A 55,720-nucleotide genomic window follows, 5' to 3' on the forward strand; every position below is an offset into this window, starting at 1 on the left:
GGGGCCATACCGGTCGACGAATCTGTCGTCTGAACCACCGCTTTCGCGAGCAGGCTCGCTCCCACAGTGGGGTAATGTGATCTGCCCGGTGATCGTACAACTCGCTTGAGCTATGATGGCGCCAAGCCGAACTTTCGAGACAAGATACAAATCATGGAAAAGCTGATCGACACCCCGCGCCTCCCCCGCAAGCGCCGCAGCCTCGCCCAGGAACTGGTGACGGTGTTGAGCGAGCAGATCCGCGATGGCCTGCTCAAGCGTGGCGACAAGTTGCCCACCGAGTCGGCGATCATGGAAGCCCATGGCGTCAGCCGCACCGTGGTCCGCGAGGCGATTTCCCGTCTGCAGGCCGCCGGCCAGGTGGAAACCCGCCACGGCATCGGCACCTTTGTCCTCGACACCCCAAGCCCGAGCGGTTTCCGCATTGATCCGGCCACCGTCGTCACCCTGCGTGACGTGCTGGCGATTCTCGAATTGCGCATCAGCCTCGAAGTCGAGTCCGCTGGTCTTGCCGCGCAACGCCGCAGCCCCGAGCAACTGGCGACCATGCGCGCCGCCCTCGACGCCTTGAACGAAAGCGCCTCCCATGCCAGCGATGCGGTGTCGTCAGACTTCGCTTTCCACCTGGAAATTGCCCTGTCCACCGGCAACCGCTACTTCACCGACATCATGACGCACCTGGGCACCAGCATCATTCCACGTACCCGGCTGAACTCGGCGCGACTGGCCCATGATGATCAGCAACATTACATGGGCCGTCTGAGCCGTGAGCACGAAGAAATCTACGACGCGATCGCCCGCCAGGATTCCGAAGCTGCGCGTGCTGCGATGCGTCTGCACCTGACCAACAGCCGCGAAAGACTGCGCCAGGCCCATGAAGAGGCACAGGCGCAGCGAAGCTGACTCTTACGCCTCTATGCGCATCCTCAGCGCCTGCGAATACGGCTCCATACTCGACTCATCGCGAAACTTGTAGCGCAGCTCCACCTCGCGGCCCAGGTACGGTTGCAGCGCTTCTTTGGGCAGCTGCACCTCGATGTCGAACAGCTTTTCCATTTCATCCTCGGCGTCGTCCCAAGCGCCGGTGTCGACTTCATCACCTTCCCATTCAGGTTCTTCAGCATCGCTGCCGAGGATCGCGTAAACGCTCCAGTTCGCCGCGAAATCGCTGGAATCCGGAACCTGCACGGTGAGGATCTCCGGCATTTGCGAGAGCTGAACAGTGACGCGGTCGTCCTGCGCAGGAGCGGTGTGGGTGAGGGTGGGGGCGGCAAAATGCATCGACATAACGGCTTCCTTTGAGTGGTCCGCCACGATCCTTCGTGGCAGTCGACGTACTTTACGAGCCGCTCGTCCCTTCGCAATTAAACGAATCCGGACCAGATATTTCAGCCGACAAATGCTTCTGAAATGGGCCTCCCAGCGATTTCAGGAAGTGCGAAAGCCAATCTTGTCCGACAAAAAAGCGCTGCCAACGATGAAATGCAGTTGACGGTTATTTTTTAAGTTGTACGATGACCTACAACTTCGGCGAAGGCTGAACGGTCCACTCACAATAAAACGTTGCTACCAGGGTGTTCGAATAATGAATCCACAAGAACTGAAGTCCATCCTCTCTGCCGGCCTGCTGTCTTTCCCGGTGACCGATTTCAACGCGCAAGGCGATTTCAACCGCGCGGGCTACATCAAGCGTCTGGAATGGCTGGCTCCGTATGGCGCTTCGGCTCTGTTCGCTGCCGGCGGCACCGGTGAGTTCTTCTCCCTCGCCGCCAGCGAATATTCGGAAATCATCAAGACTGCCGTCGACACCTGCGCAACCAGCGTGCCGATCCTCGCCGGCGTCGGTGGTTCGACCCGCCAGGCCATTGAATACGCTCAGGAAGCCGAGCGTCTGGGCGCCAAAGGCCTGCTGCTGCTGCCGCACTACCTGACCGAAGCGAGCCAGGACGGTGTTGCCGCCCACGTTGAAGCCGTGTGCAAATCGGTGAAGATCGGCGTGGTCGTCTACAACCGCAACGTTTGCCGCCTCACCGCGCCGCTGCTGGAACGTCTGGCCGAGCGCTGCCCGAACCTGATCGGCTACAAGGATGGCCTGGGCGATATCGAGTTGATGGTGTCGATCCGTCGCCGCCTCGGTGATCGCTTCAGCTACCTGGGTGGTCTGCCGACCGCTGAAGTCTACGCCGCTGCCTATAAGGCTTTGGGCGTGCCGGTCTACTCCTCGGCGGTGTTCAACTTCATCCCGAAAACCGCGATGGACTTCTACCACGCGATCGCTCGCGAAGATCACGCCACCGTCGGCAAGATCATCGACGACTTCTTCCTGCCGTACCTGGACATCCGCAACCGCAAGGCCGGTTATGCCGTGAGCATCGTCAAGGCAGGTGCAAAAATCGCCGGCTATGACGCAGGTCCGGTGCGTGCGCCGCTGACCGACCTGACCGGCGAAGAGTACGAAATGCTCGCCGCGCTGATCGACAAGCAAGGCGCGCAATAAACGAGAAAAAGCGAGGCCGCTGAGCAATCAGCGGCTTTTTGCGTGAAGGCTTCAGAGTTGAGGGCTGCCCTGTGACAACTGCAAAACGCTACGACAACTACATCAATGGCGAATGGGTCGCCGGTGCCGATTACTCGGCCAACATCAACCCGTCCGAACTCAGCGACACCATCGGCGATTACGCCAAGGCTGACCTGACTCAGGTCAACGCAGCCATCGACGCTGCCCGCGCTGCGTTCCCGGCGTACTCCACTTCGGGCATCCAGGCTCGTCACGATTCGCTGGATAAAGTCGGCACCGAAATCCTCGCCCGTCGCGAAGAGCTCGGCACGCTGCTGGCCCGTGAAGAAGGCAAGACCCTGCCGGAGGCGATCGGTGAAGTGACCCGCGCCGGCAACATTTTCAAGTTCTTCGCCGGTGAATGCCTGCGCCTGTCCGGTGACTACGTGCCGTCGGTACGCCCGGGCGTCAACGTAGAAGTCACTCGCGAAGCGCTGGGCGTGGTCGGTCTGATCACTCCGTGGAACTTCCCGATCGCCATCCCGGCGTGGAAAATCGCTCCGGCCCTGGCCTACGGCAACTGCGTCGTGCTCAAGCCTGCCGATCTGGTGCCGGGCTGCGCCTGGGCGCTGGCGGAAATCATCTCCCGCGCGGGCTTCCCGGCCGGTGTGTTCAACCTGGTGATGGGCAGCGGTCGCGTGGTTGGCGAGGCGTTGGTCAACAGCCCGAAAGTCGACGGCATCAGCTTCACTGGTTCGGTGGGTGTTGGTCGTCAGATCGCCGTCAACTGCGTTTCGCGCCAAGCCAAAGTGCAACTGGAAATGGGCGGCAAGAACCCGCAGATCATTCTCGACGACGCCGACCTCAAGCAAGCGGTCGAGCTGTCGGTACAGAGCGCGTTCTACTCCACCGGCCAGCGTTGCACGGCGTCGAGCCGTCTGATCGTAACCGCCGGCATTCACGACAAGTTCGTTGAAGCGATGGCCGAGCGCATGAAGTCGATCAAGGTCGGCCACGCGCTGAAGGCCGGCACCGACATCGGTCCGGTGGTTTCCCAGGCGCAGCTTGAACAGGACATGAAGTACATCGACATCGGCCAGTCCGAAGGCGCACGTCTGGTCAGCGGCGGCGGTGTGGTGACTTGCGACACCGAGGGCTACTTCCTCGCGCCAACGCTGTTCGCCGACAGCGAAGCGTCGATGCGCATCAGCCGCGAAGAAATTTTCGGCCCGGTGGCCAACATCGTTCGCGTGGCCGATTACGAGGCCGCGCTGGCAATGGCCAACGACACCGAATTCGGCCTCTCGGCCGGCATCGCCACCACATCGCTGAAGTACGCCAACCACTTCAAGCGCCACTCCCAGGCCGGGATGGTGATGGTCAACCTGCCGACTGCCGGCGTGGATTACCACGTACCGTTCGGCGGGCGTAAAGGCTCCTCCTACGGCTCCCGCGAGCAGGGCCGCTATGCGCAAGAGTTCTACACGGTCGTGAAGACCAGTTACATCGGCTCCTGATACACGCAATACCCCTGTAGGAGCTGCCGAAGGCTGCGATCTTTTGATCTTTTTTTTCAAGATCAAGATCAAAAGATCGCAGCCTTCGGCAGCTCCTACAGGGAATAAATGCAAGACCAAAGAAGCTTCACCCCGCATAAAAATAATCAGTGGGAGTACATCTGCATGCAATCCTCCAAGCCGACTCACGTCCGCTATTTGATCCTGCTCATGCTGTTTCTGGTGACCACGATCAACTACGCCGACCGTGCCACGATCGCCATTGCCGGCTCCAGCCTGCAAAAGGACCTTGGCATTGACGCCGTCACCCTCGGCTACATCTTCTCCGCATTCGGTTGGGCCTACGTCGCCGGGCAAATTCCCGGTGGCTGGCTGCTCGATCGCTTCGGCTCGAAAAAAGTCTATGCCCTGAGCATTTTCACCTGGTCGCTGTTCACCGTGCTGCAAGGCTTCGTCGGTGAATTCGGCATGTCCACGGCGGTGGTTGCGCTGTTCATGCTGCGTTTCCTGGTGGGCCTGGCGGAAGCGCCATCGTTCCCTGGCAACGCGCGCATCGTGGCGGCGTGGTTCCCGACTGCTGAACGCGGCACCGCTTCGGCGATCTTCAACTCGGCGCAGTACTTTGCCACCGTGTTGTTCGCGCCGTTGATGGGCTGGATCGTCTACAGCTTCGGCTGGGAGCACGTGTTCATCGTCATGGGTATCCTCGGTATCGTGTTCTCGCTGGTGTGGCTGAAAGTCATCTACAGCCCGCGCGAACACCCACGCGTCAACGAGGCCGAGTTCAAGCACATCGCTGACAACGGCGGCATGGTCGATATGGATCAGAAGGGCAAGAAGTCCGACGGTCCGAAGTGGGATTACATCCGTCAGCTGCTGACCAATCGCATGATGCTTGGCGTGTATCTGGGCCAGTACTGCATCAACGGCATCACCTATTTCTTCCTGACCTGGTTCCCGGTGTATCTGGTGCAAGAGCGTGGCATGACCATTCTCAAGGCCGGTTTCATCGCTTCGTTGCCGGCGATCTGCGGCTTTATCGGCGGCGTGCTCGGCGGGGTGATTTCCGACTACCTGCTGCGCAAGGGCCATTCGCTGACCTTCGCCCGCAAGGCGCCGATCATCGCCGGTCTGCTGGTATCGAGCAGCATCGTCGCGTGCAACTATGTTGAAGTGGAATGGATGGTCGTCGGCTTCATGGCTCTGGCATTCTTCGGCAAAGGCGTTGGCGCACTGGGCTGGGCGGTGGTTTCCGACACTTCGCCGAAACAGATCGCCGGTCTGAGCGGTGGCCTGTTCAACACCTTCGGCAACATCGCTTCGATCACCACGCCGATCGTCATCGGCTACATCATCAGCTCCACCGGTTCGTTCAAGTGGGCGCTGGTGTTTGTCGGTGCCAACGCACTGGTCGCGGTGTTCAGCTATCTGGTGATCGTCGGCCCGATCAAGCGTGTGGTCTTGAAAGAGCCGCCAGCCAAGGGCGGCAATGAAGCCACCGGCAATTTTTCTCAAGCGCATTCCTGAGGAGCGGCGTCATGCAGTTGATTGAACATTCCGACTCGCCGCGCTACATCCGCCTGCACGAGCGGGACAACGTTGTAGTGGTGGTCAATGATCAGGGCGTACCGGCCGGTACCGAGTTCGCCGATGGCCTCGTCACGCTGGATTTCGTGCCGCAGAGCCACAAGGTCACCCTGGAGGATATTCCCGAAGGCGGCCCGGTGATTCGTTACGGGCAGATCATCGGCTACGCGTTGCAGCCAATCCGCCGTGGCAGTTGGGTCAAGGAAGATCAACTGCGCATGCCGACCGCGCCGCCGCTGGACAGCTTGCCGCTGTCCACCGATGTGCCGGATGCCCAGGCACCGCTGGAAGGCTTCACGTTCGAGGGTTATCGCAATGCCGACGGCACCGTCGGCACGCGCAACATTCTCGGCATCACTACCACCGTGCAGTGCGTCACCGGCGTGCTCGATCACGCGGTCAAGCGCATCAAGGAAGAGCTGCTGCCGAAGTACCCGCACGTCGATGACGTGGTGGCGCTGACCCACAGTTATGGCTGCGGTGTGGCGATTACCGCCACCGACGCCTACATCCCGATTCGTACCGTGCGCAATCTGGCGCGCAACCCGAACCTGGGTGGCGAAGCGCTGGTGATCGGTCTGGGCTGCGAGAAATTGCAGGCCGGGCAGGTGATGCACGAGGACGATGCCTCGGTGGATCTCAGCGATCCGTGGTTGTACCGCTTGCAGGATTCCAGTCACGGCTTCACCGAAATGATCGAGCAGATCATGGAGCTGGCTGAAGTTCGTTTGAAGAAACTCGACCAGCGCCGCCGCGAAACCGTGCCGGCCTCCGAGCTGATTCTCGGTATGCAGTGCGGCGGCAGCGATGCGTTCTCCGGCATCACCGCCAATCCGGCGCTGGGTTATGCCTCGGACTTGCTATTGCGTGCGGGGGCGACGGTGATGTTTTCCGAAGTCACCGAAGTGCGCGATGCGATCTATCTGCTGACCTCACGGGCGCAGACGCAAACCGTCGCCGAAGAGCTGGTGCGCGAGATGGACTGGTACGACCGTTATCTGGCCAAGGGCGAGGCTGATCGCAGCGCCAACACCACGCCGGGCAACAAGAAGGGCGGGTTGTCGAACATTGTCGAGAAGTCGCTGGGCTCGATCGTCAAGTCTGGCAGCAGCGCGATCAACGGCGTGCTCGGCCCGGGCGAGCGCTTCAAGCACAAGGGCCTGATTTTCTGCGCGACGCCGGCGAGCGATTTTGTTTGCGGTACGTTGCAACTGGCGGCGGGGATGAACCTGCACGTGTTCACCACCGGTCGCGGCACGCCTTATGGGCTGGCCATGGCGCCGGTGGTCAAGGTTTCGACGCGGACTGAACTGGCGCAGCGCTGGCCGGACCTGATCGATATCGATGCCGGACGCATCGCCACCGGGCGTGCGACCATCGAAGAGCTCGGCTGGGAGCTGTTTCACTATTACCTGGACGTTGCCAGTGGCAAGCAACAGACCTGGGCGGAGAAGCACAAGCTGCATAACGACATTACCTTGTTCAACCCGGCGCCGATTACCTGAGACCGCGTCATCGTTCTTCGCGAGCAGGCTCGCTCCCACAGGGAAATGCATTGCAAATGTGGGAGCGAGCCTGCTCGCGAAAGCGATCTGCCAGACGCCGAAGGACTTGTGGCTTATCATTAGCCCCCTATCGACGCTCATCCAAGGCTATCCGGCATGCTGGCAATCTTTCTTGAAACCCTGAACATCACCGCGCCGGTGTTTGCCATGCTGTTTCTCGGTGTGCTGCTCAAGCGCATCGACTGGATCAACGACAACTTCATCCACACCGCCTCATCGCTGGTGTTCAACGTCACGATGCCGGCGCTGCTGTTTCTCGGCATCCTCCACGCTGACCTGCACGCCGCGCTGCAACCTTCGCTGCTCATTTACTTTTCCCTCGCAACGCTGGTGAGCTTCGCGGTGGCCTGGGGCTGGGCGATTTTCAAGTGTCCGCGTGAAGATCGCGGCATCTACACCCAGGGCGCGTTTCGCGGCAACAACGGCGTGATCGGTCTGGCGCTCGCCGCGAGCATGTACGGTGATTACGGTATTTCCCTCGGGGCGATTCTCGCGGCGCTGGTGATCCTGTTCTACAACACGCTGTCGACCATCGTGCTGGCGGTTTACAGCCCGGTGATCAAGTCCGATCCGTGGAGCATCTGCAAAAGCGTGTTCAGCAACCCGCTGATCATCAGCGTGATTTCGGCGGCGCCGTTCGCTTATTTCAAGATCGGTTTGCCGGGCTGGCTGGAAACCTCCGGTCAGTATCTGGCGCAGACCACGCTGCCGCTGGCGCTGATCTGTATCGGCGGCACGCTGTCACTGGCGGCGTTGCGCAAGAGTGGCAACATGGCACTCAGCTCCAGCCTGGTGAAGATGGTCGGTCTGCCGTTATTGGCAACGTTCGGCGCGTGGCTGTGGGGCTTTCGCGGGGCGGAGCTGGGGATTCTGTTTCTCTACTTTGGCAGCCCGACGGCGGCGGCAAGTTTCGTCATGGCCCGGGCGGCGCAGGGCAATCATGAGCTGGCGGCGGCGATCATTGTGCTGACCACGTTGATGGCGGCGATTACCACCAATGTCGGGATCTTTGTGTTGCAGTGGGGTGGGTGGATCTGATCAAGGATGTGCGGTGTCTGGCAGGGCCTCTTCGCGTGCAGGCTCGCTCCCGCATTTGAAATGCATTCCAAATGTGGGAGCGAGCCTGCTCGCGAAAGCTAGTTCAGCAGCACTGAATCACTCAGGTTTCTGGTAGGTATCGATCACTTCCTGCGCCGCGCGAAACGCATCAATCGCCGCCGGTACACCGGCATACACCGCGCAATGCAGCAGCGCCTCGCGAATCTCCTCCACCGTGCAGCCGTTGTTCAACGCGCCGCGTACGTGGCCCTTCAACTCCTGCGGACACTTCAACGCGGTCAGTGCGGCGAGGGTAATCAGGCTGCGGGTTTTCAGCGACAGACCTTCGCGATTCCACACCCCGCCCCACGCGTGTTCATTGACGAAATCCTGCAACGGCTGGGTGAACTCGGTGGCATTGCCCAAGGCGCGATCAACGAACGCATCGCCCATGACCTGACGACGGATTTCAACCCCGGACTGCTTCGACTCGCTCATGGCACATCTCTCTTGTGGTGTTGGCGACGCCAGGCGCGGATTGACGTGAACAGCAGAAACGTCAGCAGCGCCGGCAGGACATAAAACAGCATCAAGCGCTCGAGTCTGCCGGCCAGCGGCATGCCGGTGGTGAACGACACCACATGCAGCCCGTAAACCAGATACAAACCGAGCAGCAGCAAGCCTTCGGCCCGGGTCACGCGGTAGCCGGAATAGAACACCGGCAGGCACAGCGCAGCGACGCCGAGCATTACCGGCAAGTCGAAATCCAGCGCATTGGGCGATACCGAAAGCGGCGTCGGTGCGAGCAGCGCGGTCAGGCCGAGCACCCCGAGCAGGTTGAACAGATTGGCGCCGATCACGTTGCCCACGGCAATGTCGCGCTGCCCGCGCAACGCCGCGATCAGCGAAGTCGCCAGTTCCGGCAGCGAGGTGCCGACCGCGACGACTGTCAGGCCGATGACCCGTTCCGACAGGCCAAGATCGGTGGCCACGACCACGGCGGCGCCGAGCAGCAAACGGCCGGCGAACACCAGCATGGTCAGGCCGGCGAGAATCATCAGCCCGCTGATCAGCCAGGATTGCTGCGTCTCGGTTGGGCGTTCTGTATGAGGTCGCGTCGAGTGGCGCGACTGGCGAAACAGCAAGCCGAGGTACAACGCCAGAGCGCCGAGCAGCAGGACGCCGTCGAAACGCCCGAGGTCTTTGTTCCAGGCGAGGATGAACACCAGCAGGCTGGCGCCGATCATCAGCGGGATATCCAGACGCACCAGTTGCCGCGACACGCGCAGCGGGATGATCAGTGCCGAGAGGCCAAGGGTTACGAGGATGTTGAAGATGCCGCTGCCGACCACGCTGCCGACGGCGATGTCGGGGTTATCGGTCAGCGCCGCTTGCAGGCTGACGGTCATCTGCGGCGCGCTGCTGCCGAGGGCGACGATGGTCAGGCCGATGATCAGCGGGCGCACATGCAGACGCTCGGCCAGACGTACGGCGGCGCGCACCATCAGCTCAGCGCCGATGATCAGAAGACACAGGCCACTGAACAGTTCGATGACGTTGATCAGCGGCAGATCGGCTAGTCCGAAAATGGTCGGCGCTCCATCAGTCGAGGGCCTGCACGCGAACCCGTGCGGTGCCACTGCGCAGCATGCCGATTTCATCGGCGGCCTCGCGTGACAGATCGATCAGTCGGCCACGGGTGTGCGGGCCACGGTCATTGATGCGGACCACGACTGATTCATCGTTTTTCAGATTGGTGACCTTCACCCGCGTGCCGAACGGCAACTGGCGGTGGGCGGCGGTCAGGGAATGCTGGTTGAACGCTTCGCCGCTGGCGGTGCGCTTACCGTGATGTTTGGCTCCATAGTAGGAGGCGACGCCGGTCTGGTCGTAACCGTGCGGGTCAATGGTGTCGGTACTGGCGCAACCGGCCAGCAGGGAGAGCAGGGCGCTGCTCAGCAACAGACGCTTCATTCAAGGTTTCCCGGATACAAATGTGGGAGCGAGCCTGCTCGCGAAGAGGCCGTCAGTCGCAACATCCGTGTCGGATGTCATGGCGCTTTCGCGAGCAGGCTCGCTCCCACAGGGGATGGAGCCAGGCTTTGGATCTGGCTCCACCGTGGTCAGCCTTCGAGCTTGCTTTTCAGCAGTTCGTTCACCTGCTGCGGGTTGGCCTTGCCTTTCGAGGCTTTCATGGCCTGGCCGACGAAGAAGCCGAACATCTTGCCGCGTTTGGCTTCGTCTGCCGCGCGGTACTGTTCGACCTGTTCGGCGTTGGCCGCGAGCATTTCGTCGAGCACGGCCGAGATCGCGCCGGTGTCGGTGACTTGCTTGAGGCCGCGCTTCTCGATGATCTCGTCAGCACTGCCTTCGCCGTTGGCCATCGCTTCGAACACCACCTTGGCGATCTTGCCGGAGATGGTGTTGTCCTTGATGCGCTGCAGCATGCCGCCCAGTTGCTCGGCGGACACCGGCGAATCCTCGATGTCCAGGCCCTGCTTGTTGAGCAGGCTGCCCAACTCGACCATCACCCAGTTCGCCGCCAGTTTCGCGTCGCCACCGATGGCCGCGACTTTCTCGAAGTAGTCTGCTTGTTCACGGCTGGTGGCCAGCACGTTGGCGTCATAAGCCGACAGACCGAACTGGCTCTGGAAGCGTTCGCGCTTTTGCGGTGGCAGTTCCGGCAGGGTCGCCCGCACTTCACCGAGGAACGACTCTTCGATGACCACCGGCAGCAGGTCCGGATCGGGGAAGTAACGGTAGTCGTTGGCTTCCTCTTTCGAACGCATCGGACGGGTCTCGTCCTTGTTCGGATCGTACAGGCGAGTCTGCTGGATGACCTTGCCGCCGTCTTCGATCAGCTCGATCTGGCGCTGGATTTCCGAGTTGATCGCCTTCTCGATGAAGCGGAATGAGTTGACGTTCTTGATCTCGCAGCGAGTGCCGAACTCGACCTGGCCTTTCGGGCGTACCGAGACGTTGCAGTCGCAACGCAGCGAGCCTTCGGCCATGTTGCCGTCGCAGATGCCCAGGTAGCGCACCAGCGCATGGATCGCCTTGACGTAAGCCACGGCTTCCTTGGCGCTGCGCATGTCCGGCTCGGAAACGATTTCCAGCAGCGGCGTGCCGGCACGGTTCAGGTCGATGCCGGTGGCACCGTTGAATTCTTCGTGCAGGCTCTTGCCGGCATCTTCTTCCAGATGCGCACGGGTGATGCCGACGCGTTTGACCGTGCCGTCTTCCAGGGCGATGTCCAGGTGGCCTTTGCCAACGATGGGCAATTCCATCTGGCTGATCTGGTAGCCCTTGGGCAGGTCCGGATAGAAGTAGTTCTTGCGAGCGAACACGTTGTGCTGACCGATCTCGGCGTCAATCGCCAGACCGAACATCACCGCCATGCGCACTGCTTCCTGGTTGAGCACCGGCAGCACGCCGGGCATGCCCAGGTCGATCAGGCTGGCCTGGGTGTTTGGCTCGGAACCGAACGTGGTGGAACTACCGGAAAAGATTTTCGACCGGGTGGTGAGCTGAGTGTGAATCTCCAGCCCGATCACGACTTCCCATTGCATGTGTGTCTCCTCAGAAGCCGGTTGGGGTGCGGGTGTGCCAGTCAGTGTGTAACTGATACTGGTGCGCAACATTGAGCAAACGGCCTTCCTGGAAGTACGGCGCGAGCAACTGCACGCCCACCGGCAGACCGTCGACAAAACCGGCCGGCATCGACAGGCCCGGGAGGCCGGCGAGGTTGGCGGTGATGGTGTAGACGTCTTCCAGATAGGCCGCGACCGGGTCGCTGTTCTTCGCGCCGAGTTTCCATGCCGGGTTCGGCGTGGTCGGACCGAGGATGATGTCGACTTCATTGAACGCAGCCATGAAATCGTTCTTCACCAGGCGACGGATCTTCTGCGCTTTCAGGTAGTAGGCATCGTAGTAACCGGCGGACAGCGCGTACGCACCGACCATGATCCGGCGCTGTACTTCCGCGCCGAAGCCTTCGCCACGGGAGCGTTTGTACAGGTCGATGAGGTTTTCCGGGTTTTCGCAGCGATGGCCGAAACGCACGCCGTCGAAACGCGACAGGTTCGAGGAGGCCTCTGCCGGGGCGATCACGTAGTAGGCCGGAATCGCGTGCTGCATGTTCGGCAGGCTGATTTCCTTGATCACGGCACCGAGCTTCTGCAGCTGCTGGATGCTGTTCTGGATCAGCTCGGCAATGCGCGGGTCGAGACCGGCGCTGAAGTATTCCTTCGGCACGCCGATGCGCAGGCCTTGCAGCGACTCGCCGAGGCTGGCGGAGTAATCCGGCACTGGCTCATCGATGCTGGTGGAGTCGTTCGGGTCGAAGCCGGCCATGCCTTGCAGCAGAATCGCGCAGTCTTCGGCGGTGCGCGCCAACGGGCCGCCCTGATCGAGGCTGGAAGCATAGGCAATCATGCCCCAGCGCGAAACGCGACCGTAGGTCGGCTTCAGGCCAGTGAGATTGGTGAACGCCGCCGGCTGACGAATCGAACCGCCGGTGTCAGTGGCCGTGGCGGCTGGCAACAAACGAGCGGCAACTGCCGCCGCCGAGCCACCGGACGAACCGCCCGGCACGTGTTCCAGGTTCCAAGGGTTTTTCACTGCGCCGTACCAGCTCGACTCGTTGGCCGAACCCATGGCGAATTCGTCCATGTTGGTCTTGCCCAGAGTCACGGCGCCGGCAGCGGCCAGTTTCGCGACTACGGTGGCGTCGTACGGAGCCTTGAAGTTGTCGAGCATCTTCGAGCCGCAGCTGGTGCGGATGCCCTGGGTGCAGAACAGATCCTTGTGAGCGATCGGCGCGCCGAGCAGGGCGCCGCTCTCACCATTGGCCCGGCGTGCATCGGCGGCTTTCGCCTGCTCGATGGCCAGATCCTCGGTGAGGCTGATGAAACTGTTGAGCTGCGGATCGAGCTGGGTAATACGCGCCAGCAGTACTTTGGTCAGCTCTTCGGAGGAAAACTTTTTATCGGCGAGACCGCGGGCGATCTCGGCCAGAGTCATTTGATGCATTGCAGGCTCTTTCCCTTTAGTCGATGACTTTCGGAACCAGATACAGGCCGTTTTCGACCGCTGGTGCGATGGACTGGTAGGCCTCGCGATTATTCGTCTCGGTCACCACGTCGGCGCGCAGGCGCTGACTGGCTTCCAAAGGGTGGGCCAGCGGCTCGATACCGTCGGTATCAACGGCCTGCATTTCGTCGACCAGCCCGAGAATGCTGTTGAGGGCGGAAGTAATGTGCGGAAGATCGGCATCGTTGAGGCCAAGGCAGGCCAGATGCGCGATTTTTTCCACGTCGGAGCGTTCTAGCGCCATCGGGATTCTCCAGTGGAAAACAGAACGGACGGCGTCCGTGTGTTAGATTGTCGGAACACTACCGCACTTCTACGGTCATAAGGCCGCGATTGTGGGGCTTGGTGCACAGAAAAGCGGCCAATTTAACATATTGGCGCCTTGCCCAAAATCCCTGTCGTTGTTAGAGTTTGCCGCACTTTTTTACCCACGCGTTGCCTAGGGTCCCTTTCCCATGTTCAAGAAACTGCGTGGCATGTTTTCCAGCGATCTTTCCATTGACCTGGGCACTGCCAACACCCTTATTTACGTGCGCGAGCGCGGTATCGTCCTGAATGAGCCATCGGTTGTGGCCATTCGGACACACGGTAACCAGAAAAGTGTCGTCGCTGTCGGCACCGAGGCCAAGCGCATGCTCGGCCGTACGCCGGGCAACATTGCTGCCATTCGTCCGATGAAGGACGGCGTGATCGCCGACTTCAGCGTCTGCGAAAAGATGCTGCAGTACTTTATCAACAAGGTTCACGAAAACAGTTTCCTGCAGCCCAGCCCTCGTGTGCTGATCTGCGTTCCATGCAAGTCCACCCAGGTCGAGCGTCGCGCCATCCGTGAATCGGCCCTTGGTGCCGGTGCCCGTGAAGTGTTCCTGATCGAAGAGCCGATGGCTGCTGCGATCGGCGCCGGTCTGCCGGTTGAAGAAGCGCGCGGTTCGATGGTCGTGGATATCGGTGGTGGTACCACTGAAATCGCCCTGATCTCCCTGAACGGTGTGGTTTACGCCGAATCCGTACGTGTCGGCGGCGACCGTTTCGACGAAGCGATCATCACCTACGTGCGCCGCAACTACGGCAGCCTGATCGGTGAATCCACCGCCGAGCGCATCAAGCAGGAAATCGGTACCGCCTACCCGGGCGGCGAAGTACGCGAAGTCGATGTTCGCGGTCGCAACCTGGCCGAAGGCGTTCCACGCGCATTCACCCTGAACTCCAACGAAGTGCTCGAGGCTCTGCAAGAGTCGCTGGCAACCATCGTTCAGGCCGTGAAAAGCGCGCTGGAGCAATCGCCGCCGGAACTGGCTTCCGACATCGCCGAGCGTGGCCTGGTACTGACCGGTGGTGGCGCGCTGCTGCGTGACCTCGACAAGTTGCTGGCCCAGGAAACCGGTCTGCCGGTGATCGTTGCCGAAGATCCGCTGACTTGCGTTGCTCGCGGCGGTGGCCGTGCGCTGGAAATGATGGATAAGCACACCATGGATCTGCTTTCGAGCGAATAAGCTTCGAATGCAATACGTGGGTGAACGCACAGGCAGCACTTTGCAGTGCTGCCTGTTGGCGTTTATCTTCTGTCAGTCTTCATCCAGGCCGGTTTGATGCCGTATGAATAAACAGAACATTTGCCTGGGAGGAGCGGCTTATTAAACCGCTTTTCACCAAAGGCCCTTCGTTGGGCGTGCGCCTGTTGGTGCTGGCCGTGCTCGCGGTCGCACTGATGGTGGTCGATGCACGTTTCGACCTGCTCAAGCCCGCGCGCAAGCAAGCGTCGCTGGTGCTCATGGATGCCTACTGGATCACGGACCTGCCCGGCCGCTTGTGGGAAGGGGTCGCCAGTCAGTTCGGCAGCCGCACCGAGCTCGTCGCCGAAAACGAAAAACTCAAGACCGAAAACCTGCTGTTGCAGGGGCGCATGCAAAAGCTCGCGGCCCTGACCGAGCAGAACGTGCGGCTGCGCGAGTTGCTCAATTCCTCCGCACTGGTCAATGAAAAGGTCGAAGTGGCCGAGTTGATCGGCATGGATCCCAACCCCTTCACCCATCGCATCATCATCAACAAAGGTGAGCGCGACGGCGTGGTGCTCGGCCAACCGGTGCTCGACGCACGCGGGTTGATGGGCCAGGTGGTTGAATTGATGCCGTACACCTCGCGTGTCCTGCTGCTGACCGACACCACTCATAGCATTCCCGTGCAGGTGAACCGTAACGGGCTGCGCGCGATTGCCAGCGGTACCGGCAACCCGGAGCGCCTGGAATTGCGTCATGTCGCCGACACGGCGGACATCAAGGAAGGCGATCTGCTGGTCAGCTCCGGCCTCGGCCAGCGATTCCCGGCCGGTTATCCGGTAGCGACGGTAAAAGAAGTCATCCACGATTCCGGCCAACCGTTCGCTATCGTCCGCGCCGTGCCCACCGCCGCCCTGAACCGCAGTCGCTATCTGCTGCTGGTGTTCAGCGACAGCCGCACCGCCGAGGAACGCGCCAATGACGCGGCACAGGCCCAGGAACAGCTCGACGCCCACGGCGGTGGCCCGATGTTGCCGGCCAGCGTGCCGAAACCGTTGATCATGCCTGCCACGCCGTCGACCGCTACCGCAGCGCCGGCCGCTGAAGCCGCGGCGCCTGCCGCCACGCCAGCCAAGCCCGCCGCGAGCAAACCGCCCGCTGCCGCTCCGGCCGCTGCCAAGCCACCGGCCGCCAGCAAACCACCGGCGAAACCGCCAGCGACTACCGGGGGACGAGAGTAATGGTCGGCGCAAAAAAATCCGCAAACGGCTGGATGATCTGGCTGACGTTCTTCGTCGGCATCCTGCTCAGCGTTTCACCGTTGCCGATCTTCATGGAAATCCTTCGCCCGCTGTGGCTGGCCTTGCTCGTGACGTTTTGGGCGCTGTACATGCCGCACACGGTCGGCATGGTCACGGCGTTCTGTCTGGGGCTGGCCGAAGATGTTCTGCAGGGCGACCTGCTCGGGCAGAACGCCCTGATCCTGACTCTGATTACTTTCCTCGTGTTGTCGTTGCAGCAGCGCCTGCGCATGTTCCCGATGTGGCAGCAATGCCTGGTGATCCTGGTGATCTTCGGCCTCGCACAATTGGCGCAACTGTGGCTCAGCGCTCTGACCGGCAACCGCCAGCCAACCCTGGCGTTGGTCTTGCCGGCGCTGGTCAGTGCCTTGCTCTGGCCGTGGGTCAGCTTCGCCCTTCGCGGGATGTGCCGACGCTACAGAATCTATTGAGCCGGTGAAGCAGGGCACTGAACAGGGAGATGTTTTGATGAAACTGCTTTACCTCGCCTCCGGCTCACCGCGTCGCCGTGAATTGCTCACGCAGATCGGCGTGCACTTCGCCGCCATCAGCGCGGATATCGACGAAACCCCGCTTCCTGATGAATCCCCTTCGGCCTATGTCGAACGCCTCGCGTGTGGCAAGGCTGAGGCCGGGCGCCGCTCGGTCGTCTCTGACCAGCCGTTCTGCGTGCTCGGCGCCGATACCGCAGTGGTGCTCGACGGCAAAATTCTTGGCAAACCGGTGGACGAAGCCGACGCATGCGCCATGCTGATGATGTTGTCCGGCAACGAACACGAAGTGCTGACCGCCATCGCCGTGCTTGAAGGCGAGCGTTGCGAGTCGCGGGTGGTGCGCAGTCGCGTGCGTTTCCGCACGATCAGCCGCGAAGAGGCCAGCGCTTACTGGGCCAGTGGCGAACCGCGCGACAAGGCCGGCGGCTACGGCATTCAGGGCCTGGGCGCGGTGTTTGTCGCCGGGCTCGAAGGCAGCTATTCGGCGGTGGTTGGCCTGCCGCTGTGCGAAACCTGCGAGGTGTTGGGCCATTTCGGCATACCCTGTTGGCAAAACCTGAACACGCCCTGAGCGTCGTACGAATCCAGATGCGGCCACTATCGTGAACATGCCTGAACGAGATCCTGCCATGAGTGAAGAGATTCTGATCAACATCACGCCGATGGAGTCGCGCGTGGCGGTGGTCGAAAACGGTGTGCTGCAAGAAGTCCACGTCGAGCGCACGCAGAAACGCGGGATCGTCGGCAACATCTATAAAGGCAAGATCGTTCGCGTCCTGCCGGGCATGCAGGCGGCATTCGTCGACATCGGCCTCGATCGCGCGGCTTTCATTCACGCCGCCGAAATCTCTCTGCGAGAAGGCCCGGCCGTGGAAAGCATCAGTTCGCTGGTACACGAGGGCCAGAGCCTGGTGGTACAAGTCACCAAAGATCCGATCGGCTCCAAAGGCGCACGCCTGACCACGCAACTGTCGATCCCTTCGCGTTATCTGGTGTACATGCCGCGCACCGCCCACGTCGGGATTTCCCTGAAGATCGAAGACGAAGCCGAGCGCGAGCGTCTCAAGCAGGTGGTCAGCGATTGCGTAGCCAAGGAAGGTATCAAGGAGGCCGGCGGCTTCATCCTGCGCACGGCTGCTGAAGGCGCGGGCGCTGATGAAATCCTCATGGACATCCGTTACCTGCGCCGCCTGTGGGACCAGATCAACGAACAGATCAAGACTATCGCCGCGCCGAGCGTGATCTACGAGGACCTCGGCCTGGCCCTGCGCACCCTGCGTGATCTGGTCAATCCGAAGATCGAGAAGATCCGCATCGACTCGCGGGAAACCTTTCAGAAAACCACACAGTTCGTCGCCGAACTGATGCCGGAAATCGCCGATCGTCTGGAACACTATCCGGGCGAACGGCCGATCTTCGACCTGTATGGTGTTGAAGACGAAATCCAGCGCGCGCTGGAGCGTAAGGTGCCGCTGAAGTCCGGTGGTTATCTGGTGATCGATCCGGCTGAAGCCATGACCACCATTGACGTCAACACCGGGGCGTTCGTCGGTCACCGCAATCTCGAAGAAACCATTTTCAAGACCAACCTCGAAGCGGCCACGGCGATTGCCCGGCAGATGCGCCTGCGCAATCTCGGCGGGATCATCATCATCGACTTCATCGACATGGAAGATGAAGAGCACCAGCGTCAGGTCTTGCGCACTTTGGAGAAACAGCTGGAGCGCGATCACGCCAAGACCAACATCATCGGCATCACCGAGTTGGGCCTGGTGCAGATGACCCGCAAGCGCACCCGCGAAAGCCTTGAGCAGGTGCTGTGCGAACCGTGCAGCAGTTGCCAGGGACGCGGCAAACTTAAGACCGCCGAAACCATCTGTTACGAGATCTTCCGCGAGATTCTGCGCGAGGCCCGGGCTTACCAGGCCGAGGGCTACCGGGTACTGGCCAACCAGAAAGTGGTCGATCGCCTGCTCGATGAAGAGTCCGGTAACGTCGCCGAGCTTGAAGGCTTCATCGGTCGCACCATACGCTTCCAGGTGGAAACCATGTATTCCCAGGAACAATATGACGTGGTGCTGCTCTGAAGCCCTGCATCACCACTCATTCAACGCGGCTGGCCTCAGCTTTTCGCAGTATTTTTGCCATGGGAGCCAACTGACATGGAGCGTCTGACACGCATTCTGGCCGCACTCACCCGTTGGGGGCTGGGCCTGTGCGCGTTGGTTCTGGTGTTGATGGCGTTGTACGTCAGCCTCGGCCGCGAGCTGACCCCTCTGGTGGCCGAATACCGCGCCGACATCGAAGACAAGGCCAGTGCCGCCCTTGGCATGCCTTTGCAGATTGGGGAGCTGGAAGGCAACTGGAGCGGTTTCGCGCCGATCCTGCTGGCCCATGACGTGATGGTCGGCGACGGCGCCAACGCTCTGCGCCTCGACCGCGTGCGGGTGGTGCCGGATATGTGGGGCAGCGTGCTCGCCCGCGAAGTGCGCCTCGCGCATATCCAACTCAACGGTTTGAAGATCAGCCTCAAGGAAGCCCAAGACGGTACCTGGGCGCTGGAAGGCCTGCCGGTGCAGAAGGATCAGCCGTTCGATGCGGCGGAACTGTTCCAGCGCTCGCAGATGATCAAGCAATTGTCGGTGCTCGACAGCCAGGTGACGCTGCAACCGCTCGATCACCCGCCCATGACACTCACCTATGTCGGCCTCAATCTGCGCACCGGCGCCAGCCGTCAGCGGCTCGACGCGCGGCTGACGCTGCCCGACGGCCAGCCTGTGGCGCTGAGCCTGCGTACCCAATTGCGTCCTGATCAGTGGCAGAACAGTACCATCGACGGTTATGCCAGCCTGCCGCAGAGCGACTGGTCGAAATGGCTGCCCGAGCGCCTGACCCAGCAATGGAATTTTTCCGAGATCAAGGCCGGCGGCGAACTCTGGGTCGATTGGGCCGAAGGCGCGTTGCAGAGTGCCGCGTTGCGCCTGAATGCACCGCAAGTCACGGGCGCCTACGCCGAGCGCAAGCCGATCCAGATCAACAATCTGGCGCTCAACGCCTATTACCGCAACACAGCCGAGGGAGTTAACGTCACCCTCGATTCGCTGGCCATGAGCTTTGGCGAAACCCGCTGGGAATCCCGCCTGCAGATACAGCAGACGCGCGCCAGCGCCGAGGCTGAAGAGCTCTGGCATTTGCAGGCCGATCGCCTCGATCTGACCCCGATCACGCCGCTGCTCAATGCGCTGGGGCCGCTGCCGCAGAGTTTCGCCACGGCGGTCGAGCGTTTGAAGGTGACCGGCGGCCTGCGCAATGTCCTGCTGGACTTCCGTCCAACCGCCACCGATGGCAACAAATTCGGCTTTGCCGCCAACCTCGACAACGTCGGTTTCGATGCCTATCACGGCGCTCCGGCGGCCCGAAATGTCAGTGGCAGCCTCAGTGGCAATCTGGACGGCGGTGAGTTGCGCCTCGACAGCAAGGACTTCGTCCTGCACCTCGATCCGATCTTCGCCAAGCCATGGCAGTACCTGCAGGCCAATGCGCGGCTGACCTGGAAACTCGACAAGGATGGCTTCACGCTCATTGCGCCGTACCTGAAGGTGCTGGGCGAGGAGGGCAAGATTGCCGGCGACTTCCTCATCCGCCTGCACTTCGACCATAGCCAGGAAGACTACATGGACCTGCGCGTCGGTCTGGTCGACGGCGACGGTCGCTACACTGCGAAATACCTGCCGGCCGTGTTGAGCCCGGCGCTCGATGAGTGGCTGCGCACGGCGATTCTAAAAGGCGCGGTGGATCAGGGTTTCTTCCAGTATCAGGGCTCGCTGAGCAAAAACGCCGGCGAGGCCGATCGCAGCATCAGCCTGTTCTTCAAGGTCCATGATGCCGAACTGGCGTTTCAGCCGGGCTGGCCGCACGTGAGCAAGGTCAGCGGTGACGTGTTCATCGAAGACAGCGGCGTGCGCATCTGGGCCAGCAAAGGCCAGTTGCTCGATACGCAAGTCAGCGATGTCTTCGTCAATATTCCTCACGTACCGGCCGGGCAGAACTCGCATTTGTTACTTGATGGCGCATTTGCTGGTGGCCTGGGCGACGGCTTGAAGATTCTTCAGGACGCGCCGATCGGCACCGGCGAGACCTTTGCCGGTTGGGAGGGCGCGGGTGATCTCAACGGCAAGCTCAAGCTGGATATTCCGCTGGACAAAGGCGAACAGCCGAAAATCCTCGTCGATTTCAAGACCGCCAATGCGCGATTGAAACTGGCCGAACCGAAACTGGAACTGAGCCAGCTCAAGGGCGATTTCCGCTTCGACAGTAACAAAGGCCTCAGCGGTCAGAACATCTCTGCACGGGCCTTCGACAAACCGGTGACTGCGCAGATCTTCGCGGATGGCAGCCCCAACCAGATCAAGACCCGGGTTGCGGCGTCGGGGCAGGTCGAAGTGAAAAAACTCACTGACTGGCTGGGCGTGACGCAACCGTTGCCGGTGACCGGGACGATTCCGTATCAGTTGCAGCTGAATCTTTCCGGGGCCGACAGCCAGTTGATGGTCAGCTCCAGCCTCAAAGGCGTGGCAGTTGATCTGCCGGCGCCATTCGGCATGGCCGCCGATGTCGGGCGGGACACGGTGTTCCGCATGACCTTGCAAGGGCAGGAGCGGCGTTATTGGGTCAACTACGATCAATTGGCCAATTTCACCTTTGCCGCGCCGCCGAGCAATTTTGCCGATGGGCGTGGCGAGCTGTTTCTCGGCACTGGCGAAGCGGTGCTGCCGGGTGCCAAAGGCCTGCGCATTCGCGGGGTGTTGTCGGAACTGGACGTCGCGCCGTGGCAGGATCTGGCGAATAAATACGCCGGGCAGGACCCGGGTGGCAGCGCCAAACAATTGCTCAGCAGCGCGGACATCAAGGTCGGCAAACTGACCGCGCTCGGCACCACACTGGATCAGGCCTCGGTGCAGATCAATCGCAAGCCCGGCGCATGGAATCTCGCTCTCGACAGCCAGCAGGCCAAGGGCAGCGCCAGCCTGCCGGACGCCAAGGGCGTGCCGATCGCGGTGAATCTGCAATACGTGAAGCTGCCGGCACCGGACCCGGCGGTGCAGGCCGACGAGAATGCGCCGGATCCATTGGCGTCGGTCGACCCGACGAAAATCCCGGCGCTGGATATCACCCTCAACCAGTTGTTCCTTGGTCCCGATCTGGTCGGTGGCTGGTCGCTGAAAGTGCGACCGACCCCCAAAGGCATTGCCCTGAACAATCTCGACATGGGCCTCAAGGGCATCCTCCTGCAAGGCAACGGCGGCTGGGAAGGCACGCCGGGTGCGACCAGCAGTTGGTACAAGGGGCGGATCGGTGGCAAGAATCTGGCTGACGTACTCAAGGGTTGGGGCTTCGCGCCAAGCGTCACCAGTGAAGAATTCCACATGGATGTCGATGGCCGCTGGCCGGGCTCGCCGGCGTGGCTGGCGACCAAGCGCTTTTCCGGCACCCTTGATGCCTCGCTGAACAAGGGGCAGTTTGTCGAAGTGGAGGGCGGCGCTCAGGCGCTGCGGGTGTTCGGCCTGCTCAATTTCAACTCGATCGGCCGGCGCCTGCGTCTGGACTTCTCCGACCTGTTCGGCAAGGGCTTGAGCTACGATCGGGTCAAAGGCCTGCTGGTGGCGAACAATGGTGTCTACGTTACCCGCGAGCCGATTCGCCTGACCGGGCCTTCGAGCAATCTTGAGCTGGACGGCACGCTGGATCTGGTCGACGACAAGGTCGATGCGAAATTGTTGGTGACCCTGCCGGTCACCAACAACCTGCCGATCGCCGCGCTGCTTGTCGGCGCACCGGCGGTCGGTGGCGCGCTGTTCCTCATCGACAAGCTGATCGGCGACCGCGTCGCGCGCTTCGCCAGCGTCAAGTACACCGTCAAAGGCCCATGGAAAGAGCCGAAAATCACCTTCGACAAGCCTTTTTAACTAGCAGACACTAGCCCCGTAGGAGCTGCCGAAGGCTGCGATCTTTTGATCTTGTTTTTGAAGATCAAGATCAAGATCAAGATCAAGAGATCGCAGCCTTCGGCAGCTCCTACACAGTTCTGCGTAAATTCCGAGGAGCGGCCATGTCTCTAGCGGTGATTCAAATGGTCAGCCAGAGCGACGTGCTGGCCAATCTGGCCCAGGCCCGACGCCTGCTTGAACAGGCAGCCGCTGGCGGGGCGAAACTCGCGGTGCTGCCGGAAAATTTCGCCGCCATGGGCCGTCGCGACGTTGCTGATATCGGCCGCGCCGAGGCCTTGGGCGAAGGCCCGATCCTGCCCTGGTTGAAACAGACCGCCCGCGACCTCACCTTATGGATAGTTGCCGGTACATTGCCGTTGCCACCGTTGGATCAACCCACGGGCAAAGCCAATGCCTGCTCGCTGCTGATCAACGAACACGGCGAGATCGTCGCGCGCTATGACAAGCTGCATCTGTTCGATGTCGATGTCGCCGACAATCGCGGCCGGTACCGTGAATCAGATGACTATGCTTATGGCGGTAATGTAGTGGTGGCGGACACGCCGGTGGGGCGCGTTGGTTTGAGCGTGTGTTACGACTTGCGCTTCCCGGAGCTGTACAGCGAATTGCGCGCCGCCGGTGCCGAGTTGATTACCGCACCGTCGGCCTTTACTGCCGTGACTGGCGCCGCGCATTGGGATGTCCTGATCCGCGCGCGGGCCATCGAAACACAGTGTTATATGCTGGCAGCCGCACAGGGCGGCAGCCATCCGGGGCCACGCGAGACCTTCGGGCATGCGGCGATTGTCGACCCGTGGGGGCGTGTGCTGGCCCAGCAGGATCAAGGCGAGGCGGTGTTGCTGGCCGCCCGCGACAGCGATGAACAAGCGTCCATCCGGGCGCGCATGCCGGTGACGCGTCATCGGCGGTTTTTCTCGCAGGGCGCCCAGCGGCCTGCTTCAGAACACGAATTTAAGGCGTAAATCTATGAGCGAGTTGTTGTCCTCAGTCAGTGATCACCTGTTGGCACCCGGCGGTGTCACGATCGAGAGCCTGCAAGGCGTGCTCGGCGATCTGGCCGGGCCGGGCATCGATGCCGCCGACCTGTATTTCCAGGGCCAGATTTCCGAGTCATGGGCGCTGGAAGACGGCATCGTCAAGGAAGGCAGCTTCAACCTCGATCAGGGTGTCGGCGTGCGGGCGCAGTCCGGTGAAAAAACCGGTTTTGCCTACAGCAACGCGATTACCCTCGAAGCCCTCGGCGCAGCGGCCCGTGCCGCGCGCTCGATCTCCCGCGCCGGGCAGAACGGCACCGTGCAGGCTTTCACCAGCCAGGACGTCGCGCAACTGTACGCGCCGGATAACCCGCTGGAAGTGCTCAGCCGCGCGGAAAAAGTCGAGTTACTCAAACGCATCGACGTCGCCACCCGCGCACTCGATCCACGCATTCAGCAGGTCAGCGTGAGCATGGCCGGGGTCTGGGAGCGAATTCTGGTCGCGTCCACTGATGGTGGCCTGGCCGCCGACGTGCGCCCACTGGTGCGCTTCAATGTCAGTGTCATCGTCGAACAGAATGGCCGGCGCGAACGCGGCGGGCATGGCGGCGGCGGGCGTACCGATTACCGCTACTTCCTTGCTGAGGACCGCGCCATGGGTTACGCCCGTGAAGCGTTGCGCCAGGCACTGGTCAATCTTGAAGCGATTCCGGCGCCGGCCGGTACTTTGCCGGTAGTGCTCGGTTCCGGCTGGTCCGGCGTTTTGTTGCACGAAGCGGTCGGCCACGGCCTGGAAGGCGATTTCAACCGCAAGGGCAGCTCGGCCTATAGCGGGCGTATGGGCGAAATGGTTGCCTCCAAGCTTTGCACCATCGTCGATGACGGCACCTTGAGCGGCCGTCGCGGTTCGCTCAGCGTCGATGATGAAGGCACACCGACCGAGTGCACCACGCTGATCGAAAACGGCGTACTCAAGGGCTACATGCAAGACAAGCTCAATGCGCGCCTGATGGGCGTGGCACGCACCGGTAACGGTCGCCGCGAATCCTACGCGCATCTGCCGATGCCACGGATGACCAACACCTACATGCTCGGCGGCGAAAGCGATCCGGCGGAAATCATCGCCTCGGTAAAGAAAGGTATCTACTGCGCCAACCTCGGCGGCGGTCAGGTCGACATCACCAGCGGCAAGTTCGTGTTTTCCACCAGCGAGGCCTATCTGATCGAGGATGGCAAGATCACCGCGCCGGTCAAAGGCGCGACGTTGATCGGCAACGGTCCCGAGGCGATGAGCCGGGTGTCGATGGTCGGTAACGATCTGGCGCTGGACAGCGGTGTGGGGACGTGCGGCAAGGATGGGCAGTCGGTGCCGGTAGGTGTCGGCCAGCCAACGCTGAAAATCGATGCGATTACCGTGGGTGGCACGGGCGCATAAGAAAGGTGGGGCTTTCGGGTGGCGCGCAGGACGGCCACCCGGTGACGATTTTCAACGCAGGCCGCGTTGAGTCTCGTCCAGCTCCCGAATGTATTTGAAGATCTTGCGGCTCGAAGCCGGAGGTTTGTTTTGCGCAACCTCGTGCTGGGCCTGACGGATCAGGGAACGCAATTGCTGGCGATCGGCGTCCGGGTACTCGATGACGAATTTCTCCAGTACGGCGTCATCGCCCGCGATCAGGCGGTCACGCCAGCGTTCCAGATTATGGAAGCGCTCGTTGTACTGGCGAGTGGAGGCATCGAGTTGATCGAGCAGAGTCAGAATCGCGTCCGTGTCCTGGTCGCGCATCAGTTTGCCGATGAACTGCAAATGCCGTTTACGCGCGATGTTCGCGGTGTGCTTGGGCGCATCGGCCAGTGCCCGGCGCAAAGCGTCGGTCAATGGCAGTTTGGCGACCAGATCAGGCTTGAGTGTGGTCAGGCGCTCGCCGAGGTCAACCAGCGCATGCAACTCGCGTTTGACCTGAGATTTGCTTTTTTCTCCCGTATCGAGGGAGTCGTCGTAAGAATCAACCATGGTGGCAGTCCGCAAAGAAACGCCGCCATGATAACCAGTCGGGGGCCGCTTGTCCGGCCCGGTCGCTCGATGACCCCAGCCGAAAGCAGAATTTGAGTGGAGATGAGCATGAGTGCAGTTCAAAGCGTCGGCCCGCAGGCATTGCCGGCACTGCAAGAACAGGTCGAGCAGATCATCGCCGAAGCCAAGCGCCAGGGCGCCAGCGCCTGTGAAGTCGCGGTGTCGCTGGAGCAGGGCCTGTCGACCTCGGTGCGTCAGCGCGAGGTCGAAACCGTTGAATTCAACCGTGATCAGGGTTTTGGCATCACCTTGTATGTTGGCCAGCGCAAGGGCTCGGCCAGCACCTCGGCCACCGGGCCAGAGGCGATTCGTGAAACGGTCGCAGCGGCGCTGGCTATCGCCAAACACACTTCCGAGGACGAAGCCTCAGGCCTCGCCGATGCGGCTCTGATGGCCAGGGATGTGCAGGATTTCGACCTGTTCCACGAGTGGGACATTACCCCGGAGCAGGCCATCGAGAAGGCTTTGCTCTGCGAGGCAGCGGCATTCGACGCCGATGCGCGGATCAAGAACGCCGACGGCACCACCCTCAGCACCCATCAGGGCTGCCGGGTTTATGGCAATAGCCATGGTTTCATCGGCGGTTACGCGTCGACCCGGCACAGCCTGAGTTGCGTAATGATCGCCGAAGCCGATGGCCAGATGCAGCGCGATTACTGGTACGACGTCAATCGTCAGGGCAGTCTGCTCGCCGATCCGGTGAGCATCGGCCAGCGTGCTGCGCAACGAGCAGCCAGCCGTCTGGGCGCGCGTCCGGTGCCGACGTGCGAGGTGCCGGTGCTGTTTTCCGCTGAGCTGGCGGGTGGCCTGTTCGGCAGCTTCCTCTCGGCCGTGTCGGGCGGCAGTCTGTATCGCAAATCGTCGTTTCTCGAAGGCACACTGGGGCAGAAGCTGTTCCCGGAATGGCTGACCATCGATGAGCGTCCGCATCTGATGCGTGCCATGGGCAGTGCTTCCTACGACGGTGATGGCCTGGCGACTTACGCCAAACCGTTCGTCGAAAAGGGCGAGTTGGTCTCCTACATCCTCGGCACCTATTCCGGGCGCAAGCTGGGCATGCCGAGCACCGCCAACGCGGGCGGGGTGCACAACCTGTTCGTCACCCATGGCGACGAGGATCAGGCAGCGCTGTTGAAGCGCATGGGCCGAGGTCTGCTGGTCACCGAGTTGATGGGGCACGGCCTGAACATGGTCACCGGCGACTATTCGCGCGGCGCGGCGGGCTTCTGGGTGGAGAACGGCGAGATCCAGTTCGCTGTGCAGGAAGTGACCATCGCCGGCAACATGCGCGACATGTTCAAGCAGATTGTCGCGGTGGGTAACGACCTGGAACTGCGCAGCAACATCCGCACCGGTTCGGTATTGATTGAGCGGATGACTGTCGCCGGCAGCTAAGCTTCCGATTTCGTAAAGCCGAAAAGGCGCGCCATCCGTTCTGGATGGCGCGCCTTTTTTGTTGGTTTCACTGCGATTTCCCTGTGGGAGCGAGCCTGCTCGCGAAAGCGGTGGATCAGTTGTGAAGTGCTGACTGACACCGCGCATTCGCGAGCAGGCTCGCTCCCACAAGTGACCAGAGCAAACCCGAGTGCTTGTGTTGGTTCTCATTATCATCTAATAATAAATCTCATCTCCGAACGAGTCCCGGATCATGAGTTCTGCCTTGCACGAGCAGCCCTACCTCGAAAGCTGGCGCTGGATGAGTCGCCAGATCCGTTGCGCGCTGAATCCCGACGAACCGCGCCTGATCGAACATTACCTTGCAGAAGGGCGCTACCTGTCCTGTTGCACAGCCACTTCGCCCTGGACCGTCGCCGAAACGACTTTCCGTCTGCTGCTCGACACTGCCACCGATGTCGCGTTGCCGTGGCACTGGCGCAGCCTCTGTGTCGATCAAGCCTGGCGGCCCTTGCGTGAAATGGAGCGCCTGTCGCTGTGTCAGTGCCGCTTGCAGCGCTGGCAACGCTACACCTGGCAGCTCGCCACTTGCGAGTTGCAACCCTCTATTCCCCTCACTGATTTGCTGCAAGGACACCCCAATGACCAAGACACGTATTGAGCGCGACAGCATGGGCGAACTGCAGGTGCCGGTGGACGCTCTCTACGGCGCGCAAACCCAGCGCGCAGTGGATAACTTCCCGATCAGCGGCAAACCGATGCCGACGCAGTTCATCCGCGCGCTGATCCTCGCCAAAGCCGCCGCTGCCCGGGCCAACGTCGAGTTGAACCAGATCAGCGCGGCTCAGGGCAAAGCCATCAGCGATGCCGCCCAAGGCCTACTCGAAGGCGACTTCATGCAGCATTTTCCGGTAGATATCTTCCAGACCGGGTCCGGCACCAGCTCGAACATGAACGCCAACGAAGTGATCGCCACGCTGGCCAGCCGAATGCTCGGCGAGCCGGTCAACGCCAACGATCACGTCAATTGCGGGCAAAGCAGCAACGACATCATCCCGACCACCATCCACGTCAGTGCCGCACTGGTGCTGCATGAACAACTGCTGCCGGCGCTGTTGCATCTGGTCCAGGTCATCGAGCGCAAGGCCGAGCAAGTGCATCATCACGTCAAAACCGGCCGCACCCATCTGATGGACGCGATGCCGGTGCGCATGAGCCAAGTGCTTAACGGCTGGGCGCAGCAACTCAAGGCCAACATCGCGCATCTGCAGGATTTGCTGCCAAGCCTGCAAGCGCTGGCGCAGGGCGGCACCGCGGTCGGTACCGGGATCAATGCGCATCCGGAGTTCGCCGCGCGATTCAGTCGGCACCTGAGCCAACTGACCGATGTGCAATTCGCCCCGGGCAAGGACTTGTTTGCGCTGATCGGCTCGCAGGACACCGCCGTCGCCGTCTCCGGCCAGCTCAAAGCTACTGCGGTGTCGCTGATGAAAATCGCCAATGACCTGCGCTGGATGAACTCAGGTCCCCTGGCCGGCCTCGGCGAAATTGAACTGCAAGCGCTGCAACCGGGTTCATCGATCATGCCCGGCAAGGTCAACCCGGTGATCCCGGAAGCCACCGCCATGGTCGCTGCGCAAGTGATCGGCAACGACTCGGTGATCACCGTCGCCGGGCAATCCGGCAATTTCGAACTGAACGTGATGTTGCCGATCATCGCGCATAACCTGCTGAGCAGCATCGAACTGCTGGCCAACTCCAGTCGCCTGCTCGGTGACAAGGCAATCGCTACTTTCAAGGTCAACGAATCGCGCTTGCAAGAAGCGTTGTCGCGCAACCCGATTCTGGTCACCGCGCTCAACCCCATCATCGGTTACCAGAAAGCCGCCGAAATCGCCAAGCAGGCTTACAAGGAAGGCCGCCCGGTGATCGACGTCGCCCTGGAACACACCGATCTGTCGCGTAGCCAGCTGGAAGAGTTGCTCAACCCCGAGAAACTCACCGCCGGCGGCGTGTAAACCCCGCAACCGCTTTGGAGGCTCATCATGGAGCACTGGAAACGCACGATCGAACGGGCCAATCGCTGCTTCATGCTGGGCGAATTGATCGACGCCCGCGAGGCGTACCTGCAAGCGCTGGCCCTGGCGCAAGTGTTGTTCGAACGCTGGGCGGATGCCGACGAAGCGGTGGCGGCCTGCGTCGTCTCTCATCACAACCTCGCCGACCTGCATCTGCGCCTGAGTCAACCGGAGGAGAGCGCCGAGTATCTCTGCGCCATCCACCAGCGCTTGTTGCAGACCATGCAGGACGAGCGCTTGCGTCCGGCCCTGCGTGAAGCGGCGTTGCGCCAGAGCAGCAAGACCTATGTCGAACTGTTGAATTTCATCAGCGAGCACGGCGAGTACCCGCGCACCCAGCGCCTGCTGCATCCGGACACCGGCAATGCCCGCCGCGCCTCAACTTCTCATCAGTATGGAGTCCATTGAAATGGCTTTTACCTTGCCTGCCTTGCCTTACGCCTACGATGCCCTCGAGCCGCACATCGATGCGCAGACCATGGAGATCCATTACACCAAGCATCACCAGACCTACATCAACAACCTCAACGCCGCCGTAGAAGGCACCGAGTTTGCCGAATGGCCGGTGGAAAAACTCGTTGCCAGCGTCCAGCAACTGCCGGAAAAACTTCGCGCGGCGGTGATCAATCAGGGCGGCGGGCACGCCAATCATTCGCTGTTCTGGGAAGTGATGGTGCCCAACGGTGGCGGCAAGCCCGACGGCGCGCTGGCCAAGGCTATCGACGAGCAACTGGGCGGACTCGACAGTTTCAAGGAAGCGTTCACCAAAGCCGCGCTGACCCGTTTCGGCAGCGGTTGGGCGTGGCTCAGCGTGACCCCGGAGAAAAAACTGGTCGTGGAAAGCAGCGGTAACCAGGACAGTCCGTTGATGAACGGCAACACCCCGATTCTCGGGCTCGACGTCTGGGAACATGCCTACTACCTGCGCTACCAGAACCGTCGTCCGGAATACATCAACGCGTTCTACAACGTGATCAACTGGCCGGAAGTTGCTGCGCGCTATCAGGCCGCACTGGTTTAAGCCTTCAATAAAAACAATCAGGGCTGAGTATGGGCACGGAAACACTGGCGATTGGCAGCGGGCGCATGTTTCGTTACGCGGTGGGTTCGCTGTTGCTGTTGGCGGGTATGACTTTACTGGTCGCCCACGGTGTGCAATGGCTGAATCTGGAACCCAGATTGCTGCGCGCATTGCAGGGCGGCGCCATTTGCGCCTTGGGCACGGCGCTCGGCGCGGTGCCGGTGCTAGTGATCCGGCGCATGCCGCAGGCACTCAGCGATACCTTGCTTGGGTTTGGTGCCGGGGTGATGCTGGCGGCGACGGCATTTTCGTTGATCGTGCCGGGGATCGCTGCGGCCGAAAGTCTTGGTCTGACGCCGTGGGCCGCCAGTGGCCTGATCTGCTTTGGCATTCTGCTCGGTGCGTTCGGCCTGTATCTGGTGGATCGGCGCGTTTCCGGTGCCTCGCCGGAGATGCTCGTCGGCACGCTGGAGCATCCGGTGATTCCACCGCGAATCTGGCTGTTCGTGTTCGCCATCATCGCGCACAACATTCCGGAAGGCATGGCGGTTGGCGTATCTGCCGGAGGCGGGATGGCGGACGCCGACAGTCTGGCGATGGGCATTGCGTTGCAGGATGTGCCGGAAGGTCTGGTGATTGCTTTGGTGTTGGCCGGCGCGGGAATGTCGCGGGTCAGGGCGTTTCTGATCGGCGCGGCGTCAGGGCTGGTCGAACCGGTATTTGCGTTGCTGTGTGCGTGGCTGGTCAGTCTGGCTCAGGTGCTGTTGCCGCTGGGGCTGGCACTGGCGGCGGGGGCGATGTTGCTGGTAGTGACCCACGAAGTGATTCCGGAATCGCGTCGTCATGGGCACGACAACCTGGCCAGTCTGGGCCTGTTGATCGGGTTTTGTCTGATGATGGTGATGGATACGGCGTTGGGGTGAATGGAGGCGAGGAGCAGTGTCCCCGCCTCAAGGATTATTCGCCTTCGTCGAAATACCTTTCGATCAGATCGACCAATGCGTCCATGGCTTCCTGAGCCTGTTCGCCTTCGGTGCTCAAATGGATTTTGGTGCCTTTACCCGCCGCGAGCATCATCATCGCCATGATGCTCTTGCCGTCGACAGCCGTCTCAGGCGTGCGGCCCACTCTGATCGTGCAGTCTGGATACTGACCGGCCACGCCGACGAACTTGGCTGATGCCCGCGCATGCAGACCCAGCTTATTGATGATTTCGATTTCACGAGCAGGCATCGCGGTGTGAATCCTTTAAGTGAGGTCGCGGTGGCGAACCTGGACGTTCTTCAGGGTTTTCTGCAGGGCCTGACCCAGACGTTCGGTCAGGTAGACGGAGCGGTGGTGCCCGCCGGTGCAGCCGATGGCAATGGTGACGTAGGCGCGGTTGCTGGCGGCGAAACGTGGCAGCCACTTGCTCAAATAGGTGTAGATGTCCTGATACATTTCTTCGACATCCGGCTGCTGCGCCAGATACTCGGCCACCGGTGCATCAAGGCCGGACTGCGCACGGAGCTCCGGTTTCCAGTACGGATTGGGCAGGCAGCGCACGTCGAAGACCAGGTCAGCATCGACCGGCATGCCGCGCTTGAAGCCAAATGATTCAACCAGAAACGCAGTACCGGGTTCCGGCTGATTCAGCAGGCGCAGCTTCAGGGTGTCGCGAAGCTGATAGAGGTTCAGGCTGGTGGTGTTGATTTTCAGGTCGGCCAAATCGGCGATCGGGCCGAGCAGGGCGCTTTCATCATGAATTGCTTCAGCCAGTGAGCGATTGGCGTTACTCAACGGGTGGCGACGACGGGTCTCGGAAAAACGCTTGAGCAGGGTTTCCTCGTCGGCGTCCAGATACAGCACATCGCACTTGATGTGTTTGGCACGCACGTCTTCGAGCAATTCAGGGAAGCGTGACAGATGGCTCGGCAGGTTGCGTGCGTCGATCGACACGGCGACCAGCGGCTGCGCCAGCTCCGTGTGAATCAGCGCCCGCTCGGCCAGTTCCGGCAGCAAACCGGCCGGCAGATTGTCGATGCAGTAGTAGCCGTTGTCCTCAAGGACATTCAGGGCGGTACTTTTACCCGAGCCCGAACGGCCACTGACAATGATCAAACGCATGATTAGTGCCCGTTCTGCTCGTCCAGTACAACCTGGTACAAGGCTTCATTGCTCGGAGCGCTGCGCAATTTGTCGCGCACTTCCTTGCGGTCGAGCATGCTGGCGATCTGGCGCAGCAACTCCAGATGCGCATCGGTCGCGGCTTCCGGGACCAGCAGCACAAACAACAGGTCAACCGGGGCGCCGTCGATGGCGTCGAAATCGATCGGGGCTTCGAGGTGCAACAGGGCGCTCACCGGTCCCGCGCAGCCTTTGAGGCGGCAGTGGGGGATGGCGATGCCGTTGCCAAAACCGGTGGAGCCGAGTTTTTCACGGGCGATCAGCGCCTCGAAAACATCCTGCATCGCCAGATCCGGCACTTCGCGGTGGATCAGGTTGGCAATTTGTTCGAGGGCTTTTTTCTTGCTGCCGCCCGGCGCGTTCACCTGGGAACGGCCGGGGGTCAGGATGGTTTCAAGTCGGATCATGGGATAGGGGTGTTAACGACCGGTTGCGCCCTGGAGGAGGCTCTGGGTCTTTTCCTTATGCTTTTTGAGTTGGCGATCCAGCTTGTCGGTGAGTGAGTCGATCGCAGCGTACATGTCGGTATCTTCTGCGTTGGCGACCACTTCGCTGCCGGGGATATGCAAGGTGGCTTCGATCTTCTGCTTCAGCTTTTCGACGCACATCGTGACTTGCACGTTGGTGATCTTGTCGAAATGTCGCTCCAGTCGTTGGAGTTTTTCCTCGATGTAGGAACGCAGAGGTTGGGTCACTTCCAGTTGGTGTCCACTGATGTTGACTTGCATACAGCTTCTCCTTCGTTGCCAGTGCATAAAGCGGCAGGCCGAAAAGCCTGCCACTGGAACGCTGTAACGTGGCTTACATCAACCGCTTGCGTTCGCTCGAAGGCGCGATTCCGAGGGATTCGCGGTACTTGGCGACGGTGCGGCGAGCCACCTGAATGCCTTGTGCCTCCAGTAAACCAGCGATCTTGCTGTCACTCAACGGCTTTTTCTGATTTTCCGCGGCTACCAGTTTCTTGATGATCGCGCGAATCGCCGTGGACGAGCATTCGCCGCCTTCGGAGGTGCTGACGTGGCTGGAGAAAAAGTATTTCAGCTCATAAATACCGCGCGGGGTATGCATGAACTTTTGCGTGGTCACCCGGGAAATCGTCGATTCGTGCATGCCGACCGCTTCGGCGATGTCATGCAGCACCAGCGGCTTCATCGCTTCGTCGCCGTATTCGAGGAAACCGCGCTGATGTTCGACGATCTGCGTGGCCACTTTCATCAGGGTTTCGTTGCGGCTCTGCAGGCTCTTGATGAACCAGCGGGCTTCCTGCAGCTGGTTGCGCATGAAAGTGTTGTCGGCGCTGGTGTCGGCACGTTTCACAAAACCGGCGTACTGGGCGTTGACCCGCAGGCGTGGCACCGATTCCTGGTTCAGCTCGACCAGCCAGCGCTCGTTGTCCTTGCGCACGATCACATCGGGAATGACGTATTCGGCTTCGGTCGATTCGATCTGCGAGCCCGGACGCGGATTGAGGCTCTGTACCAGCTCGATGACCTGGCGCAGCTCGTCTTCCTTGAGCTTCATGCGGCGCATCAACTGGCTGTAATCGCGGCTGCCCAGCAGGTCGATGTAATCGGCGACGAGGCGCTTGGCCTCAGCCAGCCACGGTGTTTTGGCCGGCAACTGGCGAAGTTGCAGGAGCAGGCATTCGCTGAGGTTGCGGGCGCCGATCCCGGCGGGCTCAAATTGCTGGATGCGATGCAGGACGGCTTCGATTTCATCGAGCTCGATGTCCAGTTCCGGATCGAACGCTTCAAGAATTTCTTCGAGTGTTTCGTCCAGATAGCCCTGATTGTTGATGCAGTCGATCAGAGTCACGGCGATCAAGCGATCGGTGTCGGACATCGGTGCCAGGTTCAGTTGCCACAGCAGATGGCTTTGCAGGCTCTCGCCGGCCGACGTGCGGGTGGTGAAATCCCACTCGTCGTCATCGCTGCTGGGCAGGCTGCTGGCGCTGGTCTGGTAGACGTCTTCCCACGCGGTATCCACGGGGAGTTCGTTAGGGATGCGTTCGTTCCATTCGCCATCCTCAAGGTTGTCCACCGTCGGGGCGGTTTCCTGGTAGGAGGGTTCCTGTATTTCGGCGGGCTTCTGTTCGGCGTTGTCGGCCAGAGGATCGGCGTTGTCGAAGTCGTCGCCTTCTTCCTGGCGCTCGAGCATCGGATTGGATTCCAGAGCCTCCTGGATCTCCTGTTGCAGGTCCAGGGTCGACAATTGGAGCAGACGGATGGCCTGTTGCAGCTGCGGTGTCATCGTCAGCTGCTGGCCCATTCTCAAGACTAGCGATGGTTTCATGGCAGGGGCTTAACACCTTATTCGCCGGCGCTTTGCGCCATCCACTACAGGGCGCCGAAGCGCCAAACTTAAGCAAATTATATGCCTGAAACTGAAGTGTTTGCCTAGAGCGCTGTAACAATTAAAGCGGATAAATGCGCCTTGAATCGATACAGCGCTGTCGCGCTTACAGGCGGAACTCGTGACCCAGATACACTTCCTTGACCAGATCGTTGGCCAGGATGGTCTCGGCATCACCTTCGGCGATCAGTTGACCGTCGTTGACGATGTAAGCGGTTTCGCAGATATCCAGCGTCTCACGGACGTTGTGGTCGGTGATCAGCACACCGATGCCCTTGGCCTTGAGGTGGTGGATGATCTGCTTGATGTCGCCGACCGAGATCGGGTCGACACCGGCGAACGGTTCGTCGAGCAGGATGAATTTCGGCGCAGTGGCCAGGGCACGAGCGATTTCCACCCGGCGGCGCTCACCACCGGACAGGCTCATGCCGAGGTTGTCGCGGATGTGGCTGATGTGGAATTCCTGCAGCAGGCTTTCCAGCTCCTTGCGCCGACCGGCCTTGTCGAGTTCCGGGCGGGTCTCGAGGATCGCCATGATGTTGTCGGCAACCGACAGTTTGCGGAAGATCGAAGCTTCTTGCGGCAGATAGCCGATACCGGCCTTGGCGCGGCCGTGCATCGGCTGGTGGCTGACGTCCAGGTCATCGATCAGCACGCGGCCCTGATCGGCCTGCACCAGGCCGACGATCATGTAGAAGCACGTCGTCTTGCCGGCGCCGTTCGGGCCGAGCAGGCCGACGATCTGCCCGCTGTCGATCGACAAGCTGACGTCACGCACGACCTGGCGGCTTTTATAGGCCTTGGCCAGGTGCTGAGCTTTCAGAGTTGCCATTACTGGGATTTCTCTTCGGTTTTCTTCTTCGGCTGGATCACCATGTCGATGCGCGGACGCGATTCGGTGACCTTGCTGCCCGTGGCGCGACCGGCGCTGGCCAGTTTCTTCACGGTGTCGTAGACGATTTTCTCGCCCTGAGTGGTGTTGTTGTCCTTGTCGACAACCTTGGCCTTGTCGATCAGTACGACGCGGTTTTGCGCGGCATGGTACTGAATCGTCACACCCCAGCCCTGTACAGGCTTGGTGTCGCCAGCAGTCTGCATCTGTTCGAAGTAGGCGAGGTTGCCGACTGAAGTCACCACGTCGATATCACCGGTCGGGGTGCGGGTGATGGTCACAGTGTTGCCGGTGACCTTCATCGAACCCTGGGTAATGATCACGTCACCTTTATAGGTGGCGATGCCATTCTTGTCGTCCAGTTGGGCGTCGTCGGCCTGAATGCGGATAGGCTGCTGCTGATCGTTCGGCAGGGACCAGGCGCTCGCGCTTCCCAGTGCTGCGCCCAGACTGAGCAAAATAGGGAGGGTTTTAACGAGCCTCATACTGTCCTCTTACGTTCGATTGCAGGTGTATCCTGCTGTCCTTCAGGTACGCTTTCATTCCGACGCCAGTCGACACGCCACCAGCGCCCTCGATTCTAACGGGTTGCGCAGTCTGCGCATATTCCTGCTGCGGGAACACGGTCATGCGGGTGCTGGTGATCAGGGTGCCGCGCTTTTTCTCATCGGTGCGCTGCACGCGGACCGAATCGATCAATTCCACTTCGGTACCGCCCGAGTTCACTTCGCCGCGTTCGCTGGTCACGTGCCAGGGGAAGTCGGTACCGCGATACATGTTCAAGTCAGGCTTGGTCACCAGGGTTACATCGGTCGCCTTGACGTGCTCGGCCTTGTCGGAAGTCATCTCGTACTGCACCTTGCCGTCGGGCAGGTACTGAATGGTGTGCGTGTTGGTCGCGTACCAGTCGATCGGATTCTCGGCGGTCGAGACCGGCGGCTTGTCGAGGAAGCGCTCCGGGCTGATGTTCCAATAGCCGACCGCAGCGAAAATCGCCGCGATGCAGCCGAACAGCAGGAAGTTGCGAAACTTTTTGCTAAACATGGTCAGGCTCACAGGTACGCGGCGTTGGCCGCTTCGAGGCGGCCCTGGGCGCGCAGGATCAATTCGCAGAATTCGCGGGCGGCACCCTCGCCGCCACGGGCGCGGGTAACGCCGTGGGCGTGTTCGCGGACGAAATCGGCAGCGTTGGCCACCGCCATGCCCAGCCCTACACGGCGGATTACCGGCAAGTCTGGCAGATCGTCACCGAGATAGGCGACTTCTTCATAGCTTAGGCCCAGTTGCGCGAGCAGACCGTCGAGTACCACCAGTTTGTCTTCACGCCCCTGAAACAGATGGGGGATGCCGAGGTTTTTCGCGCGACGCTCGACCACCGGGGTCTTGCGACCGCTGATGATCGCGGTTTGTACGCCGGCATTCATCAGCATCTTGATACCCTGGCCGTCGAGGGTGTTGAAGGTCTTGAACTCGCTGCCGTCTTCGAGGAAGTACAGGCGCCCATCGGTGAGCACGCCGTCGACGTCGAACACAGCCAGTTTGATTGCTTTGCCGCGTTGCAGCAGATCGTTGCTCATTACATGACTCCTGCGCGCAGCAGATCGGAGAGGTTGAAGGCGCCGATCGGGCGATCCTCCTCGTCGACGACTACCAGGGCGTTGATTCGATGGTCTTCCATGATTTTCAGGGCTTCGGCGGCGAGCATGTCGGGCCGGGCGGTCTTGCCGTGTGCAGTCATCACTTGGTCGATGGTGGCGCTGCGGATGTCGATGGCGCGATCCAGCGTGCGGCGCAAATCACCGTCGGTGAAGATCCCGGCGAGCTTGCCGTCGGCTTCAAGGATAGCGGTCATGCCCAGACCTTTGCGGGTCATTTCCATCAGTGCGTCTTTGAGCAGGGTGCCGCGTTGTACCTGTGGCAGCTCTTGCCCGGCGTGCATGACGTTTTCCACTTTCAGCAGCAGGCGACGGCCAAGGGCGCCACCCGGATGCGAGAAGGCAAAATCTTCAGCGGTGAAACCACGCGCTTCCAGCAAGGCCACGGCCAGAGCGTCACCCATGACCAGCGCGGCGGTGGTCGAAGAGGTCGGTGCCAGATTCAGCGGGCAGGCTTCGTGCTCGACATGCACATTGAGATTGACCTCGGCTGCCTTCGCCAATGGCGACTGCGGATTGCCGGTGACGCTGATCAGTTGAATGCCCAAGCGCTTGATCAACGGCAACAGAGTCACGATTTCATTGGTCGAACCAGAGTTCGACAGGGCCAGAATAACGTCGTCGCGGGTGATCATGCCCATGTCGCCGTGGCTGGCTTCGGCCGGATGCACGAAAAACGCCGGGGTGCCGGTGCTGGCCAGGGTCGCGGCGATCTTGTTGCCGATATGCCCGGATTTGCCCATGCCGACTACGACCACGCGGCCCTTGCTGGCCAGAATCATCTCGCAGGCGCGTACGAAATCGGCGTCGATATGGGCCATCAAGCCTTGGACGGCTTCCACTTCGAGGCGGATGGTGCGTTGTGCCGATTGAATCAGGTCGCGGGTTTTGCTCATGTCAGAATCGTATGGGCCGATGAAAAGGCGGCGATTATAGCGGTTATGTGGCAAAGCCTCACGCAAGTTCGACGTGCTTTGTCATTACTGGTTACCAAAACCCTCTGAAACTCGCTCAGACCCTCTTCAGTCGGCGATCTTGGCCGGGTTCTCGCTTGGGCGCTCAGCCTTTGCAGTGATATAGTTCGCCGCCAGTTCGGCCTGCCCGGGATGCAGGTGTTTCCGAGGAAAGTCTGGCATCCCAGTGAGAGGCTGCATCGCAAGGAGTTTAGATGAGTGCCGATAACGCCTACGCGGTCGAGCTGAAGGGAGTCTCCTTCAAGCGCGGTGCGCGGAGCATTTTCAATAACGTCGATATCCGCATCCCGCGCGGCAAGGTCACCGGCATCATGGGGCCTTCCGGGTGCGGCAAGACCACGCTGCTGCGCCTGATGGGCGCGCAGTTGCGGCCGTCCGGCGGCGAAGTCTGGGTCAACGGGCAGAACCTGCCGACGCTGTCGCGCAGTGATCTGTTCGATGCGCGCAAGCACATGGGCGTGCTGTTTCAGAGCGGTGCGCTGTTCACCGACCTCGATGTGTTCGAGAACGTAGCCTTTCCGCTGCGGGTGCACACCCAACTGCCGGAAGACATGATCCGCGACATCGTCCTGCTCAAATTGCAGGCGGTGGGGCTGCGTGGCGCCATCGAACTGATGCCGGACGAACTGTCCGGTGGCATGAAGCGCCGCGTTGCGCTGGCCCGGGCGATTGCCCTCGATCCGCAGATTCTCATGTACGACGAGCCCTTCGTGGGCCAGGACCCGATCGCCATGGGCGTGCTGGTACGCCTGATCCGCCTGCTCAACGATGCACTGGGAATCACCAGTATCGTGGTCTCCCATGACCTGGCGGAAACCGCGAGCATTGCCGACTACATCTATGTAGTGGGCGATGGTCAGGTGCTGGGGCAGGGCACGCCGGACGAACTGATGAATTCGGATGAACCGCGTATCCGCCAGTTCATGACCGGCGATCCCGATGGCCCGGTGCCGTATCACTTTCCAGCGACGGATTACCGCGCAGATCTTCTGGGGAAGCGCTGATGCGCAGAATTTCATTGATGGAACGCGTGCGTCGGTTCGGCGAATCGGCGATCGACGCGGTCGCGGTGTTTGGTCGAGCGACCCTGTTCCTGTTTCACGCCCTGCTGGGCCGTGGCGGTATCAGCGGTGGTTTCGGCCTGTTGATCAAACAACTGCATTCGGTCGGCGTCATGTCGCTGGTGATCATCGTGGTCTCCGGCATTTTCATCGGCATGGTGCTCGCGCTGCAGGGCTTCAGCATTCTTTCCAGCTATGGTTCAGAGCAGGCGGTGGGGCAGATGGTCGCCCTGACGCTGCTGCGTGAACTGGGGCCGGTGGTCACCGCGTTGCTGTTTGCCGGTCGCGCCGGTTCGGCGCTGACCGCCGAGATCGGCAACATGAAATCCACCGAGCAGCTGTCCAGCCTGGAAATGATCGGTGTCGATCCGCTCAAGTACATCATCGCCCCGCGCCTGTGGGCCGGCTTCATTTCCCTGCCGGTGCTGGCGATGATCTTCAGCGTCGTCGGCATCTGGGGCGGTTCGTGGGTCGCGGTCGATTGGCTGGGCGTCTACGAAGGCTCCTACTGGGCGAACATGCAGAACAGCGTGACCTTCACCAGCGACGTGCTCAATGGCGTGATCAAAAGTGTCGTTTTCGCCTTTGTCGTGACCTGGATCGCCGTATTCCAAGGCTATGACTGTGAACCCACTTCCGAGGGAATCAGTCGCGCCACCACCAAGACCGTGGTGTTTGCCTCGCTGGCAGTGCTCGGCCTGGACTTTATTCTGACCGCTTTGATGTTTGGAGATTTCTGATGCAAAACCGCACCCTGGAAATCGGTGTCGGCCTGTTCCTGCTGGCAGGGATCCTGGCTTTGCTGCTGCTCGCCTTGCGCGTCAGCGGCCTGTCTCCGACTTCGTCCACCGACACTTACAAGTTGTATGCGTATTTCGACAATATCGCCGGTTTGACGGTCAGAGCCAAAGTGACCATGGCCGGTGTGACCATCGGCAAGGTCACCGCTATCGATCTGGATCGCGACAGCTTCACCGGTCGGGTCACGCTGCAAGTGGATAAAAAGGTCGACAACCTGCCGGTCGATTCCACAGCGTCTATCCTCACCGCGGGTCTGCTGGGCGAGAAGTACATCGGTATCAGCGTCGGCGGCGAGGACACCCAGTTGAAAGACGGTGGAACCATCCACGACACGCAGTCGTCACTGGTACTGGAAGACCTGATCGGTAAATTCCTGCTCAATACCGTTAGCAAAGACGCCAAATGAGGAGCTTTTGAATGATCTCTATCTTGCGACGTGGCCTGTTGGTGTTGCTCGCGGCCCTGCCGTTGATGGCTAACGCTGCACCGGGGCAATCGGCTCATGACCTGATTCAGGACACCACGAACCGGATGCTTGCCGATTTGCAGGCCAACAAAGAGAAGTACAAGCAGGATCCGCAGGATTTCTATGCGGCGCTGAACAGCATCGTTGGTCCGGTGGTAGATGCCGAGGGCATCTCGAAAAGCATCATGACCGTGAAGTATTCGCGCAAGGCTACGCCTGAGCAGATGCAACGCTTTCAGGAAAACTTCAAGCGCGGCCTGTTCCAGTTCTACGGCAACGCTTTGCTGGAATACAACAACCAGGGTATTACCGTTGACCCGGCCAAAGACGAATCGGGCGACCGCACCAGCGTCAACATGACCGTCAAGGGCAGCAACGGCGCGATCTATCCGGTGCAATACACGCTTGAGAAGATCAGCGGCGAGTGGAAACTGCGCAACGTGATCATCAACGGCATCAATATCGGCAAGCTGTTCCGTGACCAGTTCGCCGACGCCATGCAACGCAATGGCAACGATCTGGACAAGACCATCGATGGCTGGGCCGGTGAAGTGGCCAAGGCCAAGCAGGAAACCGACAAAGCCGCCGCGAAGCCAGCGCAATGAGTGAGGCGGCAGTTCGTATGAGTGATGTCGACGAGCTGGTGCTCAGCGGCGTGCTGGATTACCGCACCGGGCCTGGCCTGCGCAAGGAAGGGCAGGCGCTGATCAAGTCGAGCAAGGCATCGGCGCTGGTCATCGATTGTTCGGCGGTGCAGAAGTCCAGCAGCGTCGGCCTGTCGTTGCTGCTGTGCTTCATGCGTGATGCGCAGGCGGCCGGCAAGGCTGTCAGCATCCGCGCGATGCCCGAAGACATGCGCGAAATTGCTCAGGTCAGCGAGTTGACCGAGCTGCTGGCGCACCCCTGAACCCGCATCTATAAAGAAGCCCCCCGTCAGAGTCCTGCGTTGCGGGGTTCGCAGGCGCGGGGCTTTTTTGTATGATGTCCGACCCGTGCGCACAGGGCGCCGATTGAGGTTGAGCATGCAGGCCGTAGAAGTGAAGAGCTTCCTAGAAGGAAAGCTGCCAGGAACGCTGGTAGAAGTTGAAGGCGAAGGCTGCAACTTCCAGCTGAACGTGATCAGCGATGAACTGGCGGCGTTGAGCCCGGTGAAGCGTCAGCAGCAGGTCTATGCCCATTTGAACCCATGGATCACCGATGGCAGCATCCATGCGGTCACTATGAAATTTTTCAGCCGCGCGGCCTGGGCCGAGCGCACCTGAGCCCTAAGGCGTCGAGATACTAATGGATAAATTGATTATTACCGGTGGCGCTCGTCTTGATGGCGAGATCCGCATTTCCGGCGCGAAGAACTCCGCCCTGCCGATTCTGGCTGCGACCTTGCTGTGCGATGGCCCGGTCACCGTCGGTAACCTGCCGCACCTGCACGACATCACCACCATGATCGAGCTGTTCGGGCGCATGGGCATCGAGCCGGTGATCGACGAGAAGCTCAGCGTCGAAATCGACCCGCGCACCATCAAGACCCTGATCGCCCCGTACGAACTGGTGAAAACCATGCGTGCGTCGATTCTGGTACTGGGCCCGATGGTCGCGCGTTTCGGTGAAGCCGAAGTGGCACTGCCTGGCGGTTGCGCCATCGGTTCGCGTCCGGTCGACCTGCACATTCGCGGTCTGGAAGCCATGGGCGCGGTCATCGACGTCGAAGGCGGCTACATCAAGGCCAAGGCGCCTGAAGGCGGCCTGCGCGGCGCGCACTTCTTCTTCGACACCGTCAGCGTGACCGGTACCGAAAACATCATGATGGCCGCTGCTCTGGCCAAGGGCCGCAGCGTGTTGCAGAACGCCGCGCGCGAGCCTGAAGTAGTCGACCTGGCGAACTTCCTCAATGCCATGGGCGCCAAGGTTTCCGGCGCCGGCACCGACACCATCACCATCGATGGCGTCGAGCGCCTGGGTTCGGCTTTCTACAAAGTCATGCCTGACCGTATCGAAACCGGCACCTACCTGGTCGCCGCTGCCGTGACCGGTGGTCGCGTCAAGGTCAAGGACACCGATCCGACCATCCTCGAAGCGGTGCTGGAAAAGCTCCGTGAAGCCGGTGCGGAAATCACCTGCGGTGAAGACTGGATCGAGCTGAACATGCACGGCAAGCGCCCGAAAGCGGTCAACGTGCGCACTGCGCCGTACCCGGCGTTCCCGACCGACATGCAGGCCCAGTTCATCTCGCTTAACGCCATTGCCGAAGGCACTGGAGCGGTGATCGAGACGATCTTCGAAAACCGTTTCATGCACGTGTACGAACTGCACCGCATGGGCGCGCACATCCAGGTTGAAGGCAACACTGCCATCGTCACCGGTATCGAGAAACTCAAGGGCGCGCCAGTCATGGCCACCGACCTGCGTGCATCGGCCAGTCTGGTGATTTCGGCGCTGGTTGCCGAAGGCGACACGCTGATCGACCGCATCTACCACATCGACCGTGGTTACGAGTGCATCGAAGAAAAACTGCAAATGCTGGGTGCCAAGATCCGTCGCGTTCCGGGCTGATCGCTGCATCGGGACACACGGACGTGTCCACTGAATTCGTTTCGAGTCGAGGGTGTGCGCACCCTCGATGTGTGTCCGGCGCCGATTGCGACCGGGCATGAGTACCTTGATAAGGACTGACGTTTCCCATGTTGACCATCGCACTGTCCAAGGGCCGCATCCTTGACGACACCCTGCCGCTTCTCGCTGAAGCGGGCATCGTGCCGACCGAGAATCCGGACAAGAGCCGCAAGCTGATCATTCCCACGACCCAGGACGACGTGCGTCTGCTGATCGTGCGTGCCACCGACGTGCCGACCTATGTCGAGCATGGCGCGGCCGACCTCGGCGTCGCCGGTAAGGACGTGCTGATGGAGTACAGCGGCCAGGGTCTGTACGAGCCGCTGGACCTGCAGATCGCCCAGTGCAAGCTGATGACCGCCGGCAAGATCGGCGCGGCCGAGCCCAAGGGCCGTCTGCGCGTGGCGACCAAGTTCGTCAACGTTGCCAAGCGTTATTACGCCGAGCAGGGCCGTCAGGTCGACATCATCAAGCTGTACGGCTCGATGGAACTGGCGCCGCTGATCGGGCTGGCCGACAAGATCATCGACGTGGTCGACACCGGCAACACCCTGCGCGCCAACGGCCTGGAGCCACAGGAACTGATCGCCACGATCAGCTCGCGTCTGGTCGTCAACAAGGCTTCAATGAAAATGCAGCACGCCCGAATCCAGGCGTTGATCGACACCCTGCGCAACGCAGTGGAATCGCGACACCGCGGCTGATCTACCTGCGCGGCCCGAGGCCGCGCCGTCTATCCGCCTCATAGCCAGAATTCTCAGGTGCCCAAGCGGATCGAATGCTAGTTTCGGGCGCCTGAGTTATTTGCCATTCCTATGAGGCTCTCGCTATGACCGCAACCACTGCAATTCGCCGACTCAACGCTGCTGACCCGGATTTCGCGCATCATCTGGATCATCTGCTGAGCTGGGAAAGTGTGTCTGACGACTCGGTCAATCAGCGCGTTCTGGACATCATCAAGGCTGTGCGCGAACGTGGTGACGCAGCGCTGGTCGAGTTCACCCAGAAGTTCGACGGTCTTGAAGTCGCCTCGATGGCCGACCTGATCCTGCCGCGCGAGCGCCTCGAACTGGCCCTGACCCGCATCACGGTGCCGCAACGCGAGGCCCTGGAAAAAGCCGCCGCCCGGGTGCGCAGCTATCACGAAAAACAGAAGCAGGATTCCTGGAGCTACACCGAAGCTGACGGCACGGTGCTCGGCCAGAAAGTCACGCCACTGGATCGCGCAGGCCTTTACGTGCCGGGCGGCAAGGCCTCGTATCCGTCGTCGGTATTGATGAACGCGATTCCGGCGAAGGTGGCCGGCGTGACCGAAGTGGTCATGGTCGTGCCAACCCCTCGCGGTGAAATCAACGAGCTGGTGCTGGCCGCTGCCTGCATCGCCGGTGTCGACCGCGTGTTCACCATCGGCGGCGCGCAAGCGGTTGCCGCCCTGGCTTACGGCACCGAAAGCGTGCCGCGTGTCGACAAGGTTGTCGGCCCGGGCAATATCTATGTGGCCACGGCCAAGCGCCATGTGTTCGGCCAGGTCGGCATCGACATGATCGCCGGCCCTTCGGAAATTCTTGTGGTCTGCGACGGCCAGACCGATCCGGACTGGATCGCCATGGACCTGTTCTCGCAAGCCGAGCACGACGAAGACGCGCAAGCGATTCTGGTCAGCCCCGACGCCGAGTTCCTCGACAAGGTGGCCGCGAGCATCGATAAATTGCTGCCGACCATGGACCGCGCGACCATCATCGAAACTTCGATCAATGGCCGTGGTGCGCTGATTCAGGTGAGCGACATGGCGCAGGCCATCGAAGTCGCCAACCGCATCGCCCCGGAACACCTGGAATTGTCGGTCGCTGATCCACAAGCCTGGCTGCCGCAGATTCGTCACGCCGGTGCGATCTTCATGGGGCGCCACACTTCCGAAGCGTTGGGCGACTACTGTGCGGGCCCGAACCACGTGTTGCCGACTTCCGGCACCGCGCGCTTCTCCTCGCCACTGGGCGTCTACGACTTCCAGAAGCGCTCGTCGATCATCTTCTGCTCCGAGGCCGGCGCTTCCGAGCTGGGCAAAACTGCATCGGTACTGGCCCGTGGCGAATCACTGAGCGCCCACGCGCGCAGCGCCGAATACCGCATCAAAGACGAAGACTTTCTGAAAGGGCAGGGGAACTGAGCGATGAGTAAATTCTGGAGCCCGTTCGTCAAGGATCTGGTGCCCTACGTGCCGGGCGAACAGCCGAAGCTGACCAAGCTGGTCAAGCTCAATACCAACGAAAATCCGTACGGCCCGTCGCCAAAAGCGCTGGCCGCGATGCAGGCCGAGCTCAACGACAACCTGCGCCTGTACCCGGACCCGAACAGTGACCTGCTGAAAAACGCCGTGGCCCAATACTACGGCGTGCAAACCAGTCAGGTGTTCCTTGGCAACGGTTCGGACGAAGTGCTCGCGCACATCTTCCACGGTCTGCTGCAACACGATCAGCCGCTGCTGTTCCCGGACATCAGCTACAGCTTTTATCCGGTCTACTGCGGTCTGTACGGCATTGAATTCGATGCGGTGCCACTGGATGCGCAATTCCAGATCAACCCCGCCGACTATGCCAAACCGAATGGCGGGATCATTTTCCCCAACCCGAACGCGCCGACCGGTTGCTTGCTGGCGCTGGAAGCCGTCGAGCAAATCCTCAAGGCCAGCCCGGATTCGGTGGTCGTGGTGGATGAGGCCTACATCGACTTTGGCGGCGAGACGGCGATCAGTCTGGTCGATCGTTATCCGAATCTGCTGGTGACGCAGACTCTGTCCAAGTCACGCTCGCTGGCTGGCCTGCGCGTCGGTCTGGCGGTAGGGCATGCGGATCTGATCGAGGCGCTGGAGCGGATCAAGAACAGCTTCAACTCCTATCCACTGGATCGTCTGGCGATTGTCGGTGCGGCGGCGGCTTTCGAGGATCGCGAGTATTTCGACAAGACCTGTCGTCAGGTGATCGAGAGTCGTGATTGGGTCGTTGCGCAATTGCAGGCCAAGGGCTTTGAAGTCCTGCCGTCGGCGGCCAACTTCATTTTCGCTCGCCACCCGCAGCATGACGCGGCGGGGCTGGCGGCCAAGTTGCGTGAGCAGGGTGTGATCGTACGGCACTTCAAGCAGGAGCGGATTGCGCAGTTCTTGCGGATTTCGATTGGTACGCCGGAGCAGAATCAGGCGCTGATTGACGGCCTCGGCGCCCTTTAAGCGACACTGAACTTGTGGGAGCGAGCCTGCTCGCGAAAGCGGTCTTTCATTCAATGCCAGTGCTGAATGTTGTACCTATTCGCGAGCAGGCTCGCTCCCACATTTGCTCATTGTGTTTAGTCGTGATGCGGCTCGCCAACGAATGTCAGCGAACTGAACAACCCACGACTATCCACATCCACACTGTCCTTCACCGGCACTTCAACCTGCGCCGCAATCACATTCAAACCCTCATTTCTCACCAATACCTGCGCACGGCCATCTTTGTCCGTCTCGGTACTCAGCGTGTTCGGCGCGCTGCGATAGTCGCCATACAACTTCACTCCTGCGGCCGGTTTGCCATCGAGCAGCACCCGCACCGGTAACGATTTGCCCGGCCCGACCGTCAGTGGATCAACCTCCGGCAGGATCAGCAGTTTGATCTGCTCCAGTTTCGGCAACTTCGCCCCCGGCTGATAGATCGCCAGGCTGTACTTGAACGTCTGCGTGGCCTCGATGGCGCCGGGTACTTTGCTGCGGCCTTCGTTGATCCACTTCTTGTCCGCCGTCTGCGACCACATGCCATTGTTCAGCGCCACGGCCATCAACGCCGGCGGCTTCAACGGTTTCAGCCGGGCATGATCGGCCAGGCGCTCGACGCTGACCGGGATCATTTTGCCGCTTGCGTCATAAGCCCAGGCACCGCTGATTTTTTGTGCCTTGAAGGCGTTGTCTTCGGCGCCGTGACCGTAGACCACTTCGATGTTGCCGCGTCGTTCTTCTGTCCACAGGCCGTGGGCCGACACTTGGCCTGCGAACAGCGCAGCGATGAGCAGAAGGGTTTTGCCGTAGTGCATGGTGACGTCCTTTTACAGGTTGAGTGTCAGGCTGACAGTGAAATTGCGCGGCTCGCCGGGGTTGACCCAGTAGTTGCTGTAGGAGCGCTCGTAATATTTCTCGTCGAAGATGTTGTTCAGGTTCAGGCCGACCGTGACGTTGTCGCTGGCCTTGTAATGCGCGAGCAAGTCGACGGTCTGGTAGGCCGGCAATTCGAAGTCGCTGCCGGATTCGCCCGAGCGATCCCCGACGTAGGTGAACGCTGCACCGACGTCTGAACCGCGCAGTCGGCCATCCTGAAATTCATAAACACCCAGCAGACTGCCGCTGCGTTTAGCCACGCCGAGGATGCGGCTGCCGGTAGGAATGGTCGCGTCGCCCTTGGTCACCTCGGCGTCGATGTAGGCGAAGGCGCCGATGACCCGCACCGCGTCGGTCACCTGGCCGCTCACTTGCCAATCGAAACCCTGACTGCGCGCCTTGCCCATGGCGCGGCTGGTGTCGGTGCCCGGATCGAGGGCGAGGACGTTTTCCTTGTCGATGTGGAAGAAGGCGAGGGTGCTGCTCACGCGCTCATCGAACAGCTCGTTCTTGATCCCCACTTCGTAACCTACGCCTTCTTCCGGATCGAAGGATTTGCCGGAGGCATCCAGGCCGTTGTTCGGTTTGAACGAGGTCGAGGCGTTGGCGAACAGGCCGGTATTTGGCGTGATCTGATAGAGCAGGCCGGCGCGTTGAGTCAGCGCGTCGTGGCGCTGCTGGCTTCTGGCATTACGGCTGTGATCGTCGATGCGCTGATCGAAGTGCTCGAAGCGCGCACCGAGCATGCCGCGCAACTTGTCAGTGAAGATGATCTGGTCCTGCAGATTCAGCGCCTGGCTTTCGACGTGTTCGAAGAAGTCGGTGCCCGAGCGTGCGCCGTTGGGTTTCGGCTGGCCGTAGAGCGGCTTATAGATGTCGATGGCGTAGGGGCCGCCAGCAATGGTGGTGACGCGCTCGTCCTTGCGATAGTTCTCGTACTCGGTGCCGATCAGCAATTCGTGCTGCCACGGCCCGAGATCGAACAGACCGCGCAGTTCCAGTTGGGTGATGCTGTCGTGCCAATTCGTGTCGCGTTCGCGAAAGCGGCGGTTCACCGTGTGGCCATCGGCGTTCAGCGCCCGCTGTTCCGAGGCGTCGCCCCAGAGCTTGCCTTCCTTGTAATGGCTGGCCAAGCGCAGTTTCCAGCTGTCGTTCAGATGGTGTTCAAGAGTGGCCTGGAGCAGGTTGTTGTGGTTATCGATGTTGCCGTCGTTGGGTTCGCCCAAGAACGTCGAGCGCGATACGCCGCTCCATTTGTTGTTCGGCGCCACGACGCCACGATCGAACGTCGAGTTGTGACGGACGATTTCGCTTTCCACCAGCAGCGATGTATCCGGGCTCAACTGCCAACTGATCGAAGGCGCAACGAAGACCCGCTGGCTGTCGACGTGGTCGCGAAAGCTGTTGTTGTCTTCTACGGCGAGGTTGATGCGCGAGAGCACATCGCCCTGTTCATCGAGGGGCGTGTTGACGTCCAGCGCGGTGCGATAGCGGTCCCAACTGCCAGCGCTGGTTTGCAGAGTGGTGAACGCTTCCGGCTGTGGTTTCTTGGTGACGATGTTCACCGTACCGCCCGGATCTCCCCGGCCGTAAAGGCTGGCGGCCGGGCCTTTGAGCACTTCGATGCGCTCGATGTTGGCGGCATCCGGCGTGCTCGGATAACCGCGATTGGCACTGAAGCCGTCCTTGTAGAACTCGGACGTCGTGAAGCCGCGCACGCTGTATTCGTACAGGGTCAGGCCGCCGAAGTTGTTCTGCTTCGACACGCCGCCGGCAAAATCCAGGGCGCGCTCGACGCTGCTGCTGCCCAGATCCGAGAGCACACTGGCCGGAACCACGCTGATGGCTTGTGGGATATCGCGGATCGCTGTGTCGGTTTTGGTCGCACTGGCCGAGCGAGTCGCGCGATAACCGCTGACCGGGCCGGTCGGGGATTCGTAGTCGGAAGTGACGCTGATGGCTTCCAGCTCAATGGGCTGCGGCTCATCGGCGAAGGCGGGATCGCAGAGCAAACCCAGGGTCAGGCCCAGCAGCGAGGCCTTTTTGCGAGACGACATGTTATGTTGTTCCAATTGCTAGAATTGAAACAATATAACATGCCTGTTGAGAATGTCTGTTATTCGCGCCGTTGGCGCGAAAACATTTTTATTCTTCTTTTTCTTTGACTGGCGCCGGCGGTGGACGCAGGCCGATTTCAGCGGTCAGCTTCAGCTCCTTGCCGTTGCGCATGACCTGGATTGTCACCTTGTCGGTCGGTTTGATCCGCGCCACCTGGTTCATCGAGCGGCGGCCATCGCCGGCCGGTTCGCCATCGATACTCAGGATCACATCGCCCAGTTGCAAGCCGGCTTTCTGCGCCGGGCCGTCACGGAAGATCCCGGCGACGACAATCCCCGGACGCCCGGACAAGCCAAACGACTCCGCCAGTTCCTGAGTCAGCGGTTGCACTTCGATGCCCAGCCAGCCACGAATCACCTGGCCGTGCTCGATGATCGACTTCATCACCTCCATCGCCAGTTTCACCGGGATGGCAAAACCGATGCCTTGCGAGCCGCCGGATTTGGAAAAGATCGCCGTGTTGATGCCGGTGAGGTTGCCGTTGGCATCGACCAACGCACCGCCGGAGTTACCCGGGTTGATGGCCGCATCGGTCTGGATGAAGTCTTCGTAGTTGTTCAGCCCCAGCTGATTGCGGCCGGTGGCACTGATGATGCCCATGGTCACGGTCTGGCCGACGCCGAACGGGTTGCCGATGGCCAGCGCGACGTCGCCGATGCGAATGCTGTCGGACCGGCCGACGGTGATTGCCGGGAGGTTTTTCAGGTCGATTTTCAGGACAGCCAGGTCGGTTTCCGGATCGCTGCCAATCACTCGGGCCAAGGTCTCACGGCCATCCTTCAACGCCACGACGATCTGGTCGGCGCCGCTGGTGACGTGGTTGTTGGTAAGGATGTAGCCTTCCGGGCTCATGATCACGCCGGAGCCGAGGCTCGATTCCATGCGCTTCTGTTTCGGCGAGTTGTCACCAAAGAAGCGGCGGAACTGCGGATCCTCGAACAAGGGATGCGCCGGTTTGTTGATGACCTTGGTGGTGTACAGGTTGACCACCGACGGTGCGGCGATGCCCACTGCATCCGCATAGGACACCGGCCCCTGTTGCACGACCGTTGTCTGTGGCGCCTGTTGCAGATTGACGTCGAGGCTCGGCAGCCCGACCCACTCGGGGTAACGCTGAATAATCAACAGAGCGATAAGCACACCGGCCAACAGCGGCCAGCCAAAAAAACGCAGCGCCTTGAGCATTAAGCACGTTCCTGGAAAGGTTGCAGGCGAGGTCAGACCGCCCATAATGTCGCGCATTATACGAGGCCGCGCGTGCCTCTGAACGGGATATTTAGGAGTCTTTCATGGCCGTTGCCCTCAGCACCCTTGTCGAAGAAGCCGACCGTTACCTGGGCAGTGCGAAAATTGCCGATTATTGCCCCAACGGTTTGCAGGTCGAAGGCCGGCCGCAGGTGATGCGTATCGTCAGTGGCGTCACCGCCAGCCAGGCTTTATTGGACGCCGCCGTCGAAGCCGAGGCCGACCTGATCCTGGTCCACCACGGTTATTTCTGGAAAGGCGAAAACCCTTGCGTCACCGGCATGAAACAGCGCCGCTTGAAGACCTTGCTCAAGCACGACATCAGTCTGCTTGCTTACCACTTGCCGCTGGATCTGCACTCGGACGTCGGCAACAACGTGCAACTGGCGCGTCAGCTCGACATCACTGTCGAAGGGCCGCTGGACCCGAGCAATCCGAAAGTCGTCGGGCTGGTCGGTTCGCTGAATGAGCCGATGACCGCACGGGATTTCGCGCGCAAGGTGCAGGAAGTCATGGGCCGCGAGCCGCTGTTGATCGAAGGCAGCGGCATGATCCGTCGCGTCGGCTGGTGCACCGGTGGCGGCCAGGGTTACATCGATCAGGGCGTGGCGGCGGGTGTCGATCTGTTCATCAGCGGCGAGGCCTCCGAGCAGACCTTCCATAGCGCCCGGGAAAACGACATCAGCTTCATCGCCGCCGGCCACCATGCCACCGAACGCTATGGTGTGCAGGCGCTGGGTGAGTATCTGGCGAAGCGCTTTGCCCTTGAGCACATGTTCATCGATTGCCCCAACCCGATCTGAAGCTCACCATTAATCCAATGTGGGAGGGGGCTTGCTCCCGAAAGCGGTGGGTCAACCAGCATCAGCGTTGACTGACACACCGCATTCGGGAGCAAGCCCCCTCCCACAGTAGTCGCGTTTCAGCCCAAACGAGCAGGCATATTCATATACCCTTTCGATCTAGTTGGCGTCCTGATTAGAAGAGGTCGCTGTGCTAGGATTCCTCGCTCGAACACGGCCCGCTGGCCGTTCATAAGAAAGCTTTCGTGAGTAGCCATGGTCGACAAACTGACGCATCTGAAACAGCTGGAGGCGGAAAGCATCCACATCATCCGCGAGGTGGCCGCCGAGTTCGATAACCCGGTGATGCTGTACTCCATCGGTAAAGACTCCGCCGTGATGCTGCACCTGGCACGCAAGGCGTTCTTCCCGGGCAAACTGCCGTTTCCGGTGATGCACGTCGACACCCGCTGGAAATTCCAGGAGATGTACAAGTTCCGCGACAAGATGGTCGAAGAACTGGGCCTGGACCTCATCACCCACATCAACCCCGATGGCGTGGCGCAGAACATCAACCCGTTCACCCACGGCAGCGCCAAGCACACCGACATCATGAAAACCGAAGGCCTGAAACAGGCACTCGACAAACACGGTTTCGATGCAGCATTCGGCGGCGCCCGTCGCGATGAAGAGAAATCCCGCGCCAAAGAGCGCGTGTACTCGTTCCGCGACAGCAAGCACCGCTGGGACCCGAAAAACCAGCGTCCCGAACTGTGGAACGTCTACAACGGCAAGGTCAACAAGGGCGAATCCATCCGTGTATTCCCTCTATCGAACTGGACCGAGCTGGACATCTGGCAGTACATCTACCTCGAAGGCATCCCGATCGTGCCGCTGTACTTTGCCGCCGAACGCGAAGTGATCGAGAAGAACGGCACGCTGATCATGATCGACGACGAGCGCATCCTCGAGCACCTGTCCGACGAAGACAAAGCGCGCATCGTGAAAAAGAAAGTGCGGTTCCGCACCCTTGGCTGCTACCCGTTGACGGGCGCGGTGGAGTCCGAGGCCGAAAGCCTGACGGACATCATTCAGGAAATGCTCCTGACGCGAACTTCCGAGCGCCAGGGCCGGGTCATCGACCACGATGGCGCAGGCTCGATGGAAGACAAAAAACGTCAGGGGTACTTTTAAGCTTCGAGTTACAAGCGGCAAGCTGCAAGTTAAAGGCGGTATGCGTAACTTTGCAGTTTGGCGCTTGCGGCCGGTTGCTGCGAGCCGGAATCGGATGACTCGTAATGGATTTCGAGAAACTGGTTGTTTGGCAGCGAAGCAAATGTTTAGCGGTGGGGATTTTTAGAGAGTTTGCGCGATGCGGGGATTTTGGATTCAAGGATCAGATCACCCGCTCTGCACTGTCAGTGCCTTCCAATATTGCTGAAGGCATGGAGCGTCGGAGTTGCAAAGAAAAGGTGCACTTTCTTTGGATCGCGAAGGCTTCTTGCGGAGAGTTGCGGACCCAGATCCTGATAGGCCGAGATATCGCTTACATCGCAGAACCGCTGGCTGAAAATTGGATTATGGAAACCCGTGAGCTTTCTAGAATGCTGGGCGGGTTGATCAACAAAATTTCTGACTAGCTGTACGCCGACAAGCTTGCCGCTTGAAGCTTACAGCTCGGAGCTTGAATGCAATGAGCCATGTTTCTGATTTGATCAGCGAGGACATCCTCGCCTACCTGGGCCAGCACGAACGTAAAGAGCTGCTGCGCTTTTTGACCTGCGGTAACGTCGATGACGGCAAGAGCACCCTGATCGGGCGCCTGCTGCACGACTCGAAAATGATCTACGAAGATCACCTCGAGGCGATCACCCGCGATTCGAAAAAATCCGGCACCACCGGTGACGACATCGACCTGGCGTTGCTGGTCGACGGCCTGCAGGCCGAGCGTGAGCAGGGCATCACCATTGATGTGGCTTACCGCTATTTCTCCACCGCCAAGCGCAAATTCATCATCGCCGACACCCCCGGCCATGAGCAGTACACCCGCAACATGGCCACCGGTGCGTCCACCTGTGACCTGGCGATCATTCTGGTCGACGCCCGTTACGGCGTTCAGACCCAGACCCGTCGCCACAGCTTCATCGCCTCCCTGCTGGGCATCAAACACATCGTCGTCGCCATCAACAAGATGGACTTGAAGGACTTTGACGAAGGCGTGTTCGAGTCGATCAAGGCTGACTACCTGAAGTTCGCCGAAGGCTTGAAGATGAAGCCGACCAGCATGCACTTCGTGCCGATGTCTGCCCTTAAAGGCGACAACGTGGTGAACAAGTCCGAGCGCTCGCCGTGGTACACCGGCCAGTCGCTGATGGAAATCCTCGAAACTGTGGAAGTGGCGGGCGATCGCAACTTCACCGACCTGCGTTTCCCGGTGCAATACGTCAACCGTCCGAACCTGAACTTCCGTGGTTTCGCCGGCACGCTGGCCAGCGGCATCGTGCACAAGGGCGACGAAGTCGTGGTGCTGCCGTCGGGCAAGAGCAGCCGGGTGAAGTCCATCGTCACTTTCGAAGGTGAGCTGGAACACGCAGGTCCAGGCCAGGCCGTAACGCTGACCATGGAAGACGAAATCGACATCTCCCGTGGCGACCTGCTGGTGCATGCCGACAACGTGCCGCCGGTCACCGACAGCTTCGAAGCGATGCTGGTGTGGATGGCTGAAGAGCCGATGCTGCCGGGCAAGAAATACGACATCAAACGCGCCACCAGTTACGTGCCGGGTTCGATCGCCAGCATCGTCAACAAGGTCGACGTGAGCACTCTGGAAGAAGGCCCGGCGAGCGCGTTGCAGCTCAACGAAATCGGCAAGGTGAAGATCGCGCTCGACGCGCCGATCGCCCTCGACGGTTACGACAGCAACCGCACCACCGGCGCGTTCATCGTCATTGATCGCCTGACCAACGGCACCGTTGGCGCCGGCATGATCGTCGCTCAGCCAGTGGCCCATGGCACCGCCACCCACCACGGCAAATTGGCCCACGTAGCGACCGAAGAACGTGCCCAGCGCTTCGGCCAGCAACCGGCAACCGTGCTGTTCAGCGGCCTGTCCGGCGCGGGCAAAAGCACCCTGGCGTATGCGGTCGAGCGCAAGCTGTTCGACATGGGCCGCGCGGTGTTTGTCCTCGATGGCCAGAACCTGCGTCACGATCTGAACAAAGGTCTGCCGCAGGATCGTGCCGGGCGTACCGAGAACTGGCGTCGTGCCGCCCACGTGGCGCGTCAGTTCAACGAAGCCGGTCTGCTGACCCTGGCCGCGTTCGTCGCGCCAAGTGCCGAAGGTCGCGAGCAGGCCAAGGAACTGATCGGCAAGGATCGCTTGCTGACGGTCTACGTGCAGGCCTCGCCGACCGTGTGCGCCGAGCGTGATCCGCAAGGGCTGTACGCTGCTGGCGGCGACAACATTCCGGGCGAATCCTTCCCGTACGACGTGCCGCTGAACGCCGATCTGGTGATCGACACACAGTCGCTGAGCCTGGAAGAAAGCGTCAAGCAAGTGCTGGAGCTGCTGCGTCAGCGTGGCGCCATCTAAGGCAGAAGCAGCGACAAGCTTCTAGCTGCAAGCGGCAAGAAAAAGCCCGCCGGTGAGTGATCATCGGCGGGCTTTTTTATTTGAGAGCGCTGCAATTAAAACTGTGGGAGCGAGCCTGCTCGCGAAAGCTTTATCTCATTCAACATCTTTGCAAGCTGATCCACCGCTTTCGCGAGCAGGCTCGCTCCCACAGGGGTCAGTTTTTGGGGGGATATTCGCGGTGCATCTGCTCGAGCAACGCATCCTTGTCCAGCCACAGCTGATTGATCCAGCCCTGAAACTGCAAACGGTACTCGCCGTCCTGGTCGTAGTTCTTGCCGATGAAGGCCGGCGGAATTTTGATCTCTTCAAAATGCACCACCACATCGCGCACCTTGCCGCAGAGCAAGTCCCAGAACCCCGGACGCCCGGCCGGGTAATGAATCGTCACGTTGACGATCGATTCCAGCTGTTCGCCCATTGCGTCGAGGACAAAGGCGATTCCGCCTGCCTTCGGCTTGAGCAGGTATTTGAACGGTGATTGCTGTTGCGCATGCTTGCCTTCGGTGAAGCGTGTGCCTTCGACGAAGTTGAAAATCCCTACCGGGTTATGACGAAACTTCGCACAGGTCTTGCGCGTGGTTTCCAGGTCCTTGCCTTTCTTCTCCGGGTGTTTTTCCAGGTACGCCTTGGAGTAGCGCTTCATGAACGGAAAGCCCAGCGCCCACCAGGCCAAGCCAATCACCGGCACCCAGATCAGCTCCTGCTTGAGGA

Annotated in this window: 56 protein-coding genes (1 of these 56 cut by a window edge); 34 read left to right on the forward strand and 22 right to left on the reverse strand. The window is 60.7% G+C overall.

The window, feature by feature from the left end:
* Window positions 1–153: 153 nt before the first annotated feature.
* Window positions 154–903 carry a FadR/GntR family transcriptional regulator gene (locus tag AC4IHP_RS14975; protein ID WP_490832053.1) on the forward strand — a complete coding sequence of 250 codons (750 nt, stop codon included), beginning with the start codon at window positions 154–156 and terminating at the stop codon, window positions 901–903.
* A 3-nt stretch (window positions 904–906) separates the two neighbouring features.
* Here the strand turns inward: AC4IHP_RS14975 and AC4IHP_RS14980 are convergent, their stop codons facing one another.
* Window positions 907–1,287, reverse strand: a complete 381-nt coding sequence (locus AC4IHP_RS14980) for a hypothetical protein (RefSeq protein WP_460123968.1) — start codon at window positions 1,285–1,287, stop codon at window positions 907–909.
* A gap of 298 nt (window positions 1,288–1,585) precedes the next feature.
* On the opposite strand from AC4IHP_RS14980, the gene kdgD reads away from it, so the two are divergent.
* From kdgD to AC4IHP_RS15005, 5 genes are all read left to right on the forward strand, one after another.
* Complete coding sequence (kdgD, locus tag AC4IHP_RS14985; RefSeq protein ID WP_039759443.1) at window positions 1,586–2,497, forward strand: 5-dehydro-4-deoxyglucarate dehydratase; 912 nt, start codon at window positions 1,586–1,588, stop codon at window positions 2,495–2,497.
* A 71-nt stretch (window positions 2,498–2,568) separates the two neighbouring features.
* The gene (locus AC4IHP_RS14990) at window positions 2,569–4,014 is read left to right on the forward strand and encodes an aldehyde dehydrogenase family protein (RefSeq protein WP_016771707.1); all 1,446 of its coding nucleotides are present in this window, start codon (window positions 2,569–2,571) and stop codon (window positions 4,012–4,014) included.
* 165 nt (window positions 4,015–4,179) lie between these two features.
* On the forward strand, window positions 4,180–5,541 hold the full coding sequence (locus AC4IHP_RS14995; RefSeq protein WP_490832054.1) for an MFS transporter: 1,362 nt from the start codon (window positions 4,180–4,182) through the stop codon (window positions 5,539–5,541).
* Between the two features lie 11 nt (window positions 5,542–5,552).
* On the forward strand, window positions 5,553–7,106 hold the full coding sequence (gene garD / locus AC4IHP_RS15000) for a galactarate dehydratase (protein WP_016771706.1): 1,554 nt from the start codon (window positions 5,553–5,555) through the stop codon (window positions 7,104–7,106).
* Between the two features lie 156 nt (window positions 7,107–7,262).
* Window positions 7,263–8,204, forward strand: a complete 942-nt coding sequence (locus AC4IHP_RS15005; protein WP_460123975.1) for an AEC family transporter — start codon at window positions 7,263–7,265, stop codon at window positions 8,202–8,204.
* Between the two features lie 117 nt (window positions 8,205–8,321).
* On the opposite strand, the gene AC4IHP_RS15010 is transcribed toward AC4IHP_RS15005, so the two are convergent.
* The 6 genes from AC4IHP_RS15010 to gatC all read right to left on the reverse strand — a co-directional run bounded on the left by AC4IHP_RS15010 (window position 8,322) and on the right by gatC (window position 13,539).
* Window positions 8,322–8,702 carry a carboxymuconolactone decarboxylase family protein gene (locus tag AC4IHP_RS15010; protein WP_150742784.1) on the reverse strand — a complete coding sequence of 127 codons (381 nt, stop codon included), beginning with the start codon at window positions 8,700–8,702 and terminating at the stop codon, window positions 8,322–8,324.
* Window positions 8,699–9,709 carry a calcium/sodium antiporter gene (locus AC4IHP_RS15015; protein WP_490832104.1) on the reverse strand — a complete coding sequence of 337 codons (1,011 nt, stop codon included), beginning with the start codon at window positions 9,707–9,709 and terminating at the stop codon, window positions 8,699–8,701. The genes AC4IHP_RS15010 and AC4IHP_RS15015 overlap by 4 nt, the downstream gene beginning before the upstream one ends.
* Window positions 9,710–9,806: 97 nt before the next feature.
* Window positions 9,807–10,178: a septal ring lytic transglycosylase RlpA family protein gene (locus AC4IHP_RS15020; protein ID WP_024011604.1), complete on the reverse strand. Its 372-nt coding sequence runs from the start codon at window positions 10,176–10,178 to the stop codon at window positions 9,807–9,809.
* Window positions 10,179–10,327: 149 nt separating this feature from the next.
* A complete protein-coding gene (gatB, locus tag AC4IHP_RS15025) occupies window positions 10,328–11,773 on the reverse strand; it encodes an Asp-tRNA(Asn)/Glu-tRNA(Gln) amidotransferase subunit GatB (RefSeq protein ID WP_016771702.1) in 1,446 nt (481 codons plus the stop codon).
* Window positions 11,774–11,783: 10 nt separating this feature from the next.
* On the reverse strand, window positions 11,784–13,235 hold the full coding sequence (gatA, locus tag AC4IHP_RS15030) for an Asp-tRNA(Asn)/Glu-tRNA(Gln) amidotransferase subunit GatA (protein WP_490832055.1): 1,452 nt from the start codon (window positions 13,233–13,235) through the stop codon (window positions 11,784–11,786).
* Window positions 13,236–13,251: 16 nt separating this feature from the next.
* Window positions 13,252–13,539, reverse strand: coding sequence for an Asp-tRNA(Asn)/Glu-tRNA(Gln) amidotransferase subunit GatC (gene gatC / locus AC4IHP_RS15035; RefSeq protein WP_024011606.1), 288 nt, complete (start codon window positions 13,537–13,539; stop codon window positions 13,252–13,254).
* Between the two features lie 211 nt (window positions 13,540–13,750).
* Here gatC and mreB point away from each other — a divergent pair, with 211 nt between their 5' ends.
* From mreB to tldD, 8 genes are all read left to right on the forward strand, one after another.
* Window positions 13,751–14,788 (forward strand): rod shape-determining protein MreB, encoded by a 1,038-nt coding sequence (mreB, locus tag AC4IHP_RS15040; RefSeq protein ID WP_002555108.1) that lies wholly within the window; start codon window positions 13,751–13,753, stop codon window positions 14,786–14,788.
* 140 nt (window positions 14,789–14,928) lie between these two features.
* Window positions 14,929–16,032 (forward strand): rod shape-determining protein MreC, encoded by a 1,104-nt coding sequence (mreC, locus tag AC4IHP_RS15045; RefSeq protein ID WP_080902498.1) that lies wholly within the window; start codon window positions 14,929–14,931, stop codon window positions 16,030–16,032.
* A complete protein-coding gene (gene mreD, locus AC4IHP_RS15050) occupies window positions 16,032–16,523 on the forward strand; it encodes a rod shape-determining protein MreD (RefSeq protein ID WP_042608773.1) in 492 nt (163 codons plus the stop codon). Before mreC ends, mreD begins: the two co-directional genes overlap by 1 nt.
* A 37-nt stretch (window positions 16,524–16,560) precedes the next feature.
* The gene (locus tag AC4IHP_RS15055; protein ID WP_490832056.1) at window positions 16,561–17,157 is read left to right on the forward strand and encodes a Maf family protein; all 597 of its coding nucleotides are present in this window, start codon (window positions 16,561–16,563) and stop codon (window positions 17,155–17,157) included.
* Between the two features lie 58 nt (window positions 17,158–17,215).
* On the forward strand, window positions 17,216–18,673 hold the full coding sequence (gene rng, locus AC4IHP_RS15060; RefSeq protein ID WP_016771696.1) for a ribonuclease G: 1,458 nt from the start codon (window positions 17,216–17,218) through the stop codon (window positions 18,671–18,673).
* A 75-nt stretch (window positions 18,674–18,748) separates the two neighbouring features.
* Window positions 18,749–22,552, forward strand: a complete 3,804-nt coding sequence (locus AC4IHP_RS15065; RefSeq protein WP_490832057.1) for a YhdP family protein — start codon at window positions 18,749–18,751, stop codon at window positions 22,550–22,552.
* 143 nt (window positions 22,553–22,695) lie between these two features.
* Window positions 22,696–23,556 carry a carbon-nitrogen hydrolase family protein gene (locus tag AC4IHP_RS15070; protein ID WP_460123988.1) on the forward strand — a complete coding sequence of 287 codons (861 nt, stop codon included), beginning with the start codon at window positions 22,696–22,698 and terminating at the stop codon, window positions 23,554–23,556.
* A gap of 4 nt (window positions 23,557–23,560) precedes the next feature.
* Window positions 23,561–25,003 (forward strand): metalloprotease TldD, encoded by a 1,443-nt coding sequence (gene tldD, locus AC4IHP_RS15075; protein ID WP_016771693.1) that lies wholly within the window; start codon window positions 23,561–23,563, stop codon window positions 25,001–25,003.
* Between the two features lie 51 nt (window positions 25,004–25,054).
* On the opposite strand, the gene yjgA is transcribed toward tldD, so the two are convergent.
* The gene (gene yjgA / locus AC4IHP_RS15080; protein ID WP_016771692.1) at window positions 25,055–25,579 is read right to left on the reverse strand and encodes a ribosome biogenesis factor YjgA; all 525 of its coding nucleotides are present in this window, start codon (window positions 25,577–25,579) and stop codon (window positions 25,055–25,057) included.
* Window positions 25,580–25,687: 108 nt separating this feature from the next.
* On the opposite strand from yjgA, the gene pmbA reads away from it, so the two are divergent.
* The 6 genes from pmbA (at window position 25,688) to AC4IHP_RS15110 (ending at window position 31,056) form a co-directional block, all read left to right on the forward strand.
* The gene (pmbA, locus tag AC4IHP_RS15085; RefSeq protein WP_024011613.1) at window positions 25,688–27,034 is read left to right on the forward strand and encodes a metalloprotease PmbA; all 1,347 of its coding nucleotides are present in this window, start codon (window positions 25,688–25,690) and stop codon (window positions 27,032–27,034) included.
* 253 nt (window positions 27,035–27,287) lie between these two features.
* Window positions 27,288–27,695, forward strand: a complete 408-nt coding sequence (locus tag AC4IHP_RS15090; protein ID WP_490832058.1) for a FagA protein — start codon at window positions 27,288–27,290, stop codon at window positions 27,693–27,695.
* A complete protein-coding gene (locus AC4IHP_RS15095) occupies window positions 27,676–29,052 on the forward strand; it encodes a class II fumarate hydratase (protein ID WP_490832059.1) in 1,377 nt (458 codons plus the stop codon). Before AC4IHP_RS15090 ends, AC4IHP_RS15095 begins: the two co-directional genes overlap by 20 nt.
* A 27-nt stretch (window positions 29,053–29,079) precedes the next feature.
* Complete coding sequence (locus AC4IHP_RS15100) at window positions 29,080–29,520, forward strand: DUF2753 family protein (RefSeq protein ID WP_490832060.1); 441 nt, start codon at window positions 29,080–29,082, stop codon at window positions 29,518–29,520.
* Between the two features lies 1 nt (window position 29,521).
* Entirely contained in the window at window positions 29,522–30,133 is a 612-nt protein-coding gene (locus AC4IHP_RS15105; RefSeq protein ID WP_133334726.1) for a superoxide dismutase, read from the forward strand.
* A gap of 29 nt (window positions 30,134–30,162) precedes the next feature.
* Window positions 30,163–31,056, forward strand: a complete 894-nt coding sequence (locus AC4IHP_RS15110; RefSeq protein ID WP_490832061.1) for a ZIP family metal transporter — start codon at window positions 30,163–30,165, stop codon at window positions 31,054–31,056.
* A 34-nt stretch (window positions 31,057–31,090) separates the two neighbouring features.
* Here AC4IHP_RS15110 and AC4IHP_RS15115 read toward each other — a convergent pair whose 3' ends face one another.
* The 10 genes from AC4IHP_RS15115 to AC4IHP_RS15160 form a co-directional block, all read right to left on the reverse strand.
* Window positions 31,091–31,366: an HPr family phosphocarrier protein gene (locus AC4IHP_RS15115; RefSeq protein WP_490832062.1), complete on the reverse strand. Its 276-nt coding sequence runs from the start codon at window positions 31,364–31,366 to the stop codon at window positions 31,091–31,093.
* Between the two features lie 15 nt (window positions 31,367–31,381).
* Complete coding sequence (rapZ, locus tag AC4IHP_RS15120) at window positions 31,382–32,239, reverse strand: RNase adapter RapZ (RefSeq protein WP_460124006.1); 858 nt, start codon at window positions 32,237–32,239, stop codon at window positions 31,382–31,384.
* Between the two features lie 2 nt (window positions 32,240–32,241).
* The gene (gene ptsN, locus AC4IHP_RS15125) at window positions 32,242–32,706 is read right to left on the reverse strand and encodes a PTS IIA-like nitrogen regulatory protein PtsN (protein WP_041477978.1); all 465 of its coding nucleotides are present in this window, start codon (window positions 32,704–32,706) and stop codon (window positions 32,242–32,244) included.
* A 12-nt stretch (window positions 32,707–32,718) separates the two neighbouring features.
* Window positions 32,719–33,027, reverse strand: coding sequence for a ribosome hibernation-promoting factor, HPF/YfiA family (gene hpf / locus AC4IHP_RS15130; RefSeq protein ID WP_007912419.1), 309 nt, complete (start codon window positions 33,025–33,027; stop codon window positions 32,719–32,721).
* Window positions 33,028–33,100: 73 nt separating this feature from the next.
* The gene (locus tag AC4IHP_RS15135; protein WP_130888597.1) at window positions 33,101–34,591 is read right to left on the reverse strand and encodes an RNA polymerase factor sigma-54; all 1,491 of its coding nucleotides are present in this window, start codon (window positions 34,589–34,591) and stop codon (window positions 33,101–33,103) included.
* Between the two features lie 166 nt (window positions 34,592–34,757).
* On the reverse strand, window positions 34,758–35,483 hold the full coding sequence (gene lptB, locus AC4IHP_RS15140; protein ID WP_024011621.1) for an LPS export ABC transporter ATP-binding protein: 726 nt from the start codon (window positions 35,481–35,483) through the stop codon (window positions 34,758–34,760).
* Window positions 35,483–36,028, reverse strand: a complete 546-nt coding sequence (gene lptA, locus AC4IHP_RS15145) for a lipopolysaccharide transport periplasmic protein LptA (protein ID WP_460124015.1) — start codon at window positions 36,026–36,028, stop codon at window positions 35,483–35,485. The genes lptB and lptA overlap by 1 nt, the downstream gene beginning before the upstream one ends.
* Complete coding sequence (lptC, locus tag AC4IHP_RS15150) at window positions 36,015–36,587, reverse strand: LPS export ABC transporter periplasmic protein LptC (RefSeq protein WP_042608756.1); 573 nt, start codon at window positions 36,585–36,587, stop codon at window positions 36,015–36,017. The genes lptA and lptC overlap by 14 nt, the downstream gene beginning before the upstream one ends.
* A gap of 8 nt (window positions 36,588–36,595) precedes the next feature.
* Entirely contained in the window at window positions 36,596–37,120 is a 525-nt protein-coding gene (locus tag AC4IHP_RS15155; protein ID WP_016771677.1) for a KdsC family phosphatase, read from the reverse strand.
* Window positions 37,120–38,094 (reverse strand): KpsF/GutQ family sugar-phosphate isomerase, encoded by a 975-nt coding sequence (locus AC4IHP_RS15160; RefSeq protein ID WP_039759372.1) that lies wholly within the window; start codon window positions 38,092–38,094, stop codon window positions 37,120–37,122. Before AC4IHP_RS15160 ends, AC4IHP_RS15155 begins: the two co-directional genes overlap by 1 nt.
* Window positions 38,095–38,366: 272 nt before the next feature.
* On the opposite strand from AC4IHP_RS15160, the gene AC4IHP_RS15165 reads away from it, so the two are divergent.
* The 10 genes from AC4IHP_RS15165 (at window position 38,367) to hisC (ending at window position 46,333) form a co-directional block, all read left to right on the forward strand.
* On the forward strand, window positions 38,367–39,176 hold the full coding sequence (locus AC4IHP_RS15165; protein ID WP_122508228.1) for an ATP-binding cassette domain-containing protein: 810 nt from the start codon (window positions 38,367–38,369) through the stop codon (window positions 39,174–39,176).
* Window positions 39,176–39,973: a lipid asymmetry maintenance ABC transporter permease subunit MlaE gene (mlaE, locus tag AC4IHP_RS15170; protein ID WP_039759366.1), complete on the forward strand. Its 798-nt coding sequence runs from the start codon at window positions 39,176–39,178 to the stop codon at window positions 39,971–39,973. The genes AC4IHP_RS15165 and mlaE overlap by 1 nt, the downstream gene beginning before the upstream one ends.
* The gene (mlaD, locus tag AC4IHP_RS15175; protein ID WP_016771673.1) at window positions 39,973–40,440 is read left to right on the forward strand and encodes an outer membrane lipid asymmetry maintenance protein MlaD; all 468 of its coding nucleotides are present in this window, start codon (window positions 39,973–39,975) and stop codon (window positions 40,438–40,440) included. The genes mlaE and mlaD overlap by 1 nt, the downstream gene beginning before the upstream one ends.
* An 11-nt stretch (window positions 40,441–40,451) precedes the next feature.
* Window positions 40,452–41,105: an MlaC/ttg2D family ABC transporter substrate-binding protein gene (locus tag AC4IHP_RS15180; RefSeq protein ID WP_076565863.1), complete on the forward strand. Its 654-nt coding sequence runs from the start codon at window positions 40,452–40,454 to the stop codon at window positions 41,103–41,105.
* On the forward strand, window positions 41,102–41,407 hold the full coding sequence (locus AC4IHP_RS15185) for an STAS domain-containing protein (RefSeq protein ID WP_490832063.1): 306 nt from the start codon (window positions 41,102–41,104) through the stop codon (window positions 41,405–41,407). Before AC4IHP_RS15180 ends, AC4IHP_RS15185 begins: the two co-directional genes overlap by 4 nt.
* 115 nt (window positions 41,408–41,522) lie before the next feature.
* Window positions 41,523–41,762 carry a BolA family protein gene (locus tag AC4IHP_RS15190; RefSeq protein WP_016771670.1) on the forward strand — a complete coding sequence of 80 codons (240 nt, stop codon included), beginning with the start codon at window positions 41,523–41,525 and terminating at the stop codon, window positions 41,760–41,762.
* Between the two features lie 22 nt (window positions 41,763–41,784).
* Window positions 41,785–43,050, forward strand: coding sequence for a UDP-N-acetylglucosamine 1-carboxyvinyltransferase (gene murA, locus AC4IHP_RS15195; protein WP_016771669.1), 1,266 nt, complete (start codon window positions 41,785–41,787; stop codon window positions 43,048–43,050).
* 128 nt (window positions 43,051–43,178) lie between these two features.
* On the forward strand, window positions 43,179–43,814 hold the full coding sequence (hisG, locus tag AC4IHP_RS15200; protein WP_016771668.1) for an ATP phosphoribosyltransferase: 636 nt from the start codon (window positions 43,179–43,181) through the stop codon (window positions 43,812–43,814).
* Between the two features lie 125 nt (window positions 43,815–43,939).
* On the forward strand, window positions 43,940–45,277 hold the full coding sequence (hisD, locus tag AC4IHP_RS15205) for a histidinol dehydrogenase (protein ID WP_460124026.1): 1,338 nt from the start codon (window positions 43,940–43,942) through the stop codon (window positions 45,275–45,277).
* Between the two features lie 3 nt (window positions 45,278–45,280).
* Entirely contained in the window at window positions 45,281–46,333 is a 1,053-nt protein-coding gene (gene hisC / locus AC4IHP_RS15210; RefSeq protein ID WP_460124029.1) for a histidinol-phosphate transaminase, read from the forward strand.
* 116 nt (window positions 46,334–46,449) lie between these two features.
* Here hisC and AC4IHP_RS15215 read toward each other — a convergent pair whose 3' ends face one another.
* From AC4IHP_RS15215 to algW, 3 genes are all read right to left on the reverse strand, one after another.
* Window positions 46,450–47,169: a DUF4198 domain-containing protein gene (locus tag AC4IHP_RS15215; RefSeq protein WP_490832064.1), complete on the reverse strand. Its 720-nt coding sequence runs from the start codon at window positions 47,167–47,169 to the stop codon at window positions 46,450–46,452.
* Window positions 47,170–47,181: 12 nt separating this feature from the next.
* The gene (locus tag AC4IHP_RS15220; protein ID WP_490832065.1) at window positions 47,182–49,287 is read right to left on the reverse strand and encodes a TonB-dependent siderophore receptor; all 2,106 of its coding nucleotides are present in this window, start codon (window positions 49,285–49,287) and stop codon (window positions 47,182–47,184) included.
* Window positions 49,288–49,375: 88 nt separating this feature from the next.
* Window positions 49,376–50,533 (reverse strand): Do family serine endopeptidase AlgW, encoded by a 1,158-nt coding sequence (algW, locus tag AC4IHP_RS15225; RefSeq protein WP_490832066.1) that lies wholly within the window; start codon window positions 50,531–50,533, stop codon window positions 49,376–49,378.
* Between the two features lie 104 nt (window positions 50,534–50,637).
* On the opposite strand from algW, the gene AC4IHP_RS15230 reads away from it, so the two are divergent.
* The 4 genes from AC4IHP_RS15230 to cysN all read left to right on the forward strand — a co-directional run bounded on the left by AC4IHP_RS15230 (window position 50,638) and on the right by cysN (window position 54,967).
* Window positions 50,638–51,396, forward strand: a complete 759-nt coding sequence (locus AC4IHP_RS15230; RefSeq protein ID WP_490832067.1) for a Nif3-like dinuclear metal center hexameric protein — start codon at window positions 50,638–50,640, stop codon at window positions 51,394–51,396.
* A 255-nt stretch (window positions 51,397–51,651) separates the two neighbouring features.
* A complete protein-coding gene (gene cysD, locus AC4IHP_RS15235) occupies window positions 51,652–52,569 on the forward strand; it encodes a sulfate adenylyltransferase subunit CysD (RefSeq protein WP_007912374.1) in 918 nt (305 codons plus the stop codon).
* Window positions 52,570–52,673: 104 nt separating this feature from the next.
* On the forward strand, window positions 52,674–53,015 hold the full coding sequence (locus AC4IHP_RS15240) for a four helix bundle protein (RefSeq protein ID WP_150705949.1): 342 nt from the start codon (window positions 52,674–52,676) through the stop codon (window positions 53,013–53,015).
* A 53-nt stretch (window positions 53,016–53,068) separates the two neighbouring features.
* A complete protein-coding gene (gene cysN, locus AC4IHP_RS15245) occupies window positions 53,069–54,967 on the forward strand; it encodes a sulfate adenylyltransferase subunit CysN (RefSeq protein WP_490832068.1) in 1,899 nt (632 codons plus the stop codon).
* A gap of 196 nt (window positions 54,968–55,163) precedes the next feature.
* Here the strand turns inward: cysN and yihG are convergent, their stop codons facing one another.
* Window positions 55,164–55,720: the 3' portion of a 1-acylglycerol-3-phosphate O-acyltransferase, YihG family gene (yihG, locus tag AC4IHP_RS15250; protein WP_490832069.1), read on the reverse strand. The gene runs 349 nt beyond the window's last position; 557 of the gene's 906 nt are visible here — the last part of the coding sequence; the start codon falls outside the window, past its right edge; the stop codon is at window positions 55,164–55,166.

Source organism: Pseudomonas sp. UF-293 (genome assembly GCF_058245595.1).

Excerpts from the sequence above, each read along its gene's own strand:
- ptsN (WP_041477978.1), bottom strand. The coding sequence starts at position 32,706 with ATGATCCGACTTGAAACCATCCTGACCCCCGGCCGTTCCCAGGTGAAC.
- garD (WP_016771706.1), top strand. The coding sequence starts at position 5,553 with ATGCAGTTGATTGAACATTCCGACTCGCCGCGCTACATCCGCCTGCAC.
- AC4IHP_RS15230 (WP_490832067.1), top strand. The coding sequence starts at position 50,638 with ATGGCCGTTGCCCTCAGCACCCTTGTCGAAGAAGCCGACCGTTACCTG.
- mreD (WP_042608773.1), top strand. The coding sequence starts at position 16,032 with ATGGTCGGCGCAAAAAAATCCGCAAACGGCTGGATGATCTGGCTGACG.
- hpf (WP_007912419.1), bottom strand. The coding sequence starts at position 33,027 with ATGCAAGTCAACATCAGTGGACACCAACTGGAAGTGACCCAACCTCTG.
- lptB (WP_024011621.1), bottom strand. The coding sequence starts at position 35,483 with ATGGCAACTCTGAAAGCTCAGCACCTGGCCAAGGCCTATAAAAGCCGC.
- algW (WP_490832066.1), bottom strand. The coding sequence starts at position 50,533 with ATGCTCAAGGCGCTGCGTTTTTTTGGCTGGCCGCTGTTGGCCGGTGTG.
- tldD (WP_016771693.1), top strand. The coding sequence starts at position 23,561 with ATGAGCGAGTTGTTGTCCTCAGTCAGTGATCACCTGTTGGCACCCGGC.
- gatC (WP_024011606.1), bottom strand. The coding sequence starts at position 13,539 with ATGGCGCTAGAACGCTCCGACGTGGAAAAAATCGCGCATCTGGCCTGC.
- AC4IHP_RS14975 (WP_490832053.1), top strand. The coding sequence starts at position 154 with ATGGAAAAGCTGATCGACACCCCGCGCCTCCCCCGCAAGCGCCGCAGC.
- AC4IHP_RS15160 (WP_039759372.1), bottom strand. The coding sequence starts at position 38,094 with ATGAGCAAAACCCGCGACCTGATTCAATCGGCACAACGCACCATCCGC.
- AC4IHP_RS14980 (WP_460123968.1), bottom strand. The coding sequence starts at position 1,287 with ATGTCGATGCATTTTGCCGCCCCCACCCTCACCCACACCGCTCCTGCG.
- AC4IHP_RS15005 (WP_460123975.1), top strand. The coding sequence starts at position 7,263 with ATGCTGGCAATCTTTCTTGAAACCCTGAACATCACCGCGCCGGTGTTT.
- murA (WP_016771669.1), top strand. The coding sequence starts at position 41,785 with ATGGATAAATTGATTATTACCGGTGGCGCTCGTCTTGATGGCGAGATC.
- rng (WP_016771696.1), top strand. The coding sequence starts at position 17,216 with ATGAGTGAAGAGATTCTGATCAACATCACGCCGATGGAGTCGCGCGTG.
- AC4IHP_RS14995 (WP_490832054.1), top strand. The coding sequence starts at position 4,180 with ATGCAATCCTCCAAGCCGACTCACGTCCGCTATTTGATCCTGCTCATG.
- AC4IHP_RS15090 (WP_490832058.1), top strand. The coding sequence starts at position 27,288 with ATGAGTTCTGCCTTGCACGAGCAGCCCTACCTCGAAAGCTGGCGCTGG.
- AC4IHP_RS15135 (WP_130888597.1), bottom strand. The coding sequence starts at position 34,591 with ATGAAACCATCGCTAGTCTTGAGAATGGGCCAGCAGCTGACGATGACA.
- gatA (WP_490832055.1), bottom strand. The coding sequence starts at position 13,235 with ATGCATCAAATGACTCTGGCCGAGATCGCCCGCGGTCTCGCCGATAAA.
- AC4IHP_RS15100 (WP_490832060.1), top strand. The coding sequence starts at position 29,080 with ATGGAGCACTGGAAACGCACGATCGAACGGGCCAATCGCTGCTTCATG.
- AC4IHP_RS15020 (WP_024011604.1), bottom strand. The coding sequence starts at position 10,178 with ATGAAGCGTCTGTTGCTGAGCAGCGCCCTGCTCTCCCTGCTGGCCGGT.
- mlaE (WP_039759366.1), top strand. The coding sequence starts at position 39,176 with ATGCGCAGAATTTCATTGATGGAACGCGTGCGTCGGTTCGGCGAATCG.
- AC4IHP_RS15055 (WP_490832056.1), top strand. The coding sequence starts at position 16,561 with ATGAAACTGCTTTACCTCGCCTCCGGCTCACCGCGTCGCCGTGAATTG.
- AC4IHP_RS15155 (WP_016771677.1), bottom strand. The coding sequence starts at position 37,120 with ATGAGCAACGATCTGCTGCAACGCGGCAAAGCAATCAAACTGGCTGTG.
- AC4IHP_RS15010 (WP_150742784.1), bottom strand. The coding sequence starts at position 8,702 with ATGAGCGAGTCGAAGCAGTCCGGGGTTGAAATCCGTCGTCAGGTCATG.
- mlaD (WP_016771673.1), top strand. The coding sequence starts at position 39,973 with ATGCAAAACCGCACCCTGGAAATCGGTGTCGGCCTGTTCCTGCTGGCA.
- AC4IHP_RS15095 (WP_490832059.1), top strand. The coding sequence starts at position 27,676 with ATGACCAAGACACGTATTGAGCGCGACAGCATGGGCGAACTGCAGGTG.
- cysD (WP_007912374.1), top strand. The coding sequence starts at position 51,652 with ATGGTCGACAAACTGACGCATCTGAAACAGCTGGAGGCGGAAAGCATC.
- AC4IHP_RS15185 (WP_490832063.1), top strand. The coding sequence starts at position 41,102 with ATGAGTGAGGCGGCAGTTCGTATGAGTGATGTCGACGAGCTGGTGCTC.
- lptA (WP_460124015.1), bottom strand. The coding sequence starts at position 36,028 with ATGAGGCTCGTTAAAACCCTCCCTATTTTGCTCAGTCTGGGCGCAGCA.
- mreB (WP_002555108.1), top strand. The coding sequence starts at position 13,751 with ATGTTCAAGAAACTGCGTGGCATGTTTTCCAGCGATCTTTCCATTGAC.
- lptC (WP_042608756.1), bottom strand. The coding sequence starts at position 36,587 with ATGTTTAGCAAAAAGTTTCGCAACTTCCTGCTGTTCGGCTGCATCGCG.
- cysN (WP_490832068.1), top strand. The coding sequence starts at position 53,069 with ATGAGCCATGTTTCTGATTTGATCAGCGAGGACATCCTCGCCTACCTG.
- hisC (WP_460124029.1), top strand. The coding sequence starts at position 45,281 with ATGAGTAAATTCTGGAGCCCGTTCGTCAAGGATCTGGTGCCCTACGTG.
- AC4IHP_RS15240 (WP_150705949.1), top strand. The coding sequence starts at position 52,674 with ATGGATTTCGAGAAACTGGTTGTTTGGCAGCGAAGCAAATGTTTAGCG.
- AC4IHP_RS15015 (WP_490832104.1), bottom strand. The coding sequence starts at position 9,709 with ATGGTGCGCGCCGCCGTACGTCTGGCCGAGCGTCTGCATGTGCGCCCG.
- pmbA (WP_024011613.1), top strand. The coding sequence starts at position 25,688 with ATGAGTGCAGTTCAAAGCGTCGGCCCGCAGGCATTGCCGGCACTGCAA.
- hisG (WP_016771668.1), top strand. The coding sequence starts at position 43,179 with ATGTTGACCATCGCACTGTCCAAGGGCCGCATCCTTGACGACACCCTG.
- AC4IHP_RS15115 (WP_490832062.1), bottom strand. The coding sequence starts at position 31,366 with ATGCCTGCTCGTGAAATCGAAATCATCAATAAGCTGGGTCTGCATGCG.
- AC4IHP_RS15220 (WP_490832065.1), bottom strand. The coding sequence starts at position 49,287 with ATGTCGTCTCGCAAAAAGGCCTCGCTGCTGGGCCTGACCCTGGGTTTG.
- AC4IHP_RS15070 (WP_460123988.1), top strand. The coding sequence starts at position 22,696 with ATGTCTCTAGCGGTGATTCAAATGGTCAGCCAGAGCGACGTGCTGGCC.
- AC4IHP_RS15180 (WP_076565863.1), top strand. The coding sequence starts at position 40,452 with ATGATCTCTATCTTGCGACGTGGCCTGTTGGTGTTGCTCGCGGCCCTG.
- AC4IHP_RS15065 (WP_490832057.1), top strand. The coding sequence starts at position 18,749 with ATGGAGCGTCTGACACGCATTCTGGCCGCACTCACCCGTTGGGGGCTG.
- yjgA (WP_016771692.1), bottom strand. The coding sequence starts at position 25,579 with ATGGTTGATTCTTACGACGACTCCCTCGATACGGGAGAAAAAAGCAAA.
- AC4IHP_RS15105 (WP_133334726.1), top strand. The coding sequence starts at position 29,522 with ATGGCTTTTACCTTGCCTGCCTTGCCTTACGCCTACGATGCCCTCGAG.
- AC4IHP_RS15190 (WP_016771670.1), top strand. The coding sequence starts at position 41,523 with ATGCAGGCCGTAGAAGTGAAGAGCTTCCTAGAAGGAAAGCTGCCAGGA.
- AC4IHP_RS15215 (WP_490832064.1), bottom strand. The coding sequence starts at position 47,169 with ATGCACTACGGCAAAACCCTTCTGCTCATCGCTGCGCTGTTCGCAGGC.
- kdgD (WP_039759443.1), top strand. The coding sequence starts at position 1,586 with ATGAATCCACAAGAACTGAAGTCCATCCTCTCTGCCGGCCTGCTGTCT.
- rapZ (WP_460124006.1), bottom strand. The coding sequence starts at position 32,239 with ATGCGTTTGATCATTGTCAGTGGCCGTTCGGGCTCGGGTAAAAGTACC.
- gatB (WP_016771702.1), bottom strand. The coding sequence starts at position 11,773 with ATGCAATGGGAAGTCGTGATCGGGCTGGAGATTCACACTCAGCTCACC.
- hisD (WP_460124026.1), top strand. The coding sequence starts at position 43,940 with ATGACCGCAACCACTGCAATTCGCCGACTCAACGCTGCTGACCCGGAT.
- AC4IHP_RS15110 (WP_490832061.1), top strand. The coding sequence starts at position 30,163 with ATGGGCACGGAAACACTGGCGATTGGCAGCGGGCGCATGTTTCGTTAC.
- AC4IHP_RS15165 (WP_122508228.1), top strand. The coding sequence starts at position 38,367 with ATGAGTGCCGATAACGCCTACGCGGTCGAGCTGAAGGGAGTCTCCTTC.